This is a genomic window from Acetobacter sp. (assembly GCF_022483985.1).
Classification (GTDB): Bacteria; Pseudomonadota; Alphaproteobacteria; order Acetobacterales; family Acetobacteraceae; genus Acetobacter.
In genome coordinates, this window is sequence record NZ_JAKVME010000003.1 from 1 (window position 1) to 57671 (window position 57671).

43 protein-coding genes, 1 tRNA gene, 7 pseudogenes and 1 riboswitch are annotated in these 57671 nt (G+C 55.5%); of the genes and pseudogenes, 20 read left to right on the top strand and 31 right to left on the bottom strand.

From position 1 onward, the window contains the following. The first annotated feature begins 240 nt into the window (after positions 1–240). Positions 241–1590, top strand: coding sequence for an IS1380 family transposase (locus LKE90_RS14210; protein WP_291501521.1), 1350 nt, complete (start codon positions 241–243; stop codon positions 1588–1590). A 214-nt stretch (positions 1591–1804) separates the two neighbouring features. Next, a pseudogene (locus LKE90_RS14215) lies at positions 1805–3101 on the top strand (IS110 family transposase). Between the two features lie 209 nt (positions 3102–3310). Here LKE90_RS14215 and LKE90_RS14220 read toward each other — a convergent pair. From LKE90_RS14220 to LKE90_RS14235, 4 genes and pseudogenes are all read right to left on the bottom strand, one after another. Then, positions 3311–4116 (bottom strand): annotated as a pseudogene (locus LKE90_RS14220) (transposase); the annotation flags it as partial. Positions 4117–4659: 543 nt separating this feature from the next. Continuing rightward, positions 4660–4734, bottom strand: a tRNA-Gly gene (locus LKE90_RS14225). A gap of 119 nt (positions 4735–4853) precedes the next feature. After that, positions 4854–5555: a histidine phosphatase family protein gene (locus LKE90_RS14230; RefSeq protein WP_291494183.1), complete on the bottom strand. Its 702-nt coding sequence runs from the start codon at positions 5553–5555 to the stop codon at positions 4854–4856. After that, on the bottom strand, positions 5552–7732 hold the full coding sequence (locus tag LKE90_RS14235; protein WP_291494185.1) for a hypothetical protein: 2181 nt from the start codon (positions 7730–7732) through the stop codon (positions 5552–5554). The genes LKE90_RS14230 and LKE90_RS14235 overlap by 4 nt, the downstream gene beginning before the upstream one ends. Before the next feature lie 178 nt (positions 7733–7910). On the opposite strand from LKE90_RS14235, the gene rfbB reads away from it, so the two are divergent. The 11 genes from rfbB to LKE90_RS14290 all read left to right on the top strand — a co-directional run bounded on the left by rfbB (position 7911) and on the right by LKE90_RS14290 (position 21442). Further along, positions 7911–8969 carry a dTDP-glucose 4,6-dehydratase gene (rfbB, locus tag LKE90_RS14240; protein WP_291494187.1) on the top strand — a complete coding sequence of 353 codons (1059 nt, stop codon included), beginning with the start codon at positions 7911–7913 and terminating at the stop codon, positions 8967–8969. Between the two features lie 51 nt (positions 8970–9020). Further along, positions 9021–9899, top strand: a complete 879-nt coding sequence (gene rfbA / locus LKE90_RS14245) for a glucose-1-phosphate thymidylyltransferase RfbA (RefSeq protein WP_291494283.1) — start codon at positions 9021–9023, stop codon at positions 9897–9899. Between the two features lie 112 nt (positions 9900–10011). Continuing rightward, the gene (rfbC, locus tag LKE90_RS14250; RefSeq protein WP_291494189.1) at positions 10012–10572 is read left to right on the top strand and encodes a dTDP-4-dehydrorhamnose 3,5-epimerase; all 561 of its coding nucleotides are present in this window, start codon (positions 10012–10014) and stop codon (positions 10570–10572) included. Continuing rightward, entirely contained in the window at positions 10569–11474 is a 906-nt protein-coding gene (gene rfbD / locus LKE90_RS14255) for a dTDP-4-dehydrorhamnose reductase (RefSeq protein WP_291494191.1), read from the top strand. The genes rfbC and rfbD overlap by 4 nt, the downstream gene beginning before the upstream one ends. Before the next feature lie 31 nt (positions 11475–11505). Beyond that, entirely contained in the window at positions 11506–12501 is a 996-nt protein-coding gene (locus LKE90_RS14260; RefSeq protein ID WP_291494193.1) for a glycosyltransferase family 2 protein, read from the top strand. A gap of 256 nt (positions 12502–12757) precedes the next feature. Next, positions 12758–13735 carry a magnesium transporter CorA family protein gene (locus LKE90_RS14265; protein WP_291494195.1) on the top strand — a complete coding sequence of 326 codons (978 nt, stop codon included), beginning with the start codon at positions 12758–12760 and terminating at the stop codon, positions 13733–13735. Positions 13736–13974: 239 nt separating this feature from the next. Further along, positions 13975–14169 (top strand): hypothetical protein, encoded by a 195-nt coding sequence (locus tag LKE90_RS14270; RefSeq protein WP_291494197.1) that lies wholly within the window; start codon positions 13975–13977, stop codon positions 14167–14169. Positions 14170–14382: 213 nt separating this feature from the next. After that, positions 14383–15678 (top strand): transcription termination factor Rho, encoded by a 1296-nt coding sequence (rho, locus tag LKE90_RS14275; protein ID WP_291494199.1) that lies wholly within the window; start codon positions 14383–14385, stop codon positions 15676–15678. 530 nt (positions 15679–16208) lie between these two features. Further along, positions 16209–16286, top strand: a riboswitch (Fluoride riboswitch). 201 nt (positions 16287–16487) lie between these two features. Further along, the gene (locus LKE90_RS14280) at positions 16488–17306 is read left to right on the top strand and encodes a universal stress protein (RefSeq protein ID WP_291494201.1); all 819 of its coding nucleotides are present in this window, start codon (positions 16488–16490) and stop codon (positions 17304–17306) included. Between the two features lie 18 nt (positions 17307–17324). After that, complete coding sequence (gene crcB / locus LKE90_RS14285) at positions 17325–17738, top strand: fluoride efflux transporter CrcB (protein ID WP_291494203.1); 414 nt, start codon at positions 17325–17327, stop codon at positions 17736–17738. A gap of 320 nt (positions 17739–18058) precedes the next feature. Continuing rightward, entirely contained in the window at positions 18059–21442 is a 3384-nt protein-coding gene (locus LKE90_RS14290) for an MFS transporter (protein ID WP_291494205.1), read from the top strand. 35 nt (positions 21443–21477) lie between these two features. Here LKE90_RS14290 and LKE90_RS14295 read toward each other — a convergent pair whose 3' ends face one another. Further along, complete coding sequence (locus LKE90_RS14295; protein ID WP_291501522.1) at positions 21478–21795, bottom strand: hypothetical protein; 318 nt, start codon at positions 21793–21795, stop codon at positions 21478–21480. Positions 21796–22243: 448 nt separating this feature from the next. Between LKE90_RS14295 and LKE90_RS14300 the strand changes: the two genes are divergently transcribed. Further along, positions 22244–24610 (top strand): phosphocholine-specific phospholipase C, encoded by a 2367-nt coding sequence (locus LKE90_RS14300; RefSeq protein ID WP_291494207.1) that lies wholly within the window; start codon positions 22244–22246, stop codon positions 24608–24610. A 404-nt stretch (positions 24611–25014) separates the two neighbouring features. On the opposite strand, the gene LKE90_RS14305 is transcribed toward LKE90_RS14300, so the two are convergent. From LKE90_RS14305 to mobA, 13 genes and pseudogenes are all read right to left on the bottom strand, one after another. Further along, entirely contained in the window at positions 25015–25266 is a 252-nt protein-coding gene (locus tag LKE90_RS14305) for a hypothetical protein (RefSeq protein ID WP_291494209.1), read from the bottom strand. 19 nt (positions 25267–25285) lie between these two features. Further along, positions 25286–26674: an MATE family efflux transporter gene (locus tag LKE90_RS14310; RefSeq protein ID WP_291494211.1), complete on the bottom strand. Its 1389-nt coding sequence runs from the start codon at positions 26672–26674 to the stop codon at positions 25286–25288. A 17-nt stretch (positions 26675–26691) separates the two neighbouring features. Then, on the bottom strand, positions 26692–27327 hold the full coding sequence (locus tag LKE90_RS14315; RefSeq protein ID WP_291494213.1) for a cysteine hydrolase family protein: 636 nt from the start codon (positions 27325–27327) through the stop codon (positions 26692–26694). 144 nt (positions 27328–27471) lie between these two features. Continuing rightward, positions 27472–28743, bottom strand: coding sequence for an MFS transporter (locus LKE90_RS14320; RefSeq protein WP_291494215.1), 1272 nt, complete (start codon positions 28741–28743; stop codon positions 27472–27474). A 44-nt stretch (positions 28744–28787) separates the two neighbouring features. Next, on the bottom strand, positions 28788–30017 hold the full coding sequence (locus LKE90_RS14325; protein WP_291494217.1) for an alpha/beta hydrolase: 1230 nt from the start codon (positions 30015–30017) through the stop codon (positions 28788–28790). Positions 30018–30098: 81 nt separating this feature from the next. After that, positions 30099–31766 carry a carboxylesterase/lipase family protein gene (locus LKE90_RS14330; RefSeq protein WP_291494219.1) on the bottom strand — a complete coding sequence of 556 codons (1668 nt, stop codon included), beginning with the start codon at positions 31764–31766 and terminating at the stop codon, positions 30099–30101. 27 nt (positions 31767–31793) lie between these two features. Further along, on the bottom strand, positions 31794–32420 hold the full coding sequence (locus LKE90_RS14335) for a cysteine hydrolase family protein (protein ID WP_291494285.1): 627 nt from the start codon (positions 32418–32420) through the stop codon (positions 31794–31796). Between the two features lie 130 nt (positions 32421–32550). Next, positions 32551–34380, bottom strand: a complete 1830-nt coding sequence (locus tag LKE90_RS14340; RefSeq protein WP_291494221.1) for a TonB-dependent receptor — start codon at positions 34378–34380, stop codon at positions 32551–32553. A gap of 25 nt (positions 34381–34405) precedes the next feature. Then, the gene (locus LKE90_RS14345; RefSeq protein WP_291494223.1) at positions 34406–34975 is read right to left on the bottom strand and encodes a Plug domain-containing protein; all 570 of its coding nucleotides are present in this window, start codon (positions 34973–34975) and stop codon (positions 34406–34408) included. Positions 34976–35138: 163 nt separating this feature from the next. Further along, a pseudogene (locus tag LKE90_RS14350) lies at positions 35139–35294 on the bottom strand (transposase); the annotation flags it as partial. A gap of 161 nt (positions 35295–35455) precedes the next feature. After that, positions 35456–35602 (bottom strand): annotated as a pseudogene (locus tag LKE90_RS16580) (integrase); the annotation flags it as partial. A gap of 36 nt (positions 35603–35638) precedes the next feature. Next, positions 35639–36457, bottom strand: coding sequence for a formate dehydrogenase accessory sulfurtransferase FdhD (gene fdhD / locus LKE90_RS14360; RefSeq protein ID WP_291494225.1), 819 nt, complete (start codon positions 36455–36457; stop codon positions 35639–35641). After that, the gene (mobA, locus tag LKE90_RS14365) at positions 36454–37065 is read right to left on the bottom strand and encodes a molybdenum cofactor guanylyltransferase (RefSeq protein ID WP_291494227.1); all 612 of its coding nucleotides are present in this window, start codon (positions 37063–37065) and stop codon (positions 36454–36456) included. The genes fdhD and mobA overlap by 4 nt, the downstream gene beginning before the upstream one ends. A 95-nt stretch (positions 37066–37160) precedes the next feature. Between mobA and mobB the strand changes: the two genes are divergently transcribed. Continuing rightward, positions 37161–37688 carry a molybdopterin-guanine dinucleotide biosynthesis protein B gene (gene mobB / locus LKE90_RS14370; RefSeq protein WP_291494229.1) on the top strand — a complete coding sequence of 176 codons (528 nt, stop codon included), beginning with the start codon at positions 37161–37163 and terminating at the stop codon, positions 37686–37688. Positions 37689–37707: 19 nt separating this feature from the next. Here mobB and LKE90_RS14375 read toward each other — a convergent pair whose 3' ends face one another. The 5 genes from LKE90_RS14375 to fdnG are packed head-to-tail and all read right to left on the bottom strand — an operon-like array spanning position 37708 to position 44548. Beyond that, the gene (locus LKE90_RS14375; RefSeq protein WP_291494231.1) at positions 37708–38925 is read right to left on the bottom strand and encodes a molybdopterin molybdotransferase MoeA; all 1218 of its coding nucleotides are present in this window, start codon (positions 38923–38925) and stop codon (positions 37708–37710) included. A gap of 52 nt (positions 38926–38977) precedes the next feature. Next, a complete protein-coding gene (gene fdhE, locus LKE90_RS14380) occupies positions 38978–39877 on the bottom strand; it encodes a formate dehydrogenase accessory protein FdhE (protein ID WP_291494233.1) in 900 nt (299 codons plus the stop codon). After that, positions 39877–40530 carry a formate dehydrogenase subunit gamma gene (locus LKE90_RS14385; protein ID WP_291494287.1) on the bottom strand — a complete coding sequence of 218 codons (654 nt, stop codon included), beginning with the start codon at positions 40528–40530 and terminating at the stop codon, positions 39877–39879. The genes fdhE and LKE90_RS14385 overlap by 1 nt, the downstream gene beginning before the upstream one ends. Next, entirely contained in the window at positions 40530–41483 is a 954-nt protein-coding gene (gene fdxH / locus LKE90_RS14390) for a formate dehydrogenase subunit beta (protein WP_291494234.1), read from the bottom strand. Before fdxH ends, LKE90_RS14385 begins: the two co-directional genes overlap by 1 nt. A gap of 11 nt (positions 41484–41494) precedes the next feature. Continuing rightward, positions 41495–44548: a formate dehydrogenase-N subunit alpha gene (fdnG, locus tag LKE90_RS14395; RefSeq protein ID WP_291494236.1), complete on the bottom strand. Its 3054-nt coding sequence runs from the start codon at positions 44546–44548 to the stop codon at positions 41495–41497. Between the two features lie 352 nt (positions 44549–44900). Between fdnG and LKE90_RS14400 the strand changes: the two are divergent. Further along, positions 44901–45104, top strand: a pseudogene (locus LKE90_RS14400) (integrase core domain-containing protein); the annotation flags it as partial. On the opposite strand, the gene urtE reads toward LKE90_RS14400, so the two are convergent. The 5 genes from urtE to urtA form a co-directional block, all read right to left on the bottom strand. Next, complete coding sequence (gene urtE, locus LKE90_RS14405) at positions 45077–45793, bottom strand: urea ABC transporter ATP-binding subunit UrtE (RefSeq protein ID WP_291494289.1); 717 nt, start codon at positions 45791–45793, stop codon at positions 45077–45079. The pseudogene LKE90_RS14400 and the gene urtE overlap by 28 nt on opposite strands. Positions 45794–45800: 7 nt before the next feature. Beyond that, positions 45801–46547 (bottom strand): urea ABC transporter ATP-binding protein UrtD, encoded by a 747-nt coding sequence (gene urtD, locus LKE90_RS14410; RefSeq protein WP_291494238.1) that lies wholly within the window; start codon positions 46545–46547, stop codon positions 45801–45803. Positions 46548–46559: 12 nt separating this feature from the next. Beyond that, complete coding sequence (gene urtC / locus LKE90_RS14415; protein WP_291494240.1) at positions 46560–47675, bottom strand: urea ABC transporter permease subunit UrtC; 1116 nt, start codon at positions 47673–47675, stop codon at positions 46560–46562. A gap of 50 nt (positions 47676–47725) precedes the next feature. Then, a complete protein-coding gene (urtB, locus tag LKE90_RS14420) occupies positions 47726–48652 on the bottom strand; it encodes an urea ABC transporter permease subunit UrtB (protein ID WP_291494242.1) in 927 nt (308 codons plus the stop codon). A gap of 96 nt (positions 48653–48748) precedes the next feature. After that, on the bottom strand, positions 48749–50011 hold the full coding sequence (gene urtA / locus LKE90_RS14425) for an urea ABC transporter substrate-binding protein (protein WP_291494244.1): 1263 nt from the start codon (positions 50009–50011) through the stop codon (positions 48749–48751). Between the two features lie 192 nt (positions 50012–50203). On the opposite strand from urtA, the gene LKE90_RS14430 reads away from it, so the two are divergent. Both LKE90_RS14430 and LKE90_RS14435 read left to right on the top strand, forming a co-directional pair. Further along, entirely contained in the window at positions 50204–53557 is a 3354-nt protein-coding gene (locus LKE90_RS14430; protein ID WP_291494246.1) for a hybrid sensor histidine kinase/response regulator, read from the top strand. Further along, positions 53554–54450, top strand: a complete 897-nt coding sequence (locus tag LKE90_RS14435; RefSeq protein WP_291494247.1) for a response regulator transcription factor — start codon at positions 53554–53556, stop codon at positions 54448–54450. The genes LKE90_RS14430 and LKE90_RS14435 overlap by 4 nt, the downstream gene beginning before the upstream one ends. A gap of 3 nt (positions 54451–54453) precedes the next feature. Here LKE90_RS14435 and LKE90_RS14440 read toward each other — a convergent pair whose 3' ends face one another. The 3 genes and pseudogenes from LKE90_RS14440 to LKE90_RS16590 form a co-directional block, all read right to left on the bottom strand. Continuing rightward, positions 54454–55461 carry a formamidase gene (locus LKE90_RS14440; protein ID WP_291494291.1) on the bottom strand — a complete coding sequence of 336 codons (1008 nt, stop codon included), beginning with the start codon at positions 55459–55461 and terminating at the stop codon, positions 54454–54456. Positions 55462–55549: 88 nt separating this feature from the next. Then, positions 55550–55705, bottom strand: a complete 156-nt coding sequence (locus tag LKE90_RS16585; protein WP_407066102.1) for a hypothetical protein — start codon at positions 55703–55705, stop codon at positions 55550–55552. A gap of 20 nt (positions 55706–55725) precedes the next feature. Then, positions 55726–55916, bottom strand: a pseudogene (locus LKE90_RS16590) (transposase); the annotation flags it as partial. 264 nt (positions 55917–56180) lie between these two features. Here LKE90_RS16590 and LKE90_RS14450 point away from each other — a divergent pair. Then, a complete protein-coding gene (locus LKE90_RS14450) occupies positions 56181–57089 on the top strand; it encodes a LysR family transcriptional regulator (RefSeq protein ID WP_291494249.1) in 909 nt (302 codons plus the stop codon). A 306-nt stretch (positions 57090–57395) separates the two neighbouring features. Further along, positions 57396–57539: pseudogene (locus LKE90_RS14455) on the top strand (transposase); the annotation flags it as partial. Positions 57540–57671 lie beyond the last annotated feature (132 nt).

A 57671-nucleotide genomic window follows, 5' to 3' on the forward strand; every position in this document is an offset into this window, starting at 1 on the left:
TAGCACATTGGGAAGCGGCCCCTTGAAGGGCCGCATTGCCTTGATGAAGGCAAGGGCGCGTAGCGCCCGCCGGCTTCATCAAGGCGGCCATGATCGGCCAGCGGGTCTCTAACCCGCCTTATTCACCAGGTTTGGCGTGAAGGGTTGGCGGGAGTGGCATAAGCCTCTGATCTGAATTAGGAACAGGGTGTCTAAGCCGAACCTGCCGCAGGGCAGAAAATACCACAGGCCACACCCGCCATGAACGATGATAGTGCAAGCCCATTCCGATTCCCAGCAGTGGCGCGCAAGAAAGTCACAGCCGCGTTCGACGGTGGGCGGTTGACCTCGGATGGCGGAGTTCTGCTGCTGGCACAGGCCGAGCGCGCGATGGGGATCTGCCGGCGGCTTGCGGCGTGCATTGCCGATCCGCGCGATCCGGCGCGGGTAATCCATCGCCTTGATGACATCCTGCGCGCCCGGATGTTCGCGATCGCGTGCGGCTACGAGGATGCCGATGATCTCGACGCCCTGCGCGATGATCCGGGCTTCCGCCTGGCGCTGGGCAAGCTGCCGGGATCGGGCGCAGGGCTCGCCAGCCAACCGACGATGAGCCGCTGGGAGAATGCACCGACCACGCGCGAACTGGCCCGGATGCTGGCCGCGATGATCGACATCTACTGCGCCAGCCATCCCGCCCCGCCGGCGGCAGTGACGCTGGACATCGATGATACCTGCGATGTCGTGCATGGCTATCAGCAGCTCTCGTTCTGGAACGGGCATCACGGCGAGCGCTGCTTCCTGCCGATCCATGTCTACGAGACCGCGACCGGCCGTCCGGTGGCCATGCTGCTGCGCACCGGCAAGACACCGTCGGGCGCCGAAGCTGCCGGCCACATCCGGCGCCTGGTGCGTCATATCCGCAGGCATTGGCCCCATACCCACATCACCATTCGCGGCGATGGGCACTATGGCCGGCCCGAGGTCATGGCCTTTTGCGAGGCGCACCGTGTCGATTACGTGTTCGGCCTGCCGACCAACGCCGCGCTGCGGGCCGATCCGGCCATCGTCGCTGCCGCCGATGCCTGCGCGGTCAAGCGGGCTCAGCGCCAATGCCCGGTCCTGCGCCATTATGCCCAGACCCGCTACGGCGCCAAAAGCTGGAAGGGCCAACGCCGCGTCGTCGCGCGGATCGAGGCCAGCACGCTGGGTATGGACATCCGCTATGTCGTCACCTCGCTGACCGAAGGCTCGGCCGAGCATATCTACGACACGCTCTACTGCGCGCGCGGCCAGGCCGAGAACCTGATCAAGCGACACAAGACGCAATTGGCCAGCGACCGCACTTCGTGCCGATCGGCCAATGCCAACCAGATGCGCCTCATCCTGCACACCGCCGCCTACTGGCTCTTGTGGCGCATCAGCCAGGAAATCCCCAAGGCCGCAGCACTTGCCACCGCAGAGTTCGCAACGCTGCGTTTGCGGCTGCTCAAGGTTGCCGCCCGGGTCATCGAGAGCGCCTCGCGAATCCGTATCGCCTTCGCCTCAGCCTGCCCCGATGCCGAGGTGTTCAAGACCATCGCCATCAACCTCCGGCTTGCACCAACATAGCCAGCGCGGCCATGCCGCAGAAAACCCCAACCCTCGTCCGTTCAACCCCGAAAAGCCCATCGATCCTGACCCGGCGAAATACGCCGCCGCCGGCGCTCGCCCAGGTCACGCGGCCAACGCCACTTCAAGCCCGGAAATCCAAAGCCCGACTGGCTCATGAATAAGACGGGCTAAAGTGAAGTTGTCGACTCAACACTTTGGAGACGGACCGACCATGACCAAGCGCAGTTCTACTCCCGCCGATGCCGTGCTGGTAGCCATCGACATGTCCAAGCACCGACAGGAGGTTCTGATTGAACGCCCGGAGGGCGGGCGCCGACGGCGGATGACCGTCATGGCCACAAAGGCTGACTACGATCGTCTCGCGGCCGACCTGGCGGACATAGGCAGATCTGTCATTGTCGGGTTCGAAGCTACCGGCAACTACCATCGCACATTGGCCCACCGGCTACTTGCTGCGGGTTTCGAGCTGCGCCTGATTTCATCGGTCGCCTTGGCCCGGACGCGCGAGGCATTGCACAACGGCTGGGACAAGAACGATTCCAAGGATGCCCAGGTGATCCTGCACATGCTCCGGATCGGCGCGACCCAGCGCTATGTCGATCCGCTGGCCGCCGGCATCAATGATCTGCAGGAGATGTCGAAGACGCACGAAGCCATTTCCAAGGTGAAGACCCAGACGTGGCATAGGATCCTCACGCACTATCTGCCGCTGTATTTTCCGGAGATCGAACGTTTCGCCGGCAACAGCCGCTCCGACTGGTTCCTGGCCCTGCTCGAGCGGTTTCCGACACCAGCCAGCATGACGGCCCTCGGCCAGGAGGCGTTCTCGAACGAAGCGTGGTCACTGGTCGGCCGCAAGGTGTCTAAGGCCCGCTTGATCAACGACATTTATGAGACCGCCTGCGCTTCCGTAGCGCTTCCCGTCGACGAGGATTCCGTTGCTATCACGATGTTCCGCATGGTCATCGCGCAGGCGCGCAGCCTGATCCGGCAACGCGACGAGATTGAACGAACCGCCCATGCCTTGCTCAGCGGAAACCGAGATTACCAACTCCTGCGCATGATCCCCGGGATCGGGCCGATCAACGCGCTGACCATCCTCGCGGAGGCTGGCGACCTTCGACGATTTGCGCACCACCGCCAGTTCCTGAAGTTCTGCGGGCTCGATCTTGCCACCTGTCAGTCCGGCACATTCCGCGGACGGACCAAGCTGTCAAAGTACGGTAATGCACGGCTTCGCCGTACCTTCTGGATGGCAACCCAAGTCGCCATCCGGCAGCGCGACAACAGCTTTCGTGACAAGCTTGGTCGCTATGTGGCCGGCCACGGCAACGACCCTGATCGCCGCCGCAAGGCGATGACTGCACTTACCGCCAAGATGGCGCGCGTCGCGCACGCCGTCATCAAGACGGGAACCGAGTACCGTCCGTTCGTCGAACGGGCGGACACCAGATGGAAGGACCCCTCTCTGTGGAGCCGTGAGGGCGCAGCTGCGACCCTGTAGATAATGTTCGGGCCTTCCATCTGGCATCCGCATCTCATTTTAAGGACGGTAAGGACCACGACCCGCGCGGCCGCTGGATCCTGTGTTTGCTATGGCCGAGAGCGCATTCCTTGACGATGGAAGCCATCTGGATCAGAACGCAACCAGCGCCGATCACAATCGGCGCAACGAGACCTGCTGGCCGTTTTCCGCCGCTGCTTCCCGACCTAGGACGTTGTCGCTGACAATGCAAGCCGGTTTGCCATAGAGCCGCACCAATGTGTCGAGTTCGCGCGCCACCCGGGCACCAGAGATGCTGGTATCCGCCACCAGGCACAGGTTCTCCCGGCAACAGTCATCATTGATCGCCAGAATCCGGAACTTGCGCGATGCGCCGAAGGTGTCGGACACGAAGTCCATCGACCAGCGAGCGCCCGGAGCCAGCGGCACGGGCAGCGGCGTGCGGCTGCCCCGCGCCCGTTTGCGTCCGCGACGCCGGCGCACTGACAAGCCTTCCTCCCGATAGAGCCGGTAGAGCTTCTTGTGGTTCATGGTCATCCCCTGGCGTTCGAGCATGATGCCGATCCGCCGGTAGCCAAACCGGCGGCGCTTGCCCGCAACCTCCTTCATGGCGTCACGGATGGCGCTATGGTCAGGCGAGCGTTCGCGCCGAACCGTTTTGGGATCGACACCAATCAGCCCGCAGGCCCGGCGTTGCGAGATCTCATAGTCCCGCAACACCCGCAGCACCGCGTCCCGCCGCTGGACCGGTGTCGTCAGACTTTTCCCAGCAAATCCTTCAGGATGACGTTGTCGAGCATACTGTCGGCCAGCAGGCGCTTGAGCTTGCCGTTCTCATCCTCAAGCTGCCGCAGGCGGCGGGTATCGGATACTTCCAATCCGCCGTATTTGGCCTTCAGCTTGTAGAACGTCGCCGTGCTCAGTCCGTGCTTGCGGCAAACATCCACAGTCGGCAGCCCGGCCTCCTGCTCCTTGATCATCCCGATAATCTGCGCCTCGGTGAAACGGCTCTTCCTCATGCGGCTGCTCCTTCTCGTGGACAGACTCTACATCAGAATGAGGGATCTTTCGGGGGGCAGGTCAACCTCATTTCCCTGAGCAAATGCCACGCTCCAAACTGTGGAGACCATCCCAGCGGCCAGATGCGCGGCGGGATCATCGTGCGGACGATTGGCTGCGCCAGCGAGGACAATGGCTAAAGCAGCGAACCTAACCCCGCCGGCGAACCCCGCTCGACACCGCCTCCAGGGGGCGGCATCATTTCGGAATCCGGGGGCGACTATTTCTCGGAACAGGGGGGCGGCATCATTTCGGAATTGGGGGGCGGCTTCCCTCGGAATCTACAGGCTTCCGCCTTCGGAGGGCAGCGGAGATCAATAGGACCAGAACAGCCCTCGTGCGCCTTCCCATGAGGCGTCACCCACACCAAAAGTACGCCATGACGTCCCACAGTGCTCTTTTGGGCGCTGACAACCTGCTGACAATAGGCCTCTATGGAGGCGTTGTCAGCAAAAACGGTCCCGAAGGACCGTCTTTATCGACCTGATTTTCAAGAGAAAATCTGGAGCGGGCGAAGGGATTCGAACCCTCGACCCCAACCTTGGCAAGGTTGTGCTCTACCCCTGAGCTACGCCCGCTTCGTCTGCGATGAGCGGTGATTTAAAGCAGGCTTCCGCGCTGCGCAAGCCCTTCGGCGCAGATTTTTCACAAATTTTTCCGCACCGAACAGCCAGCCATGGAAGGTTCGTAAAAACCCTCAGATTCCGGGGAGTTCGTTGGCGGTCACGACTCTCCAGACACCGTCATGACACTCCAGAATCGTGAGCGAGAGATTCTGGATCGAGAAATGCAGCGCCGTATCCGCGTCGATCTTCAGTGCGTGCGCCAGCGCCGCCCGGATGGCTCCGCCATGACTCACGACGACCATGTCCTGTTTCGCATGACTGGCTGCCAGCATGCTCAGCGCATGTCCGACGCGGCGGCACACATCGACCATGTTTTCCCCACCCGGAGGCCGTTCCTCGCCAGAAAGCGGCCAGAAATAATGCGGGGCGCGTTCAAGTTTTTTCGGGAACTCGGCATGCGGCAGGCCCTGCCATTCGCCCAGTTCCTGTTCCAGAAATCCCGGTTCGACCGTCAGCGGACGTTCTCCATAACCGGCATTCTGGATGGCTTCCGCCGTACGACGGGTGCGGGAAAGAGGTGTGACAAACCAGTGTGCGTCGGAGGGCAGACGTCGGGCCAGCGCCTCATACATCGGCTGCTGCGCCACGAGGCTTTCCGGGCAGAGCGGAACATCCATCGTGCCATACATCATGGCGCGGGCGTTCTGTTCCACCAGAGCGTGGCGGATCAGCCAGAAGCGCGTGACGCCTCTTTCAAGCCGGGGAGCATCGAGAAAATTTCCCTGATTGTTCTGCCCTGCCGGGCATGCATCCGGGGCGGCTGAAGCCATCATTTCTCTCCATTCTGTTGTGACAGACTCCGCACCGGAGCCGGAACCGGCAGGGTAGCGGGTGCGTAGGTCGGCAGCGGGTCATAGCGCGCAATGCGTTCCCAGTGGTGACAGATCAGGGAAATTTTTGCGAGAATCATGCGGGCATCGGCAATTTCACGCGCCAGTCTTACTTCCGTGCTCAAATCGGCGTGAACAGGCTCGCCGGATATGAGGCGGGCACCGGCTGAAATTCTCAGGGCGCCTGCGTTCTCGCCATCAAGCGCCCTGCTGGGCACCGCAACGGGTTGCCCGATATGGCAGAGCAGACCGGCCACCTCACTTTCGCGCTCCGGTTCGTCAGGGCCGAAAACCGGTCGAAGATCCGCGTTCAGCCAGTGATAGAGCTGACGGGCCTTTTCAAGCTCAAGCGGAATGAAGCCATCTTTTGCGTCATGACCGGGAGCGCGGACCAGAAAACTGAGGATGGTGGTCATATCATCCCACGAGTCCGGCAGGATGGCGCGCACGGGTGTCGGCGTCTCCAGCAGCAGCACATCGGGACAACGTGTCATGGCCTCCCTGACGCCGGACAGGAAGCGCTCAAGACGCCACCGGATTTCCAGCGGCGGAATGCTGGTCAGCGCCTCCATCTCGGCCAGCGCCGCCGCCCAGCGCAGAACCAGACCGTGATTCACCACATCCGAGAGACCGCGGGTGGCCCTGCATTCAGGCCATTCGCCGCATCCGGCATAGGCTTTCAGGCCAGCGGGAAGAACGTCGTGGTCGAGACGCTCCCTCCACGCCTCCGGCAGCAGCAGCGCACCGCAGAATGGCGGTCCCGTGAAGAATTTTGATCCCGTGATCATGACGGCGCGTCCGGCGCGGACCCAGCCGCCGATCCGTGAAGGCATCAGGCGCGCCTGACAGGCATCCACGACGATATCGCACTCGGGTCCGAACGCGCGGGAGAAAGTCTCCAGCGCCGTTTCGTTGGGGGCCAGCAGGCCGGTCTTGGAAAGGTCCAACTGGTGCAGCAGCACATGACGACCCGCCCGGATCGCCCGTTCCATATGAGCCCGACATTCTGCCGTCAGAATGGTCTTGTCCACCTCGCACCCGTCCGGAGTCCGCAGACGAACTTCCTCGACGGTATTCCCGGCGACCGGACCGAATCCTTCGATGGCCTCGCCACGTGGAACATGGGGGCTGCGGGCCGTATCGGCCGCGAAATGACGGCCCGCCGCAGCGAGAGGAACGCCCCGTCCGGTTTCTTCCGGCGCGATGAGGATATTGGTGACCGGCTTTCGCGCCGGATTCATTTCCGCGATGGCCAGAGCCGCTAGTTCGCAGTCGGTGCCTGAAGGCGCGAGAATGACCCGCTCGCCGTCCCGCAGGCCGTAATACCGGGCCAGCCTGTTACGAATGTTCCCAGCCGTTTCAATAAGCATTGAATGGCTACAATCGTATAACAGCGCTCTTTGCAGCCGAATCCGCACCCGTTCAGCCGCTGCGAAGCCGCGCTCTGAGACGGAGGAGGCGGTGGAGGACGCGAACGTCGCGGCCCAGGGACGAGGCCGATGCGAACAGCCGTAATGATTGAGGCCGTTCCGGGGATCAAGCCGGAGTCGCGCATCACCTCCGGACGCCATCAGGACTTCCAGCGGTCCGATGAGCGACCATGTTTTGGTCAGCCATGAGAAAAGCGCTTCAAAGAGCGGAAGAGGCGGCGTTGCCTCGCCACCCGCCTCGGCAGAGAGATGGGTTTTCAGCGTGTCCCATATTGTCATGAGAACGCCCGGTGAGGGTGGCTGAACACCTCCCATGAGAGCGACCCAGACCGGGGGTGACGTGTCCTGACCCGCGCCTCCATCAAGCGCCTCGAACAGAGCCGCGGTTCGGGCCGCGGCGAAACTGGCCCGCAGCAGAAGTGGCAGAGGCAGGGGCGCCGTCGTTTCCCTGCGCAGGATGTCTTCAACCAGCAGAGTCAGTTCCAGACCATGACGGAGGGTCCATGCCGTTCCTGTCCGGAGGATTCGTTCCGCGAAGATAAGGCGCATCCGGTCCGGCGTTTTTCCGCTGATCGTGAAAGAGTCAGCGCCTCTTCCTGTCACAATTTCGACACGGGTTTCGTCCGCCACACACCGAAGATCAGGCCGTTTCAGGAGGTGAAACACTGCGATGGCGGACGACTGTGCCAATATGAGAGCATCCTGTTGCCGTTAAATGAACATCAAGAGTGCCATAACTATGGTTAATCGGATACTCAGGCGTGCAGCTTGTTGTAACAGATGCGTGACGTGTCGTGCTGGCGGTACAGACCAGCCTTCGCTATAGGCTGTAGTGCCCCTTGGAAGGCACTCGAAACGGGATGATTTGATGCGTATTCTTCTCACTGGCGGATGTGGATTTATCGGGTCCGCAGTTGTGCGCCATATTATCGGCGCTACCGAACATTCGGTGCTCAATGTGGACTGCATGACCTACGCCGCGTCACCGGAAACGGTGGCCGCCGTCGCTTCGTCAGATCGCTATCAGTTCGCTCAGGTCAACATCACGGACGGTCCGGCGCTGGCGAAGCTGTTCGAGGACTTCCGTCCCGATGCTGTCATGCATCTGGCGGCTGAAAGCCATGTGGACCGCTCCATCGACGGACCCGGCGTGTTCATCCAGACCAACGTGGTCGGCACCTACACGCTGCTGGAGGCCGCCCGTGGCTACTGGCAGACGCTGGACGAGACTGCCCGCAAGGCCTTCCGCTTTCACCACATTTCCACTGACGAAGTCTTTGGCGCGCTGGAACTGGACGATCCTCCGTTCACCGAAACGACGCCTTACGACCCGCGCAGCCCGTATTCCGCCTCCAAGGCGTCGTCCGATCATCTGGTCCGCGCCTGGTATCACACCTATGGCCTGCCGACCTTCGTGACCAACACGACCAACAATTACGGCATCTGGCATTTCCCGGAAAAACTGATCCCGCTGGTGACGATCAACGCCATCGAGGGCAAGGAACTGCCGGTTTATGGCAAGGGTGAGAACGTCCGTGACTGGCTGTTCGTGGAAGATCACGCGGAAGCGCTGGTCAAGGCCGTCGAAGTCGGCAAGCCCGGCGAGACCTACGCCATCGGCGCCCGTCAGCCGCGCACGAACCTTGAGGTCGTGAAGGCGATCTGCTCCGTTCTGGACGAGCTTCTGCCTGACCCCGCTGGGCCGCGTGAGCGTCTCATCCGCTTCGTCACCGATCGCCCCGGACATGATTTCAAGTATGAGATCGATCCGACGCACGCGGAGACCGAACTGGGCTGGAAAGCCAAGCACAATTTCGAATCTGGCATCCGCCGCACCATCCAGTGGTATCTCGATAACCGCGACTGGTGGGAATCCATCCGTTCACGTCGCTACACAGGCGAACGTCTCGGTCAGGCCAAGAAATAACCCCTCCGGAAACGCATAATCATGAGCAAGACACCACCCGTCGAGACCAAAATGAAGGGTATTCTGTTGGCCGGAGGTTCAGGCACGCGCCTGTATCCGATGACCCTCGCCGCCAGCAAGCAACTGCTGCCGGTCTACGACAAGCCGATGATCTATTATCCGCTGACGACGCTCATGCTCGCCGGCATCCGGGACATCATGATCATCTCCACCCCCGCCGACCTGCCGCAGTTCAAGCGTCTGCTCGGCGACGGTTCGCAGTTCGGCGTCCGCTTCGAATATCGTGAACAGCCGACCCCCGATGGCATCGCGCAGGCCTTCCTGATCGCGGGCGAGTGGCTGAAAGGCAGCCCCTGCGCTCTGGTGCTCGGTGACAACCTGATCTTTGCCGATCATCTGTCCGCCCTGCTCCAGAAGGCTGGCAAGATCGAGAAAGGCGCGACCGTATTCGCCTATCAGGTCCGTGATCCGGAACGCTACGGCGTGGTCAGCTTCGATGAGACCGGCAAGGCTCTCACGGTTGAGGAAAAACCGGCTGAGCCGGCTTCCAACTGGGCCATCACCGGCCTCTATTTCTACGATGACCGTGTGTATGACTTCGCCCGCAAGGTGAAGCCTTCCGCGCGCGGCGAACTGGAAATCACCGACCTCAACCGTTTCTACCTTGAGGAAGGCACATTGCAGGTCGATCGTCTGGGTCGTGGCTGCGCGTGGCTGGACGCCGGACTGCCGGAAAGCCTCATGCAGGCCGGTCAGTTCGTCCACACGATTCAGGCGCGTCAGGGCATGCTCGTCGGCTCGCCGGGAGAAGTGGCCTTCCGCATGGGTTATATCACTGCGGACCAGCTTCGGGATCACGCCGCGAAGATGGGCAAGACCGAACTTGGTCGTGTGCTGAAAGAACTGGCCGACCACGGCCAGCAGGGCTGAACACCCCGTCTCCCCCTTGCCCGACCGACGGACAGGGGGGAAAGTTCACCAGTACGGCACCGCGATTGTTGCAAAAGGGCCGTCATGGCCCGTTTTTTATGGAGTAGAGTCTATGAAGGTCGAGCGTCTGGCTATTCCCGACGTCATTCTCGTCACCCCGCCGCGATTCTCCGACAATCGTGGGTTCTTCTCCGAAACCTACAATATCGACCGTATGAAGGACGCCGGGATCACCCTCCCCTTCGTGCAGGACAACCAGAGCCTGTCCCGTCAGAAAGGCGTGGTCCGTGGCCTGCACTGCCAGCTCGATCCGCATGCACAGGGCAAGCTCGTGCGCTGCACCAAGGGCGCGATCTGGGATGTCGCCATCGACGCCCGCACAGGCTCCCCGACCTACGGCAAGTGGGTAGCGGCTGAGCTGTCCGAGGAAAACTGGTCGCAACTCTGGATTCCGCCGGGCTTCCTGCACGGCTTCTGCACTCTCACGGACAATGCCGAGGTGCAGTACAAATGCACCGGCCTGTATGACAAGGCGTCCGAACGTGCAGTGATCTGGAACAGCACGGAACTGGCGATCGACTGGCCGATCAAGCCGGAAGAGGCCGTGCTGTCCGACAAGGATCTGGAAGCGCCTGAGTTTTCCGCAGCCAAGGGATGGTTCGAATACAAATGACCGACAGTTCCAGCAAAGGTCCGATCCTCGTCACTGGCGGCAACGGACAGCTCGCCACGTCTCTGGCCAATCTTGGCGCCCCGCGCATTGATCGCGTGGGGCGTCCCGAGTTCGATTTCGCCAGGCCGGAAACCATCGAAGCCGTGCTTGACGCGCACAGGCCCGTCGCCGTGGTGAACGCTGCCGCATGGACGGCCGTCGATCTCGCGGAGACGGAAGTCGCGGGTGCGGAAGCGGCCAACAGCACCGGCCCGGCCCTGCTGGCTGCCGCCTGCGCCAGACGCAACATCCCCTTCATTCATGTCTCCACGGACTATGTGTTTTCCGGTGACAAGGGCGCTCCCTATCTGGAGAGTGACCCGGTTTCCCCCGACACCGTCTATGGCCGCACGAAGGCCGAGGGTGAGCAGAAGGTTCTGGCGGCTGACCCGAAGGCCATCATCCTACGCACCTCATGGGTTTATTCCGCGCACGGCAAGAATTTCGTCCGCACGATGATCAATGCCGGTGCGAAGAACCCGGCCCTGAAGGTTGTGGGCGACCAGCGAGGCAATCCGACCAGTTCGGACGATCTGGCCGAGGCGATTCTCTCCATCCTCGCGCTGATCGAGCGTGACGGCTGGGAGGATCAGTATGCGGGCATCTACCATGCCTGCGGCACAGGAGAGGCGACATGGCATGAGCTGGCTGTCGCGGCGCTGGAAAACGCGGCGCGTCATGGTCAGAAAATGCCGGAAGTCGCAGCCATCCGCACCGAAGACTGGCCGACACCAGCCAAGCGCCCGGCTGATTCGCGCATGGACAACAGCAAGCTGAACGACGTGTTCGGCGTGAAGATGCCGGACTGGCGTCAGAGCGTAACGCGTACAGTCGATATGCTGTTTTCCGGCAAGACGGACTGACGGCACGCAGCCGGACAATGGGCGCATCTTCATGAATTCAGGTGACGATGCCTCGTTTCCGGACCGTGTTCCCCGACTTGTCTCCTCCCGGATGAGAAACGCGTCGTCCGGCGTTACGATCCTGCTATCCGTTCATAACGGCGAAGCCTATCTGAACGCCCAGATCGATTCCTTTCTGGCTCAGGATTATACCAACTGGAGATTGATCTGGCGGGATGACGGGTCATCCGATGCGTCCCGCTCTATTGTCCGGGCCTTCGCCGCCCATCGTGGCGCCGGACGCTGTCTGGAAATCGACGCAGGGACTTCGGCCTGTCTCGGCATCGCCGAGTCCTACCGCCGCCTCCTCGCGCATGTGCGGCCCGGCGCCATGGTCGCTTTTTCAGATCAGGACGATGTCTGGCTTCCCGACAAACTCCAACGCGCCGTCACCCGCCTTGGGGACGTTCCGGCGGGAACGCCCGCCCTTTACTGCGCCCGGCAGGTCCTTACGGACAACACCCTGAAACCCATCGGGCTCTCGCCTGCCCTGACACCGCCAGCAAGCTGCCTTTCGGCCCTGACACAGAATATCGCAACCGGATGCACGGTCGTTTTCAATGCCGCAACGCTGGCACTGCTTATGGCGACGCAGCCTCCGCCGTCACTCATTCTGCATGACTGGTGGGCCTATCTGACGGTCTCCGCGGCGGGCGGCACGATCTGCGTCGATAACAGTCCGAGCATCCTTTACCGGCAGCACGGCGCCAACGCGATCGGAGCCGCGCCATCCAGACTGAACCGGGGTAAGGCCGCGCTCCGCAGAGGACCGACGGCGTTCATGGCGATCTTCCGGTCCAGTCTCGACTGGTTGCTGGCTCACGGCACCATCCTTTCGCCTGAGACCATCGACGCTCTTGTCATCATTCGCGATGGCCTGAGAGGCGGTCCGCTGTCACGGATGCGGCTCCTGTGGCGTTTCCCGCATCTCGCACGAGCCGGTTTCGCGGAGAACCTGCTGTTCCGTCTCTGGTTTGTCTGCGGATAATATCAGCGGCCTTTTTGCCTGACCTTTTCTGCCGGGGAGATTGACAGGGCGCTACCCCGAACCCCGCCAAAGGCGCGCCTTTGGAAACTGTTTTATGATCAATAAATCGGGACGCAGGGACCTCCGATTCCTGCCGGGTGCGGGCAGAACCGGCTTCGACCTATGTCCTTCCTGTCGCCGACAGGTCGCCTATTTGCCCTTGGTGCCTGTTTTTGCGAGAACACAGGCTGATCGGATCAACCAGAGGAGCGCGTCCATGTTTCTGGCCCACAGGAACGGCCAGCCAGCCTGCGCTGTCGTGACTGAGGCGGATGCCAGAGGCGCTGTCTGGCTCGATCTTGTCGATCCAACAGACTCCGAGCGCGATCTGGCTGCGCATCTGACCGGTAAAATCATTCCGCAGCGCAGCGATCTGGAAGAGATCGAAAGTTCTTCAAGACTGCATACGGACGATGACGCCGTCTACATGTCGCTGCCGCTGGTGCGGCGCACGGAGACGGATCTTTATTCTTCTCCCATCGGTTTTGTGCTGACTCCCAACTGGCTCGTAACCATCCGGTTTTCCGACTACGCTTCCTTTGACAACGCCGCACGTCAGGTCGCGGAATCCAGAACCGGTCTCAGCAGTGACGACAGTCTGGTCATGATTCTCGAATGTATCGTGGATCGTCTGGCTGATGTTCTTGAGCATGTGGGACTCAATCTGAATCAGCTCTCCCGTGATGTGTTCGCCGGATACGACCCCAAAGGCAACACGAGGCTCGCATCATGGCAACGCACCATCCTGCGGCGGGTGGGACATGCCGAGGATTTCAGTTCGCTGATCCGTGACAGCCTGCTCGGCCTTGACCGTATCTCGATCTTCATCAGCGAGAACCGCAAGCACACACTTCCGCACGGTCTTGCCGCCCGTCTGGCCACGGTCAGCCGCGATGTCACGTCCCTGACGGACTTTGTTTCCCAGCTTTCCAACAAGATTCAGTTTCTGCTCGATGCGGCGCTGGGTTTCATCAGCATCGAACAGAATGACGGCATGAAGATCCTGACCGTGGTCAGCTTCATCGGTGTCGCCCCGACATTGATCGCCGGCATTTACGGGATGAACTTCAAGGATATTCCCGAGTTATCGTGGTCGTATGGATACTGGTATTCCCTGTGCGCCATGCTTGCCTCCGTTATCCTGCCGCTGCTCTGGTTCTGGCGGATCGGCTGGCTCAAGGGAGGCAATCGATAGGCCGGAAACACCGCGTCTACAGTGAGCAGGGGTTTCCGGCCCAACTTCTGTATCGTCGCCAGTGCGCCAGCATTAGCCGTCGGACCGAAAAACCTCGGAAGATCACCCCCCCCCTCCCGCCGGATGATGACCGAACCGCAGCGTCTCCGGACCGGTTTTCGTGACACGATGCCCGATCTTCCAAGGGTGAATGCGCCTGACCCGGCACTCCCTGCATTCAGCCCGGATCGGCACGTTTCATGGACATATTCTCGCTGCGCGTCCCGCCCTTTCCGAAGTGCTTTACGCTGGATCGCGTCACGCTCCGTCTGATGCCGGTTTCCCCTGAACATGCTCCTTCCCGACATCTCCGCTGGACAGTATCGGGCGACAAAAACCGGCTTCCGGGTAGCGCTGGTGTCTGTCGTGTGTGGTCCATGAGCGAACAGCCATGAGCTCGATAAAAATTGCTTGACAGAACAAAAACACGTGTCTACTCGGACAGCACCGCTGGTAAGTCTCTTGCCGGTGCGTTCCTCAAAATCAGGATTTCGCCCATCGGACGCGATAAACATCGTGATGCTCCGGGGCTGTGCCGAATGATGGCCAGTCTGCGAAAACCTTGACCCTTTCCGGTATTCTGCCTGCCACATCAAGGCGCACTCTGCATGCATCTCGCTGAACTGAAGGCCAAGTCTGCGGCCGATCTTCTCTCCTATGCCGAGGAACTCGGCGTGGAGAACGCCTCCTCGCTTCGCAAGCAGGAGCTCCTTTTCGCCATTCTCAAGACGCTGGCCGACAATGACCAAGCGATTTACGGCGACGGCACCCTTGAAATCCTGCCGGACGGCTTTGGCTATCTCCGCTCTCCGGAAGCCAACTACCTTTCCGGGCCGGATGACATCTACATCTCTCCGCTTCAGGTGCGCCGCTTCGGCCTGCGCACAGGCGATACGGTCGAAGGCCAGATCCGCGCCCCGCGCGACGGCGAGCGTTACTTCTCGCTGCTGAAGGTCAACACGATCAATTTCGAGCCGCCCGAAGCGGTCCGTCATCGCATCAACTTCGACAACCTCACGCCGCTCTATCCGGAGCGTCGCCTGCAGATGGAAGTCGAAGGACAGGGCGAAGTCGAGCCAGCGCCGACCAAGGGCAAGAAGGGCACGCAACGCGACTTCACGTCCCGCGTCATCGACCTTGTCGCGCCGATCGGCATGGGCCAGCGCGCGCTGATCGTCGCGCCGCCGCGCACCGGCAAAACCGTGATGCTCCAGAGCATCGCCAGTTCGATCTCAGCCAATCATCCGGAAGTCTTCCTGATCGTCCTGCTGATTGACGAACGTCCGGAAGAAGTCACCGACATGGCCCGCTCCGTGCGTGGTGAAGTCGTGGCCTCGACCTTCGATGAACCCGCACAGCGTCACGTGCAGGTCACGGAAATGGTGCTGGAGAAGGCCAAGCGTCTCGTCGAGCACAAGCGCGACGTGGTCATCCTGCTCGACTCGATCACCCGTCTGGCCCGAGCCTACAACACCGTCGTTCCTTCATCGGGCAAGGTGCTGACCGGTGGTGTGGACGCCAATGCGCTCCAGCGTCCGAAGCGTTTCTTCGGTGCGGCCCGTAACATTGAGGAAGGCGGCTCGCTGACGATCATCGCGACCGCGCTGATCGACACCGGTTCGCGTATGGACGAAGTCATCTTCGAAGAGTTCAAGGGCACGGGTAACTCCGAACTCATCCTTGACCGCAAACTGGCTGACAAGCGCGTCTTCCCGGCGATCGACATCACCAAGAGCGGCACGCGTAAGGAAGAGATGCTGGTCGATCGCGCCACGCTCTCGAAAATGTGGGTGCTGCGTCGTATCCTCGCGCCGATGGGCACGATGGACGCCATGGAGTTCCTGCTCGACAAGCTGAAATACAGCAAGTCGAACAATGACTTCTTTGAAGCGATGAATAACTGATTTTTCAGCGCCTGATGGACTGATACCTGAAATGCCGTCTCCCTGAGACGGCATTTTTTGTGTCTGTATCTTTTGATGGAATGAAGCCTGTATCCGGAAAAGCACTGGCTCTTTAGCCATCCATTTCAACAGGTCTGGATCAGGGGAGATGTGCTGCGTTGTGAGATTCGCGACTCGGTCTTGAACGTTCCTGTTAATATTTACGAAGCATATCCGTGTTTTTTGCCATTTCCGACTGGAGCCGGTCCAGCTTAAATGGGCGCTTCGTTTCTTTCAAAAATCATGCTGGAAATAAACAGCCGTCCGGTTATTTCGGTAGAGGTTCATCGGTAATATGCGTGCGACATGTTGTCGGCGCATTTTTTGAAATACCGAGGTATTTTAGTGCTGTCATATAGATACGGACACACATCCCATCGACAGGATTATCTCCAAAACAATACCTTGATTACGAAAGCGGTCAATCTTTACCTTCCTTCCACTTCGCGAGATGGATGCGCTTGACGAAATACGATCATGCCTACAGACTTCGGACATAAGGCAATGGATTCTGCCTGATCTTTTCGAAGGTCGAACTGCCTGCAAAGGCTGATGATTCCTACCCCCGCTATAGAAGCATGGAGGAGGAGTCTGTTCAGAATCATAGGTCTTTTCTGGAAATCATCACGTTGAATCGCTGCCTGAACCGGCAGCCCGCAACCATTTCCCGGACTCTGAAAAGATCCAGATTCCAACTGATTTTTTGTTTTGTCCGTAAGATGGATGGTCAGGTTTTCAGGTAATGACAACCTTATCTGGGGAAAGTAGTCATGCGTATTCTCGTCATTCTCGACCGTCCTGAGACAGCGCTCCTTACGCTGGAAACGGTTGGCCTTCTTATAAAAAAAATCCCTGACTGTGCTATCAAGATCCTTCATCCACGTCTGGCTGCCGATCCAAAATTCCAGTCACCGGACGAAGGCATCCCCAGCGCCGATGACACGACACACTTTGAAAATGAAATGGCTGCTCGATCTGCTGCGCTGCTCAGAGTCTTCAAAGAATGGCGTGCGATTTCATCCCCATTGGAAAAAGCTGAATGGTCTGAAATCTCAGGGATTCCACGTGCGATCGTCGCCGAACAGGCCGCAATGGCCGACCTGACGGTTCTGGGACGCCCGCTTTCTGATGATCCTGATTATGTCAGGCAGGCCTTTGACGGCGCCCTGTATGACGCGCAAGCAACGGTTCTCATTACACCTCTCCAGCGGAAGCAGACTGTGGCAACCCGTCCGGTGATTGCCTGGCATCCGTCAGCCAGTCTGGAGCAGCTTGTCATCGAGGCGCATCCGCTGCTGAAGCAGGCTGCCCACGTCACGGTCCTTATTGGCGAAGAGCGGGAGAATGAAGAACAAACGCCCGATATCGTCCACGAGCTTCGTTCCGGGAATATTCCTGTTTGCGTAGAACGTTTTATCATTCCCCCTTCCGGTGCTGGAGAGGAAATCAGAAAACGTGCGCTCGCCGCAGGCGGCGACCTGCTGGTCATGGGAGCCTATACCCACTCGCATTTTCTCGAATGGCTTTTCGGCGGTGCAACGCAGGATATCCTCGCACACGACACGCTTCCCATTCTCACACATCACTGACCGGAGACAAAACGGGACATGCCCACAACCATATTACCGACGATCCTGATTGCACTGGGCGGCGCTGCCGGAACCCTGCTGCGATACTGGGTCGGCCTCGCAATGACGCGCTGGAGTCAGTCTCTCCCCTGGGGAACTATCCTGATCAATGTGACCGGTTCCTTCGCCATCGCCTTTTTTGCCGCGCTGACCGCCGGTGGAGGGCGCCTTCAGGTTTCCGACACGGCGCGGCTGGTGTTCATGGTCGGCCTTTGTGGGGGATATACAACCTTCTCCTCATTCAGCCTCCAGACTCTGGACCTGCTGCGCAATGGCGCTCCTGAACGGGCGCTCCTGAATATCGGATTGTCTGTGGCGCTCTGCATGATGTCCGTCTCGGCAGGATATTTTGCCGCACAGGCCCTCAATGCGGCACATCCACCTGCCGGATAGGGACGAGCATTTTCGCTCATGCGTCGTTGAGCCGGTGATTTCTGCCACAGCAGGACCAGAGGGACACACGCCTTCACCTGAATCAAACCTGCGAGCCGGAAAAACGATTCCCCCCTGAAATCAGAGCAGATTCATCAATCCTTGTCGGAGAGCTGACAGGAGGAACGGACGTCCTCACGATACGTTTGAGGGGAGAGGGAGAAGCTTTTATGAACGACGTTCAAAAATATATTGCCAACAGGGTGCGGGTGCGCTATCAAAATTGAACATCGTTCATTAACTAGACCCACACCAGAGCAACCCTTCTCCGGAGCCGGTATATGACCGCTTCTCTTCTGACACAGCGCCGCTTTCTTCCGCTGTTCATCAGCCTGTTCGCCTCCTCGCTCGGAGATACGCTTCTGCGTAATGCTCTGGCCGCACTGGTTCTCTGGACAGTCTCAAACGGAGCGCCGTGGATCGTGGCGTTTGCAGCCGCTGCATTTGTTCTCCCCGCTGCTTTCCTATCCGGTCTCGGAGGAGAACTTGCGGACCGGATGGACAAGTCCCGGCTGATCCGCATTCTGAAACTGATTGAAATCCCCATCGCCTTTCTGGCGGCAGCCGGGCTGATGACCGAGAACGTTCCTCTCGTCCTCGGCGCTCTGGCAGCATTCGGGGTGGTCGCATCACTCTTTGCGCCCGTAAAATACGGTATCCTTCCAGATCATATCGAAGCCGAGCGTCTGCCCGTCGCCAATGCGCTGGTTGAAGGCGCGGTCTTTGCCGCCATCCTGATCGGTTCCGTGGTCGGCACGGTGCTGACCGGAAAGATCGGAGCGACCGAGGCAGGTGTCTGCATCGTCGGACTGGCCTGTCTTTCGTGGCTGAGCGCACGGACTATTCCCGCGTCTCCTGCGGCAGCTCCTGAACTGCGTGTACAGTGGAATATCCTGACCTCCGGCCTCACCCTGCTGCGCGAACTGCGCGCCGACCGACGCTCATGGTATGCGGCGCTGGTCGCCGCATGGTTCTGGATCATGGGCGTGACCATGCTGTCGCTTCTGTCTCCCGTGACGCGCGATGTGCTGAAGCTGACACCGACATGGAATGCGGTCTTTCTCGCGCTCTTTGCTGTCGGGATCGCCACGGGTTCCGCTCTTGCGGCCTTCCTGTGCGGTGGTCGCGCCATCCTGCTGCCGGTTTCATTCGGCGCCTCTCTCTCAGGACTGGCGATGGTCGCTCTGGGATTTTTCCTGCTACACCCAGAAAGTCTTCCGTTTGTTATCGTGCCTGTCTGTTTCTTTGTGGCTGCTTTAGGAGGAGGGTTGATCGCCGTACCAACCCAGGCCGCCATCCAGACATGGGCCAATCCCCAGCACCGCGCCCGTGTGGTGGCGGGCATGAACATGCTGGCCGCTATCGGCATGACGATCGCCAGCCTGCTGCTGTCCTTTACCCAGCGTATTGATGGTGAATCCGCCGCGCACGGCAGCGAAATCATGCCGTTCTTCGTGATCGGTGTGATCACATTGCTGCTGGTGCCTGTTTTCGCCCGGACCCTGACACGGAATCAGGTGGGCGAGCTGCTCTGGTGTCTCTTTCGCGTCGCTTATCGGGTGGAAGTGCAAGGAGAGGAACATTACCCCCTCTCCGGTGAGAAGGCCGTGATTACGCCTAACCATGTCAGTTGGCTCGATGCGGCGCTGATCGTCGCTATTGCGCCGTGCAAGCCAACCTTTGCCATCGACCTGAACATTTCCAGACTGTGGTGGGTCAGGACGCTCCTGCGCTTCGTGCCAACGGTTGCCGTTGAAAGTGGAAATCCTTTTGGAATCCGCACTATGGCGCAGGTCGTGGAAGATGGCGCTGCACTGGTCATCTTTCCAGAGGGACGCATTACCGTCACCGGCTCGTTGATGGGTATTCAGAGCGGCGCTGCCTCGATCGCGGATCGCGCCGATGCTCCGGTTGTCGCCATGCGGATTCAGGGTGCCGAACGCTCCAGCTTCAGTCGCCTCACGCGTGCGCAGACTCCGAAAGCCCTGTTTCCCAAAATCCGCGTGACGCTTTTTCCTCCCCGTAAACTTGCTGTTGCAGATGATCTCTTTGGCCGGGCACGTCGTCATGCCCTGACCGCAAGCCTGCGCGATATGATGGAAGAGGCCGTTTATCTGACGACACCTTCTGACGGCACAATTCTGCAGGCGGCCGGTCGTGCGGCCCGGACGTATGGCATGAAGCGTGTTGCTATTGAAGACCCGATTTCAGGTGCGATGACGTGGAGAAAACTGCTTACAGCGTCGGAAGTTCTCGGTGAGGCGCTTTCCGGTCGGCTTGATCCCGCCCATCCGGTCGGGCTGCTGTTACCGACATCCAACGCGACGGCTGTCTGCCTGTTTGGCCTGTGGTCACGTGGTTTCACACCGGCCCTGCTGAATGCGACCGCTGGTGCGGCGGGTTTGCGAGCGGCCCTGCTGTCGGCGGGAATCACCACGATCGTCACCTCCCGTGCGTTCGTTGAAAAAGCCCGGCTTGGAGCCGTTCTTGAAGCACTCGACCCGATGCCTGACATCCTGTTTCTGGAAGACGTGCGGAAATCAATCGGGCTGGCGCAGAAACTGCGTGGCGCCTTACGGGCCAGATTTGCTCCCGCGAAGGCTCATGTCCGGCGTGAAGCGCATGATCCGGCCGTAGTTCTTTTTACCTCCGGTTCCTCGGGCACACCGAAAGGTGTCGTGCTGACCCATCGCAACATTCTCGCAAACATCGCGCAGGTGACAGGACGGATCGGTTTCAGTCCGGCGGATCGCGTGCTTTGCACACTGCCTCTCTTCCATGCGTTCGGGCTGACCGGAAGTTTCCTGCTGCCGCTTCTGTCAGGCATCCCGACCTTCCTCTATCCCTCGCCGCTGCATTACGCCGTTATTCCAAAGATCGCCTATTTCTGGAACGCCACTGTGCTTTTCGGCACGTCAACCTTTCTCAGGGGCTATGCGCGCAAGGCGGCTCCGACTGATTTCCGCTCTGTCCGACTGGTGGTCGCAGGAGCGGAACGTGTGCAGCAGTCTGTGCGGGAACTCTGGATGGAACAGTTCGGCCTACGCATTTTCGAAGGCTACGGTGTGACGGAATGTTCTCCTGTCGTCGCGCTGAACACTCCGGATTCCAGTCGTTCAGGCACGGTGGGACGGCTGGTGCCGGGGATGACGGCGATGCTGGAGACTGTGGACGGTATGCCCGATGCCGGACGCCTCATTCTCTCGGGGCCGAACGTCATGGCGGGATATCTTCTGACCAGTCAGCCCGGCGTCCTTCAGCCACCCGCCAATGGTGAGTATGACACGGGCGACATCGTTTCGGTCGGGACAGATGGTCATGTCACCATCGTCGGACGAGCTTCACGTATTGCCAAACCGGGTGGTGAGATGGTGTCTCTTGCCGCTGTTGAAGATCTTGCCATGCGGGCCTGGCCGGAGGCGCTGTCAGTGGCGGTCTCTATTCCCGATCCGCGCAAGGGAGAACGGATCATCCTTTTGACCGAACAGTCCGACGCCGGACGGTCAGCCTTTGTAAACGTGGCGAGGGAGAGCGGCGCCGCGGATATCATGATTCCGGCGGAAATCCGGATCGTCCGGAAACTTCCTCTTCTTGGTTCGGGGAAACCTGACTTTGTCGCCGCGCAGGCTCTGGTGACCATGCCGGAAGCTGCAATACTCCAATGAACACGGCATGCACAAAACGATTTACATGAGCCCGATCAAGTAACTTGAGAAAAACGCCATTCAGGCTGAATGAAGCGCACAATATCTGATTCACTTCCCTGAACGGTATGTTGAGCCTGCCGTTTATCCAGAAAACTCCTGATTTGCGACAAGAGTCCGAAGTAATCTGGGCAGAATGTGTATCTTGTCAGTTTTATGAATTGATAGGATTTCAAAGAAAGAATCAGAAGTTTCTTTGAAAATTTCAGCAATTGAAACGATATCGACATCATGGGGCCGATGTCGTTTTCAGTCTCGGCCCTTCCCGGAATATCTGGAACTGCCTTATGAGCATGCTGTTTCAGATGGTCCATAAGCCACGCGATTACGAAACTTCTGTTTCGTTCACTCTCGTCTCTACAGAATTATAAGCCTTCGTCGAAAAGACCAGAGGTCCACACCGGTACCGTCCTGTCAACTCTGAGATGGATATTACTCGGGTCAGAGGAACAGGATCAAAAAAAACGGACCATCAAGCATTTTTTGCAAAACAGTTCGACCATTCCATGTGTCTACAAAATAAAACACATCCTAAATGAAGCGACCTTTCACTGACCTTAAAACGTCATTAAAAATCGATTGAGTATTGTTAAAAATAGTCCCTAAAAGGCGCCAAGGACGACTTGGAGAAATGATCACTCAAACAGATTGAATGCATGTATTTACAGTTTTATTGCATTTTTTTGAATGATTTATTTCCGTGACTCCTGTCGATTCAACAAGCAGCGATGCTTTACCCGGACTTGAGGTTCTTCTTCCATCATGACGATCAACCTATCAAAGCGGAATTTCCTGCGCTCTTCGCTCGGCTCGGCTGCTGCCATGGCGACCCTTTCCACCTTCCCGCCTGCCATCCGTCGTGCGCTCGCCATTGATGCGCACAACAGAACAGGTACCATTCAAGACGTGAAGCACGTCGTTATGCTGATGCTGGAAAACCGATCCTTCGACAGTTACTTCGGCACGTTCAAAGGTGTGCGCGGGTACGGTGACCGTTTCCCCATCCCCACATCCAACGGCGCCAACATCTTTTATCAGAACTATACGAAGAGCAGCGTCACCAGCACACTGATTCCGTACCACCTTGACGAGACAAAAGGTAACGCCCTGCGTGCCGGCAGTACGCCGCATACATGGTCTGACGCTCAGGCGGCGTGGGATAATGGCCGCATGAGTTCCTGGCCGACGGCCAAGACACCGCTGTCGATGGGTTATTACGAGACATCGGAAGTGCCTTTCCATCGTGCGCTCGCCGACGCCTTCACACTCTGCGATTCGTATCACTGCGGTATGCACACAGGGACAATCGCAAATCGTCTGTTCTACTGGACGGGCACCAACGGTCCGAACGGCGTCAGCCCCACGGATGGCAGCCGTGTCAATGTTGCTGCGCTGAACAACCAGTTCAACGGCGGTAATGACATCGGTGCATCGACAACGGGCTGGACCTGGACCACCTATGCAGACCGTCTGGAATCAGCCGGTGTCAGCTGGAAGGTTTACCAGAGCCTGATCGACAATTTCGGCTGCAACGAGATGATGGGTTTCCGTCACTGGCGCGCCGCCATCGAAAAAATGCCGGAGGAAAGACGCCCTCTGTATGTCGCTTCCGAAGATATCAAGCAGGATGTGACAGCCGCCGGTCCGTTCTACGACGCCAGCATTGACGATGCGATCAGCCCGCTCGCCAAGGGCTTTGGCAATACCATGCCATACGGCTTTCTTGAGACGTTCCGTGAGGATATCCAGAGCAACACACTACCTGAAGTGTCATGGATCATTCCGCCGTCAGCCTATAGCGAGCATCCGTCTCCTTCCAGCCCGACACAGGGTGGCTGGTATATTCAGGAAGTGCTCGACGCCCTCACATCCAATCCGGAAGTCTGGAGCAAGACCGTTCTGCTCGTGAACTACGATGAGAATGACGGCTTCTTTGATCACCTGCCCCCTCCGTCAGCTCCTTCTCATAATACCGACGGCACGCTCGCCGGCGGTAGCACGCTCAGTGATGAATCCATGGCCGTGGAGTATCACAACTATACGCCCGCCACATCCAGCCAGCCTGCGATCGACGGTCGTCCCTACGGACCCGGTCCACGTGTTGCTCTGTGGGCGATCTCTCCTTGGAGCCGCGGCGGTTTTGTCAACTCACAGGTCTTTGACCATACTTCGACACTGATGTTCCTTGAAGCGAGGTTCGGTGTAATCGAGCCTCAGATCAGCGACTATCGTCGTGCAATCTGTGGTGATCTGACCTCATGCTTTGACTTCGTGAACCCGAACAGACGCACAATCCCGACGCTGTCCGGCCGCAGCACCAAGGATGATGCCGACAGTCTGGCTGTCGCCCAGAAGGCTGAAGCGGCTATTGCTGTCCCTGCCGCCACGACGACCTCCACATTGCCGAAACAGGCGACGGGTTCCCGTCCATCACGCGCCCTTCCTTACGAGCTGCACGTCTCGTCACATGTTGACGTAAGCGGAGGCACGGTCACACTTCGCTTCACCAACACAAGCTGTGACGGCGCCGGTGCGGTTTTCCACGTCTATGACCGCAATCATCTTGATCTGGTGCCGCGACGTTATGTGGTGGAAGCACAGAAAGCTCTCAACGGTGTCTGGACGCCCACGGCGGACGACAAGGGGAACTACAACCTCTGGCTGATCGGCCCTAACGGTTTCCATCGTGAGTTCACTGGCAATATCACTGAACTGGGCAAAACCAGTCACCCAGAGGTCGAAGTTGCCTATAAAACCCGCGGCAGAGCCGAAATCCTTGTGAAACTCCACAATCACGGTCATCATGCCTGTTCTTTTCAGGTAGAATCAGAAGCCTACAGGGTCGATGGTCCAAATGGCGTACGGGTTGCACCGGGTGGCTCCAGCGAACTGCGGTGGCCGGTTGAAGAGAACGGCAACTGGTATGACTTCACGATCACAAGCAGTGCGTCCGCATCCTTCAAGCGTCGCATTGCCGGTCGTATCGAAACCGGAGAGGACTCCATCTCCGATCCTGCCATGGGAGGAGGTCACGCAGGCCATCGTCCACAGCCACCTCATCACCACCATGAAGATATGTGGCCTGATTTCAGGGAAGAAGACCCCATGATGGGCCGCCACAGGTTCTGATTGCCGTATCCTGATGAAGGAGCTCTGCTGCCTTCATCGGTAATTTTAAGACTGGTCATGATACAGAGGGCGGCATCGATCCTGTTGGACGATGCCGCTTTTCATTTCAATCCCGGCAAAACTTCTTTCAGGTGGTGTATTGTACCACATAAATCTCGCACTTGCTGTTGCGCTGGCTCTACATTTTATCTGCATTTTGATGTGATGTTGAACTTCTCCTGCAACGCAAATTCAGAAGAAAATCATCATATTATTCCTATAAAAATCACTTCTAATAGAAATCTACACATCCCGAAACAGGAGAGCAGTTCCCGCTCCAGGAACGCCCTGGAATTGAAGTAAGAGCCAAAAATAGAAAATAAATTAATTGAAAATGCATAACAAACTCTTGTTTTTTAAAAAAGTCAGTCCACCATCACGACTGTACATGTGTACCGCAGGCATAGCGTAAACGGCACGCCTGAACTATCCCGCCCTACCGTTTGCTCGCACCTTCGATCAGCACGGTGCGAGCACAATTGCGCCACTTCAGCCAGAAAAACATTGATCAGCATGATTTCATCCATCGTCACGTTATTCACAATTTTAGTGTTATTCTTTTCCATAACAAAAAATTGTGCATTTAATGGATTAATTAGAGCATCCATATCCGTCATTTATTTCAAAAATTTTTAATTACTTCTTTAAAGAACAAGAGCGGAGCCTGTTAAGATGAACAAACCTTACAGTTTGCAGGCAGGCGGAGCAAAACACACCGATACAGATACCAGCCCACACACCCAGCACAGGCTGAGGAGTTAGACGTGCGAGTATCATCGCAAACACAAATCCCACAATCCAGTAGCTTGCAACGGCCATAAGCATTGGAATTTTCATATCCAACTGCCCTCTGAGCGCACCGGAGGAAGCGGCTTGGAGAGCATCGAAGACCACAATCCCGCACACGGCAATAAACATACCATATAAACTGCCGCCAAAGCTGGCAGCAAGCTCACCTGTATCCACAATACTGACCTTGTAGATGGCATCATGAAACAGCATGATAAGTGCAACCTCTGCAAACGCGACAAGCAGGATGAATGTCACTGCGACACGATGAACCAGACGGATGCGCGCAGCCTCACCTTTGCCATGGAAATACGCAACGCGCACCGATACAGCCTGGCTCATAGCCAGAGAGGGCATAAAAGTCAGAAGTTCTATGGATTGGCAGAGTTGATGCACGCTCATCTGAGTCACGCCTGATGCCCCGACAAACATTGCCAGCATAGTATTAGCGCTCATTTCAGAGGCCACACCAAGCCCGACAGGCCATCCGGCTGACAAAATCGCCAAACAGTCCGCGAAGACGATATGTTTATTAGAGTCAGACAACGTTCTTTTAAGAACAGACAGAATATCGAGAGAAAGAAATGAAATAATAGCCACCACGGTCCAGGAAAGAGAGAATATCACTCCCATCAGCATCAGAAGATTCTGCTCTGTTACACTCCGGAAAAACATCACTACCACTGCGGCGCACACGCCGTAAAAAAAAACACCACACCCTACCGCTTTGAGAATGGAAGCAGCTTTTCTCGATGCCGAAGCATAGGACCTCATAACTGAAAAAAAAACCATGCCTGGCGTGGCAAAAACCGCACTACTCATATACAGTAGCGCACCCTGTCCCATCGTCGCCTCAAACACATAAGCACGACAGAAAAGAATAATCAGGATCAGCAGAATCAATAGAAAAACAGACAGAATCAGTGCTATAATGCATGCGCAACCCACAAAACGCTCTGCAACACGATCCCCCCTCCCCTGAGCCTGTCCGAAGAGAGACTGAAAAGAAGAAATTGCTGACTGAACTATGACAACGCCAGTCTGAATCAATATATTGCAGATACCGCCAGACGCCAGAGCTTCAACTCCAATTCCACCCAAGGCAAGATTGGAGCACACTGTGATGCTCACTTGCATCAACTGAGCCAGAGAAAGCGGGAAAAATATTCTCGAACTCTCTTTCGATTCTTCAAGAATAAAATATTTGTTTTTCAAAGATCTTACCGCCGATGCCATCTATTATCACACATCCATCACGCCCCGTGCCCAATCACGGAAAAAGCCGCCATGACATCCTGAGCGTTCCTGCGCGCACCAGCCTGTAGATATTCCATAGCAGACAGAGCCGCCTCATGTGCACGATAGCTGGAACCGGCAACACAATCTTCAACAACACGGCAGTAATAATCCATCTGGTGCGCATCAACAAAACTGTAATGGACGCAAACGTCTGTAAAGCCCCCGACCATGACAAGCGTCTGAACTCGCAACCCCTTGAGCAGGATCTCCATATCCGTGCCAAAAAAAACAGAATAGCGCCTCTTTGTAATCCGGTAATCATCCGCTAACATACCTAATTCTTCCACAGCAAATTCAGTAACTAAATCACCTTCAAGACAATGAATATTTTCAGAACCATCCAACTCACGACCAAAATCGATCAGATTACTACGATGAGCCTCCTGAACGAAAATGACAGGAATATCTGCTACACGGGCAGCGTCCACCATTTTTCTGGCCCGCGTATAACGCTCTACGGCATCTGACATGAACTCAAGACGAGAGCTCGCAGGACGTGGAGCAAAGCAGCCTTTTTGAATATCTATGACAACCAGAGCTGGACGACCAACAATCATTGGTTGGGCCGTAATCTGTTTTGCTGCGCTCATGCAATGCACTCCTCTAAAAAGAATAAGAGTATTTATTCCTCTTTCTCTTTCAATATCAAATGAGACAAATAAACTTGCCTGATATAGTAGATGTATGCCGGACGGTAGTTTACCGGAGCGAGCTACGCTACGTGAACTCTGTATTCAACCAAGCGTGGGATTTAATCTCTGAGCTTCATCCATGTCCTGTTTGATATGTTTACAAGACAAAATCAGAAGCACGCCTGCTGGCAGGATGGCCACAAGCATGGAAAGAAATGCCGCTTGCAGAGGGTCTCTCATTCCCATACCTTTGTACAGATCACTCATCACTCCCACGAGGTAGTTCCCGCCCCCGGCTCCGATCACACTCATGCTGACAAGGATGACCGTAGCCCCCAGAGCCCTCTGGGCGGGTGGCAGAACCTCTTGTGAAAGGGAAAGCACTGGGGAAAGATACGCCCCAATACCAAAAATGACAAAAGCATAGAAAAGATACGATACAGCCCCTGTAGTCTGAAAAAATGCGAGCATGGATACATTCACAAGCACACATGCGACGAGAGGAATCAGACCGTAAGCCCGCCTGTCCTTTTTGACAAAATAGTCACAGAGAACACCAGCCATAATCGTACCGGATATTCCGCCAATTCCTTCAACAAGGCCACTGATATTACCTGCCTGCTCAACAGTTAGTTCCCGACTGCGGATAAGATACGCCGGACACCAACTCTCAAATCCGGAACTCGCCATCACAAGCAGGGTATAAGCCATACCGGTCATCCAGTAACTTTTTCGAATCACCAGAAGTTGCAGTCCCTCTGCAAATGAAGTCTGGGGCACCTGAATATCCACGAGCGCTGGAGAAGTCTCTCGAATAATGAACCAGGCTCCCAGCGCAAGAACAAGACCTGGCGCACCAAGTATAAACAGTGCATATCGCCAGCCCAACCAAGGAACCAGCATGCCACCAGCACTCAGACCAATCCATATACCCAGAGAAATACCGCTATTATAGACCGAAATGGCACGTGCACGGTACCGGTCTGGAAAATAGCGTGAAATGATATAATAACAGACCGGACTGCTGCCCCCTTCAAAAAAAGCGACTGCCAGCCTCGAAAATGCAAAGGACCACAGGCCAGATGCTATTCCCCCCATCAGGGTAAACAAGCCCGCGCCCAGAGAGACCACCGCCAGCAGACGACCTGAGGGCACCTTGTTAACCAGATAGGAAAATAGGAAACCCGAAAGCGAATAGACCAGAGAAAAGAGCGCCCCATTGATCAGCCCGACATGATGATCTGTAATATTCAGATCTTTTTCGATTGGATCAATGAGAATGGAAATACTGAACCGATCTACCCATTCAAAGCTGAAAATGCACAACATGATCGCAAGGTAAATCAGCATTCTTTGCTTACCGATTTTTTCCATGACTCGCATTCTAGCCTTGTATTAAAAGACTGATCGTCTGTAGATCAATAATTGAACGGAACATGCGGATCTGGCTCCTGTATCGGACCAGGAATATGGAGTAAGTGACAGTTTGAAACCGGCTTTCTGCCTTCCCGCAATGCGGTCACAAACCTCAGCTCATCGGGGAATGCCGCATTAACCGTTCCGCTGTGCGTCAGATCCGGATAATAGTGCCATTCCACTTTGTCCTGAGCCGAACACATGGCTGCAACCACGTTATATTGCGGGATAGTTCCTGCTTCCGCATCAGCAAGGCCTGTCGCTGTAAAAACAGGAGCACTCTGGTAGGCATCCGGCAACATTCTGGCCTGCTGGGCCAGAGTTTCATAATGAGTGATAGCTGGATAGTAGATATCATCTGCCTTCATGTGGTGGTTGCGGGCATAGCCCATCAGGTCATGGAGGCAGGCATGAGAAGCCAGAGCTATGATCTCATGTCCCTTCTCCCTGATCAGGGAAAAGAGACCGGGATAACCCAACCCTTGCAGACTGCCCAGAAAGTAGAGGGTGGAATAGGCGGCATCAACGTCCTCTCCCCCTTGATACGCTCCTTCAGGAAGCGCCGGAGCATTGTGTCTGTCTCTGATATCAAGCACGAGCCCACTGGCGATCACACCCACAATATGCAGGTCCGGCGCAGCGGAGGGTGCAAGATAGGCTGCTCCCAGAGCAGCGCCAGAACCTTGGGATTGTCCCGCCAGCACAACACTGTTTGCAAGCTCATGCGGGTAGGCCTTGAGCACAGCACGAACACCATCGAGAATGCTGTACCCTTCCGGTCTGTAAAGTAGATACGGGTGCACACCCGGCGTACCCAGCCCCTGATAATCTGTACCAAAGACAGCAAAGCCGTGGTCAAGCCACTGCTTGAAATACGCCATGTCCCTAGGGGACGAGCCACGCCAGGAAGGCGCACATACATCCGCAACTCCCGTTGTGCCGTGTGCCCACGCTACAACGGGCCAGCCACCCGTCGGCGGCTTTCCGGTCGGGACATACAAGACACCCGAAACCGCTGTTGCCTGCCCTTCTCGTAGACCATCGCGGGCAGAATACAGCAAACGGTAAGCCTGATACCCGGACTCTGCCACTGGGTACGGTTCCTGTCGCAGGACTATGCCATTCGCCGCGGGCAGAGGTGCATCCCATTTGTAAAATGCTGATACACCACCATCACCGGATGGCAGTACCTGTGCCGCCATGACCTGATTATTCCAAAGCGTTGCAGCCACACCTCCGGACACACAGGCTTTCAACATACGAGCACTGTGCCATAATGCTCTTTTGATATTTCTTTTCATTTTCATCTTGTTTTACCACACAGATAGGCCGGAAAGTCGACTGAAAATCCAGTCCAGTTGAGTCTGTCGGAAATGCGTTCTGACCGAGACATCATGCGCTCCGAACTCCAGCACAGGACCAGAAGATGGCACATAACGCGGCCATGTCGGCGCCAGCTTCCCGGCATCCGGCGCACCCGTCTGTACAAAACTGACCCAGTACGCCATCATTTGTCTTGAAAGCTGGTGTACTTCTTTTTCACTATCCACTTCCTTTCCGGTCGATGAGCCCTCCTCTGTTACCTGATACGGCTGTGTGCCCTGATTAGTATAGGCTCTGGTCAGATTTCCAAAAACATAGGGGAGTTCAGAAGCATGAGCCGCACCCGCACACCCTTCGGACTGCCAGCCCTGCCCCTTGATCGCGTGATCAAAATTATAAACCCATACGGATAGACCGCTGGTGGACCATGCCTGAGCCTGAAAGCGGACAGGTTCAGTCTCTATCCGGTCGGTCTGCGCTTCTCGGACAGCCATCTGGAGTGGGCCTGGATATAACCGTCGGAAAACCGGATCTGTATAGGAAGCAAAGGTAAAAAGGGCCAGCGCATCTGGCCCGTAAACACTAGCATCACAACTGGTACCCCCCACCATAAGGGTAACAGACAGCATTTTCCCTTGAGCGAGCAGATCCGGCAAAGATGCAGACAGCATCTGACCGTCCACTATCGGCATTGGCGTAGTGCGATCTATATCCTCAGGTGGATCATCCTCTACAAGTGCGGACGCAGGCAAGGCACGCAGGGCCGCTGCCTGTTGAGCAGATGTTCCTTCAATCCCATGTCGGTGTGCATATTCAGCCCCTATGGCTTCGGCAGAACCTGCGCCTGTATTCAGTGGACGCCCAGCCCAACGTGGAAAACCTGACTGTGAAATAGCACGTGCAAATAATCCTTTTGCCGCAGGCATCACAGACAGAAAATTGACAGACGCCCCTCCAGCACTCTGACCGACAAGAGTCACCTGAGAGGGATCACCGCCAAAACCTGCGATGTTGTCTTGCACCCAACGTAGGGCGGCCAACTGGTCCATCAATCCATAATTAGCCTGCCACTCCCCCTGCGACTGCATGGCAGAAAGAGCAGGATGCGCAAAAAAGCCAAGCCGACCGAGACGATAGTTAAAACTGACAACAAGAATACCCTGCTGAGCCAGATGAGTACCGTCATACAGTGGTTCAGCCGAAGCACCTCCAATAAAAGCTCCCCCATGAATCCATACCATGACGGGCAGAAGCCGTGTGCGCTCACCAGAGAAACGGGTAGCGGGCCGCCAAATATTGAGTGTCAGACACGACTCACTTGTAGGAAGACCGCGGGCCGCCATGCGTTTAATCTGTAAACATGCTGGACCAAAATGCTTGGCGTCAATTTCTATCTTTCGTGCAGATTCCGGCAATAGCAAAGGTTCTGGAGGACGCCAGCGCAAGGTGCCGACAGGAGGAACCGCATAAGGAATACCTTTAAAACTTTCTACTCCCATATCTGATACGCCCCTCACCAGACCATAACGGGTCTGAACCAAGGGTACGCCAGTATCCGCAGTAGCTATCTGGCATGAAAATGCCAGCACAACACCATGCAGAAAAAATCCGGAAAAAATTTTTATTCTTTCTGGTATTGCTTTTTCCTTAAACCTCACAATGGCATGCTCCTTGTCTGCTCGTTATTATCCAGCACGCAGTGCCGCATAACGGGCCAGAGCATCAACCGCATACGCGCTATCAATATTTGAGCCATGCTGCAGATATTCCATAGCTTCCAGCGCGGCCGTGTGCGCTCTGACACTTGAACCAGCGACGCAATCATGCACCACTCGACAATGATAATCGTGCTGATGACCATCTACAAACGTGTAGTGAATACACACATCTGTAAAACCCCCAATAAGAATAAGGGTCTCTGCCTTGACCGCCTTCAAAAGAATTTCAAGCTCCGTACCAAAAAAACATGAATACCGACGTTTCTGGATAACATAATCATCTTTTTTCAGACCTACGATATCAGACGCGATAGGTGTCCCGGGATTACCTTCCACACAATGCGGCCCCTCACTCCCATCCAGTTCACGACCAAAATCGATCATGGAAGCCCTATGAATTTCCTGAAAGAAAATGACAGGAACATCCGCTGCACGCGCTGCATCGATAATTTTACGTGTCCGGGTCATGCGTTCGATCATGTCGGGCATGAGGGGCAGATGAAAATCAGGAGGGGGAGTCACAAACGATCCCTTCTGGATATCAATAGCCAGAACAACAGGATTTCCCACAATAAAAGGGTTATTTTTCTTCATTTTTACCACAACATTTCTCTTTCAGGTAGTGCTTTTACACACTCAAAAGGTGCTGCCATCTCAGCCCGTTTCAAAACCACAATGAAACAGCATTTTTTGCATAACAGAGAGTGAGAGCGCCTTAGAAAATTCAATAAGATGCACTTATTGTTCCAAAAAACTCGCGAACTGCACCACGCTGAAGCGATTGATAATCACCTGACACAGGAAAACCATTTTCACCCATCATGGAGACGTATTTCTGGTTAAGCAGATTATAAACTGTAAAATTTACCTTGACATTTTTCAGAACAGATATCTTCCCGAAGTCATAAGAAGCGCCAGCACTTGTGAACCAGTACGGATGAACAGAAGTATCATTAACAAGAGAATAGTATCTCTTTGAAAAATAGTTAGCTGAAAAATTGGCCGAAAAACCCTGATAATGAAAATCCATACCCGTCTTATAAATAATTGAAGGATAAGCAACCATTTTCTTGCCATATAGATCACAGTTGCCATCAAGCGGACAGGCATTAACGTGTGCACCATATGTCATGTGATTGTAGCTGATGGAATTCATAATCCCCAGCCATTTGAAAGGATAATAATTAAGAGAAGCATCAACTCCGTACATGGAAGCTTTCCGGCTGTCGATCACGGTTGAAACGGGATTGTTGATGCTTCCGACAGAAGCTGACAGCAGACGATGCGAAATATCCGCATGATACGCCGCAACAGATGCCACAATTTTTTTACTGGTATAGCGGTAACCCACAACATAGACCCAATCTTTTTCCGGTCTGAGTTTGGAATGATTCTGCTCAAACAGGTCCTGAGTAGATACACCCCACGGTGAAGTATAGCTGCCTCTTGCCGCAACACTGTAAGGACGCATTGTTTCAGCCACGTCAAAATACAGTTCATGATGCTTCATAAAACGCCAGACAAGATTAACGTTAGGCAGGAATGCTGCCGACGATGTCAAGGTTCCATGGGCAAGCTTGGAAAATCCAGCTTGAGCTCCACCCGATGTTGTCTGCAACATGGATTTAAATCCATAAGTTAGCTGCAGATTGTCCAAAGGCTTATATACATCCATCAAATGATACTGAAATGTATTTGTATTCCACTGATAATGATAAATCGGGTAAAGGAGTCCGTACGTATCATATGGACCTGTGACTGAAACTGGCTTACCCTGTCCAAGGACAGGCTGATTGACAGCATTAAAAGCCGTTTCCTGTCTGTTGTTTTCAAACCAAACACCAGTTTCAATATGGTGCTTCCTATAATCATACGTAAAACTAGTTGTAAAACCACCGCGCTGCTGCTGAAGGTGCCATACATCCTCGGCCAATGGCGCACCCGTTGTAGAAGAGTCATACGGATCACCTACAACCGTATGTGTATCATCCTTATGACCATACAGAAGACCATGCCATTTCAGGCGATCGGTAATATCAATATCCAGATGCAAGCCGGTCAGATAGTCAACCGTAGCCTGTCCCGCATCATAAAAAGCCGTGCCATAGGTTGTTGAAACATTCTGCCACCCTGCAGGAAGCGCTCCTGCAGGAAGCGCTCCTGCAGCTCCGTTTGTCTGCCCCCATAAACCTGCCGCATACGCACCAGCATAATTGGGATAGAAATTGGCAGTTCTCCAGCCAATTTTATCCAACATTTCCAGAGAATTATCGGAATAGTTCCATACTTCCGCATTTGACCAGTTGAAAAACAATGACATTCTTGCGCGTTCACCCAAAGGCTGCACAAGCTTACTGTCAACATTCTGCATAAAATCGGGGCTGGAACTGTTGTATTTTTTTTCATATGCCCGCGCATAGGAAACAAAGAATTTCGTACCTTCTTTATTTAACCTTCCACTATCCAGACGGACATATGTTCTCTTCATACCGTAACTACCAAACCCTTGAGAAACCTTGGCACCAGCAACATCCTCAGGATCCTTTACGGACATTTGCATGGAACCACCAAGATTACTATTAGACGGCAGAGACACCCCCCCCAGCACCAACTGAAAGTGATACCCGGCCAATGTCATCAGAAATCACGGCATTGTTGATATTCAGACCATTGAGATTAGCATAAGTCTGATCATTCAATGGGATACCATCCAGTGTCACACCAAGCTGGTTCTGGCTGAAACCTCGGATACGGATACTGGATGACCATCCATCTATTCCAAGCGGATCGGATGAGCTGTAGCTAGTTCCCGGAAGCTGTCCTAGAGCCTTAAGAATATTCTGTCCCGGCACCTCATTCTGCATGATCCGACGCTCAAGCTTCATATCGCTTCCGGTCTGCATATAACGCTGAGAACCAGTAACCTTCAGCTCCTCAGTCTGATGAGAGATGGCTGCATGATGTATTTTTTTGCTCTGATGAACTGCGCGCGGTATAATGCTTTTTTTTACAGGCGTCTTAGCATCAAGATGAGCCGTTTTTCCCTCAGCCTTCGCAGAAGCGCTCCATGCACACATTGAATATACAAGCAAAAAACTCAATTTCACTAAAAATACAGAACTTTGCTTTTCCGAGAATACACCTCTCACTGCGGCTCTCCCTCACTGCCCTCTCTACATACAGTGAAGATTTTGTTTCGGATTAAAAATAACTTATGAGGAAATTTTATTTTCCTTTTTTGTAAAGTTGACCACTCAGGAGCCTCTATTTTGAATCTTTTTTGAGCCTCCGGAAATACTCTAGGGCGTGTTGTCAGTTAATTCCGATGATGGCGGAAACGAGTTGCACTGCTGCGAGGAATGTTGATTTCAGCTTGTCGTAGCGTGTTGCAATGCCTCTGAACTGCTTCAGCCTGGCGAAGAAGCGTCCAATGATGTTTCTGTTTTTGTAGAGCTGGAAGCTGATTTTCTGTGGATTGTGTGCTTGTCGTTCTGGTCAGAATTATCCGCGCGGTGCCAGCGCTTCGATATCCACTGCCTCGCAGCACTGATTCTTGCGGTAAACGAAAGCGAGAAGCGTGCTGACCTGTTTCATAAAAAACCCGAGATTCCGTGCCAGCCGGATGAAGCTCAGGCTACTACGTTGGCGCGTGTGATATCGGTCATTCGGCGTGTACCGAGCTTTGGTACGATGAACAGATCGACCGAACGGCGATATTCTGCCTGCATCGTGGGTTTAAGATGAACTTCGACGTGACGTTCCATGAAAGTCTTGCCGAACTGTTTGAAGGACTGAAACCCAGCCTATCACTATTATGGCGACGATACCTTAAAACCATTCAAACGGGCTGAAGAAATAAGAACGAGATCAGCCTCCCGTGCAAGACGCAGGGCGAACGCTGTCGGAGAAGACAGAGCCACAACGGCACCGATTCCCGCCGTTATGGCCTTGGCGACCATCTCGTAGGAACAACGGCTGGTGAGCACGCAGAAGCCTCGGCTTAAATCGACCTCGCGACGCAAACTGAGGCCTATGAGCTTATCAAGGGCATTATGTCGCCCCACATCCTCACGGATATGGAGGATATGTCCATCCTCCCGGCACCAGGCTGCCGCATGAAGCATACCGACGCCTTTATTCAGCACCTGATGAGCACGAATATTTTCCAGAACTCTGCGCACGGAGGCAGGCGATGGCTCACTCCCGGTAACCGTCCTGACGGAATGGTGCATCAGGCTTTCCTCATCCGCCCCGCAGACTCCACATCCGGTGCGGCCTGCGATCGGGCGGCGACTGCGTGACAGCACTTTTCGCATTGCCTCCGGGCCGACCTGAATCTCCGCCTTCAGACCATTTATGCTTCTGCTGACTGCGATCTGCCGCAACTCCGTAACGGACGTGATGATTCCCTCTGTCAGGGAAAAGCCAGTAACGAAATCCTCCACATCATGAGGGGTAATCATCATGACAGCGTAATCCATGCCGCCATAAATCAGTGACAGCGGCACTTCGTCCGCAACCACAAGGTCTTTCTGCTCGCGGATGACATCATCACAATCAGCACCTTCCTGCCATCTGACCTGCTGAACACTGTAAATATGTGAAACGGGCAGGAGCGTATTCTCACTCATGGGTTCCGGCTTTCTGTTTCGTTCCGGTTCTGAGCCGCGATCAGATCCTCAGGCGTATTGATGTTCATGAACGGATCTCCGCCGCTCAGACGACCGAAATCCACGGCGCGTGCGGCAATGGAACGGGCCAGTGTGCGGACACGCGTGTTGCGCTTTTTTGCCTCACCGACGGCGTCAGCCAGTTGCCGGGCCAGTATGGAACGGCACGAAACCGGCCACGCCGCAACGAGCGGATGCTCCTCGCCGTTCCAACTGGCGAAACTCGGGGCCGGAAGCAGAGAAATGACCAGATCGGAAGGGATGAACGGCGTATCGACCGGCACAGTGACCAGTGTGTCGTAGCCACTGGTTTCTGCCCACTCCAGTCCACTGAGAAGACCGGCCAGCGGACCGATATCGTGCAGACGATCAGCCAGTACCGGACACGACCACTCCCTGAAACGGGACGAATCTCCGTTCGCACTGATGGCAATGGCAGCACACTGCCTGTGCAGGCGTGAAAACACATGTGTCAGGGAATTTATGCCATTGATATCGAGAAAAGCCTTATCCCGACCCTGCATACGGCTTCCCTGCCCCCCTGCCAGCACAAGCCCTGCCGTCGACATCTCATTCCCCTCATCATTCTGTCGGTCACTGGTTTTCGCCAGAGAACTGGTTACAATAAATCCTGAAACCCGCTGCAAAAATATTGAGTGCGTTTATGCAATTCCGTCGTACACAATCCGTTTTCGGCATTATCGGTCGCAGCGGCTCCGGAAAAACCACACTGATCACCCGTCTTCTTCCTGTCTTCAGGCAGGCAGGGTTGCGCGTCTCGACCATTAAACACACACATCATGGTGTGGATATGGACCAGCCCGGAAAGGATACGTTCCTGCACCGGGAAAACGGCGCGCATGAGGTGATGCTGGCAACACCCGGACGATGGGTGCTCCAGCATGAAACACCTGAGGTGCCCGCTCTGGAAACTCTGGTGCAGGCTATGTGTCCGGTGGATCTGATTCTGGTTGAGGGATTCCATGCAACCGTCCCGGCCTGCCTGGAAGTATGGCGTCCCGAAATCGGGAAGGCTCCGCTGTTCCCGGATACACTCTCAGTCACTCTTGTCGCGACGGACAGCACGTCTCTCCCCGAATGCCGATCTGGTCTGGAATTCATACAGCTTGACGATATCGCCGGGATTGCCGCCTTCATAACAGCCCATGCGGCGACGATAACACCGGAATAGGAATAGTCCGGCGCCACGATTAAATGCCTGTGAAAGGCAGCATATCGCACTCCTGACCGATTTCCAGAGACTGCCCGGCATCGATCTGTACGAGCCCGTCTGCATGTGTGAGGCACGAAATGTCCGAGGCTCCGACAGAGGGGACGAGGTTGAAAAACGCTCCCTCTCCCGGTTTTTGTGCAATACTGACAGGAAGAAAGCATGTGGCCTGAGCAGGAGCGGTGTAGGTGAATGCGCTGCGGCCACGCACCGGCCAGATGTTCTCCGGAGTTCCCGATGCTCTGGACAGCGCCCGCAGACAGGGCAGCACAAAAAGCTGTGCACAGAACGCTGCGGCTCCGGGATTACCCGGCAGGCAGAAAACGATTTTTCCACCGAGACGCATCACCGTAACCGGCTTGCCGGGGCGCATGCTCACCCGCCGGAAGACGCACGAAGCTCCCATTTCCAGAAGAACAGCCAGAACGTGGTCTGTATCGCCGACGGATATGCCGCCCGTGGTCACGATAACATCAGACTGCCCAAGATATCTGACGAGAGCCTCACGGAGTTCTTCTTTGCTGTCGGATGCGGCAACCAGCCGTGTGACGTGCACGGTCCCGCTGCGCATCATCGCAGCCAGCATGTGGGTGTTGAGTTCTGTCCGGCCATCCCCGGCCTGCTCACCGAACTCAGCGCCGTTTGCCAGTATGCTCACCGTAACGGGCCGGTAAACCTCTACATCCGTCATACCCTGACTGAGCAGCAGAGGCATATGCCGCCAGTCGAGACCTTGCCCGCGCCGGAGAAGGCGCTTGCCCGGAGAAAATTCCTCTCCCTTACGGCGGATGTTAAGCCCTTTCCCTGTGACTGGCTTTGTCAGCGTCACATGATTCTGCTGCAGCACTGTATATTCCCGTGCCACAACGCAATCCGCACCTTCGGGAATTCGTGCTCCGGTCAGAATAATACTGGCCGTTCCGTGCAAAAGCGCTGCTGGACAATCTCCCGCTGCAACATAGCCCACAACCGGCAGACCGGCCTGTCCCGCCTTTTGCATCTCCTCAGAATGAAATGCATAGCCATCCATTGCCGAAATATCAGCTTCTGGTCGGGCAGTTACCGCATACACATCCTGAGCAAGAACGCGTCCAGCCGCCTCGGAGACAGGAATACGCTCGCCTCTGACAGGCGTCAGATCATGCAGCGCGGCGGCAAGAAGAGCCTGCGCCGTGTCGTAATCGACCATTGAAGGCATACAAGACTGTGGTTCTTGGGCGGGACTCACGATATTTCCGACCGGCTGTGGATCAGACGGGGAAGGAAAACGGGTTGAGGCCAGCACGGCTGAAGCCTTCCGCCTGCACCAGCGCGTCGAGCGTGAATCCTCCCAGATCATCGGCGACGACTTCAAGGTCAGGGTCATAATCGAGACGGATCACTTTCAGATAGGTTCCGCAATCTCCACATGCCTCGGCCTGTGTGGCGGACTTCAGATCGTCGAGCGTAAAATGTTCCAGCTTGCTGGAAGCCCCGCAACTGACGCAGAGACCGCGGACCCGATGCCAGCGTGTCTCGCACAGACTGCACTGCAGATAGCGCAGCCCCTCGCGGTCTCCGCCAAGGACGACGCTCCCTGACGGAGGGGCGCCACAACACGGACATGCCGCAACCTGACCGCCTTTTGCGGACTGGCTGAAAAACGCCACTGTCTGTGCCCAGCAGACAGACAGCGCAGCCCACAGCACAACGGACAGACCGGCATCGACCGTGGCGTAATCTCCCCGCAGAAGCTGCGCCGCCTGTCGGCTCAGGGCTAATACCGACTGCTGTGAGGCTTCCATTGCAGCCTGCGCGGAAAGAGGCAGAACCGGCAGAAGTTCCTGAACCAGTTCCGCGAAGACTGTCCGCCAGACAGCTATCTCTTCAAGCTTCTGCTCCAGGTCCGGCTGGGCGTAGCCGTGCTGAATGAGAGCATGGATGGCCGTCGCATCCGCTTCACTGAGCAGCATCCTGCCTACGAGGCTCTGCTGTATCCCGACCAGACGGGACAGAAAGCGAAAATACTCTCCCTGTTCGCCAGCGAGCGCATTCAGCCTTCTGATGCGGCGGGCGTAAAGCCGGTCCGGCTGAGGAAAGATCAGTTCCTCAATCGCCGGAACGCCCGGAGTCCGCTTGTCCAGCGGGACAACATCAGAGTCCCTGTGCATCAGGAATGCCGTTTCACGGAGGTTTCCTCCTCAGAGAGGACTTCCTCAGCATACCAGCGATCATGATGCTGGCGCGCCCATGCGCGGGAAACATAGCCTGTGATCATGCCGCCGATCGAGCCACGGACCCAGATGCCCATATAGATATGCCCGAGCACCAGAAGAATGAGCGCAAGAGCCGCCGCCGAGTGCGCCAGAAGCGCCAGCCGGATGACCGGGATCGGGAAATACATCGCGAAATAGGCCCGCCAGATCACCAGTCCTGTAACGAACAGTGCGCTGATCAGGGTCATGATGCCCCAGAAGAGAATTTTCTGCCCGGCATTATATTTACCGATCAGGAGCTTCTCACCGTGACGGTTCATCAGCACGTCGAAAACATGACGGAACCAGACCCCGTCCGTCCGTACGGGCATATTATGGTGCACGAAGCGCACGAACATGCACATCAGCAACAGGAAAACCACCACACCGAGGAAAGGATGCAGGATACGCGCCAGTTGTGGCGGTCCGAGAACGCTGCCCAGCCAGTGCAGGCTGGGGAAGAACCACGAGAGTCCGGACATGGCGACAAGAAAGAAACACGCCACCATCGTCCAGTGAAGCAGGCGATCGCCAAACTTCGTGCGCAGAATGCGACCGGAATTATCCATCACGCGTCCCTCCGATCTTCTGAAGAGTCGTTACCGGCTGTTTCCAGTTCTTTTTCAGGTTCCGGAATATGTTCCGGCCCGGCTTCCGGCGTTTCATCCGTCGTGTTGGGACCGACGCCCATGTAATGCGCAAAGGCGCCCGCCACTGTGGCGATGAAACCAAGTGCGCCCACAGGCTTGAGCCATTCCTTCCAGCCACGGACAACAGGGCTGATCGTGGGATTGGCAGGCAGGCGGTGATAGAGTTCAGGCTTATCCGCGTGTGTCAGCACATACATGACGTGCGTGCCCCCAACGCCAGCAGGATCGTACAGGCCGGCCCCATCATGCCCGCGGCCTTTGAGTTCCTCCACCCGCTCGGCCGCGAGATCCTTCATTTCAGCCTTGGAGCCGAAAGCGATCGCGCCCGTCGGACAGGTTTTCACACAGGCCGGTTCCTGTCCCACAGCCACCCTGTCCGCGCAGAGCGTGCATTTATAGGCGCGGTTGTCGGTCTTGCTGATGCGGGGAATATCGAAAGGACAACCCGCCACGCAGTACCCGCAGCCGATGCACTGCTCGGACTGGAAATCGACGATACCGTTTGCGAACTGTAGAATCGCACCGGGGCTGGGACATGCTTTCAGGCAGCCCGGATCCTCGCAGTGCATACAGCCCTCCTTGCGGAGAAGCCATTCCAGCTTATCGCTCTCATCCTCGACTTCATCGAAGCGGATGACCGTCCATGTTTCCGCCGTAAGATCGGCGGGGTTGTCATAAACGCCCACATTGTGCCCGACCTCGTCACGCAGATCGTTCCATTCGGAACACGCAACCTGACAGCCCTTGCACCCCGTGCAGAGGGAAACGTCGATCAGTTTGGCGACTTCCGTTTCATGGCTGCGGACCTGAGGCGTCGGAGTAAAACCATTGGTGGCGGAGCGGCGGATGATGTCCTGTGACTGCATGCCCATCGTGATGCTCCTCAGGCTTTCTCAACATTGACAAGGAAGGCCTTGAATTCCGGCGTCTGGGAATTTGCATCGCCTATGGCGGGCGTGAGGGTGTTGGCAAGGAAGCCCTTGCGTGTCGCTCCCCTGAAACCCCAGTGGCAGGGAATACCGACCTGATCGAGATCGTTTCCCATCACATTGAGGCGCTTGAGCCGCTTGGTGACCACAGCCTTTGCCTCAATGTAACCGCGCTTTGAAGACACGCGCACCTTGTCGCCCGCGACGACTCCCAGTTTGCCGGCAAGCCGTTCGCCAATCTCCACGAACTGCTCCGGCTGCATGATGGCATTCAGATGCGAATGCTTCGTCCAGTGACGGAAAAGTTCCGTGATGGAGTAGGTCGTGGCCACATAGGGGAACTGATCCGGACTGCCCATACGGGACATCTCATCGGCAAACATGCGGGCAACAGGATTGTGCCGGACGACCTTGCCAAGCGCAGGCCCCGTGACAGGACTTTCGGTGGGTTCGTAATGTTCCGGGAACGGGCCATCAGCCATGGACCGGCCGGCAAACAGGCGCGACACGCCTTCACTCTGCATAATGAACGGCCCGACGCCACTGCCGGGAGGGGAGGTGAGCGGATAGTCAGGCACATCCGCTCCGCCCCAGCGCTTTCCGTCCCATGAGATGATCTGGCGGCGCGGGTCCCACGGACGCCCCTGCGGATCCAGCGATGCGCGGTTATACAGCAGCCGTCGGTTGGCGGGCCATGCCCATGCCCAGCCCGGCGTGTTGCCAAGACCGGTATCGGTGTTATCGCGGCGCGCCATCTGGTTTCCGGCCTGCGTCCAGGAACCGGCAAAGATCCAGCAGTAACTGCTGGTCGTCCCATCATCTTTCATGACAGAAAAGTCGGGCAGCAGCTCACCCTTACGCACCACGACCTGACCTGAGGCGTCCTGAATGTCCGCAAGGGCGTATCCATTGGATTCCTGCGCCACTTCTTCCGGGGTCGGCTCTTCCGGATCGTGGTAATTCCACTGCATGTTCAGCACGGGTTCGGGGCAGGTTCCGCCTTCCCTCGTGTACAAATCCCGCATCTTTGTATAGATGGTGCCGAGAATACGCCCGTCGCTCCAGGCATCGCCCGGCGGTTTTGCACCCGAAAAATGCCACTGAAGCCAGCGGGCCGAGTTGACGATTGAACCGTTTTCTTCAGCAAAGCAGGTGGATGGCAACCGGAAGACCTCGGTCTGGATCTCTTCCGGCTTTGCGTCGTTGTAGACGCCCTCATTGCGCCAGAAGTTGGAGGTTTCCGTATCCAGCGGGTCGATCGTGACGAGGAATTTCAGTTTCGAGAGCGCTTCGCGCATCCGGTTCTTGTCGGGCATCGCGGCAAGCGGATTGAAGCCCTGCGCGATGTAGCCGTTAACCTTTCCCTGATGCATCAGTTCGAAGTAGGCCAGCATGTCATAGCTGCGATCCCATTTCGGCAGCCAGTCATAGCCCCAGCTGTTGTCCGCGGATGCATGATCGCCCCAGAGGGTTTTCATCAGGCTGACGAAGAATTTGGGTGTGTTGTGCCAGTAATTGACCTCGTTCGGCTCATCGCTCTTCGGTGTCGTGGCCTCCAGATACGTCTCGATTGTCTGCTGACTGTCTTTCGGAAGGTTCATATAGCCCGGCAGACGTGTGGAGAGCAGGCCGAGATCCGTGTAGCCCTGAATGTTCGAATGCCCGCGCAGAGCATTCAGACCGCCGCCAGGCATCCCGACATTGCCGAGAAGCATCTGAATCATGGCTGCCGTGCGGATAACCTGCGCGCCGTTTGTATGATGCGTCCAGCCAAGGGCGAACAACATGGTTGCCGTGCGATCAGGGACACTGGTGGAGGCGAGTTCCTCACAGACATGCAGGAAATCCTTTTCGGACGTGCCTGTGATCTGCGAGACGAGTTCGGGCGTGTAGCGACTGACGTGCTGCCGGAGAAGATTGAGGACACAGCGCGGATTCTGGAGCGTGGGATCTTTTCTGGCAAACCCCTGTTCGTCGCGCTCATAGTCCCACGACCCCATGTCGTAGCTGCGCTTCGCCGCGTCATAACCGGTGAAGATGCCGTCATGGAACTCGAAGTCTTCCCGAACGATCAGCGCCGCATTCGTATAGGCGATCACATACTCATGCTGAATCTTGTCCTGACTCAGGAGATATCGGATCACGCCCAGCAGGAAGGCCGCATCGGACCCTGCCCGGATCGGCGCATAGAAATCCGCAACGGCGGCGCTGCGATTGAAGCGGGGATCAACCACCATCACCCTGGCGGCGTTACGGATTTTGGCTTCCATAACCCATTTGAAACCAACCGGATGGGCTTCAGCCGGGTTGCCGCCCATGATCAGAACGACATTGGCGTTCTTGATATCCACCCAGTTGTTGGTCATCGCGCCACGCCCGAAACTCGGAGCAAGAGCTGAGACCGTCGGAGCGTGACAGAGACGGGCCTGACAATCCAGACCCAGCATTCCAAGGGAGCGGGCAAACTTGAAATCCAGCAGACCGGTCTCATTGCTGGCTGCGGAAGACGCCAGCATACCAGAACTGAGCCAGCGATTGACCAGTTCGCCTTTCTCGTTGCGCTGGATAAAGTTTTTGTCGCGGTCATCCTTCAGCAGGCGGGCAATCCTGCTGGTCGCCTCATCCCAGCTTATCCGCTTCCATTCATTGCTGCCCGGCGCGCGATAGGTCGGATATTGCAGGCGGCTCTCGCTGTGGATGAAATCAACCAGCCCCGCACCCTTCGGACACAGCGAACCACGGCTCACAGGATGGTCCGGATCGCCTTCAATATGGAAGATGCTGGGTTTCGCGTTCTTTGCGCCGTCACCAAGCGAATACATCAGGATTCCGCAACCGACCGAGCAGTAGGTGCAGTTGTTGCGTGTCTCTTTCGCCCGCAGGAGCTTGTACTGTCGCGTCTCCTGCGCATGGGCCAGAGGCGGCGTAAACCCAAGAGCGACAGCGCTGGCACCGGCGATGCAAGCGCCGGTGTTTTTCAAAAAGTCTCTACGCCCAAGGGTCGTCATAAGGGATATCCTGCTACCCTGATCAATAAGTCGGATAGCATATATCTGAAATTTATTGAGATTGTCTTTGATACGGATCATAAAAAAGTGATTTTTATTCAGAACAACAGGAAAACACGCTTCTTTTATCTATATTTCTCTGTATATAGTTGTGCTGCCGGACCGGAACCGGCCAACATAACCACAACTTCTCAAACCGGCTATTTTCCTCATATTCAGAGAACCGACGGACACATCAACACGTTGGCCGGAAATTTCAGTGTCGTTCAGAGGTCAGAGGTTGCAACGGTGACGACGTTCGCAGCCGAAACAGTCATATCCATCACCGTTATCGTGCTGTCCGTGCGAGGTCGAATGCCTCAATAAGCATCTGTTCCGTAACATCGCCCACGCACCGACGGTCATCGCGGACTGGCGGGCCGACTACAACGCCGTCAGGCCCCACACCAGTCTCAATGGCATGACCTCAGATGCTTTCGCTCAACACGCCGACAAGGCATTCGCCAGCTACCGCTGCCCGGATCACAGTCAGACTGACAGAAAGCGCGTCAACTGATCGATATCCGCGTCTGCTCGTGTCGTTTCATGCACGATACGACCGCCTTCAATCACGATGATCCGATCCGCGACATCCAGTGCGAAACTAAGCACCTGTTCCGACACCATGATCCCAAGCCCACTTTCATCGCGAATTCTGCGGAGTGTTCTGGCCATATCCCGGATGATCGAAGGCTGAATTCCCTCGGTTGGTTCGTCGAGCAGCAACAGTTTCGGCTCTGTCGCCAAGGCTCGGGCAATGGCAAGCTGCTGCTGCTGGCCACCGGACAGGTTGCCTCCTCTCCGTGTCCCCATTTCCTTCAATACCGGAAACAACGCATACAGCCTTTCGGGAATGCTCGATTTTCCACGCACGAATAATCCGGTTTCGATATTTTCTTTCACGGTCATCGCCGGAAAAATCATCCGTCCCTGTGGCACATAAGCCAAACCGGCCTTTACGCGCTCACAAGCCGCCAGCGAAGCCAGTTCCGTCCCTTCCAAGCGGATTGTTCCTGACCGGATGCCCATATTGCCAATCAGGGACTTCATGAGCGTGCTTTTACCCATCCCGTTTCGTCCCATCAGGACCAGTATCTCGCCCTGAGCGATCCGCAGATTGATGCCATGCAGGACTTCGCTGGCTCCATAAGCGACGTGAAGGTCGCCTACATCCAGCAACGTGCCCATAACCGGAGCCGGGGCCATGCCGCTTTCAATGCCCAAGATACACCTCCACAACTTTAGGATCATTTTTCACATGCTCCATGGAGCCGTCTGATATGATGCGTCCCTGGTGCAGAACCGTGACCTGATGGGCAATTTTCTCGACAAAACCCATATCGTGCTCAATGACCAGAACCGAACGTGACTGGATGATACGTTGCAGCAGTTCCGCTGTGCGTACACGTTCGCTGATTGTCATGCCTGCAACCGGTTCATCGAGCATCAACAGCGCCGGATCCTGTATCAGCAGCATACCGATTTCCAGCCACTGTTTCTGGCCATGACTCAACCCGCTGGCCTGCTGATCCAGTTTGTCATCCAGATAGATCATCGCAGCAATGTCGTTGATCCGTTCGAGCATGGCCCGGTCCTGCCGGAAAAACAGAGCTTCGAAGACTCCTCGACCGCGGGGATAGGATATCTCCAGATTTTCAAACACCGTCAGATCCTCATAGACGGAAGGCGTCTGAAACTTCCGCCCTACGCCTGAGCGCACGATGTCGTATTCCTTCATCCGTGTCAGTTCGCGTCCAGCGAAACGGATGGACCCGGATGTGGCTGCCGTGCGACCACAGATCAGATCCAGAACCGTCGTCTTGCCCGCGCCGTTCGGCCCGATGATGACGCGGATCTCGCCGCGATTGATACGGAATGACAAATCATCAACAGCCTTGAAGCCATCGAAAGAAACGCTCAGTCCTTCAACTTCCAGAAGGGGTTCGTTCGTTGTTGTCATGCTGGTCTCTCCCTACGCCTTTTCATCGGTGGTGCTGGAGATCCTGCTGCCCAGCACGCTCAGAAAGCGGTCCACATATCGGTCGAGGTGAGTCCGGTAGAGGCTGGCAAGACCACCGGGAAGAAACAGCACGATTCCGATGAACAGTCCCCCCATCGCGAAGGTCCAGAGTTCGGGGAGCGATTCTGAAAAACTCGTTCGTGCCCAGTTGACGATCAATGTGCCGTACACCGCTCCGAACAGGGAGTTCCGTCCGCCGACCGCACAGTAAATGACCATTTCGATGGACGGCACGATCCCGACGAAGGTCGGCGACATGAATCCGACTTCCAGCGTGAACAGGGCGCCACCGATACCGGCCATGGCCGCGCAGAACGCAAAGATGAAAATCTTGAAGTTCGCCACATTGTATCCGGAAAACCGGACCCGGTCTTCCTGATCCCGTATCGCGCGCAGGATACGGCCCAGCTTACTGCGCCGCACGAAACGGACCATCAGCATGCAGACCAGCAGCAGAACCGCGCCGACGTAATAAAGGACCAGTTTCGCGTGGTCACTCTGGATATCCCAACCATCCAGAGTTCGCAGATCGGTAATGCCGTTGACGCCACCGGTATAGCCCTGCTGTCCGATGATAAGGATGGTCAGGATCGACGCGATAGCCTGTGTGATGATTGCAAAATAAGTGCCACCCACACGGCGGCGAAACATGGCGATGCCAATGACCATGGCCAGAAGCGTCGGAACTGCCAGCACGGCCAGAAATGTGAAGGACAGGCTGTGGAATGGTTTCCAGAACCACGGCAAGGCTGTGATCTGGTTCCAGTCCATGAAATCGGGAATCCCCGGAGTGGACTGACTCTTGGTCGCTTCTGGTGTCGAGGCCTGGAGTTTCAGGAACATCGCCATGCAATACCCGCCAAGGCCAAAGAATATTCCCTGCCCCAGACTGAGGATTCCCGTGTCGCCCCAGCAGGCGACCAGCCCGATGGCCACGAAGGCATAGGTCAGATATTTTCCGACCAGCGTCAGGCGAAACGCATCCAGCCCCGCGGGCAGCACGACCAGAAGAACCACGGCGAGGATACTGAAGAACAGGATATCCTTGCGGTTCTGAAGGGAAAGCATGTCTTTCTCCCGAAATATGGAAATTTTGGCCTGAATGCCCTTCGGCATCTTCAACGCCTGACCTTGATGGCAAACAGACCCTGCGGACGGATCATCAGTATTCCCACGACCGTCAGCAGAACGACCACCTGCGCCATTGAGCCGTTGAAGAAGAATTCAAGGATTGAACGCACCTGCGAAATGCTGAAAGCCGAGGCTATCGTGCCACCCAGACTCTCCGTCCCACCGAAAGCGACTACCAGAAACGTATCCACGATATACTGCTGTCCCGCCGTCGGGCTGGTGGAGCCGATCATGGTAAAAGCTGCACCGGCGACGCCAGCCACACCGCAACCAAGCCCGAATGTTGTGCGATCGACCCGCTCGGTATCGATGCCAACCGCACCGGCCATGGTCCGGTTCTGCATCACCGCCCGCACCTGCTTGCCCCAGCCGGAACGGTAGAGAAGCGCGTAGACACCGCCGGTAATCAGCAACGTCAGAGTGATGACGATCATCCCGTTGATCGGAATCTGGATGGTCTCGGTCAGGTCCCATGACCCCATCATCCACGAGGGCAGCGTCACGCCGACCTCGCGTGCGCCGAACGTCGAACGCAGAACCTGTTGCAGGATCATGCTGACGCCCCAGGTTGCAAGCAGCGTGTCGAGCGGCCTCTTGTAGAGAAAACGTATCAGTGACCATTCCAGCAACATCCCGATTCCACCAGCAACGATGAAGGCCAGAATCACGGCGAAGAAGAAGTAAAGGCCGAACAGACCGGGCAACCATCGCTCGAATATCTGCGAGCAGACATAGGTCGTATAAGCGCCCAGAATCATGAATTCGCCATGCGCCATGTTGATGACGCCCATCTGGCCGAACACGATCGCCAGTCCCAATGCCATCAGGAGAAAAACCGAAAACAGAATCAGTCCGGCGAAACTCTGCATGACGAAGATCGACGCCAGATCGTTGATCGAATATCCCGCGAACATCGAGATCCTCCTGATGAAGGACACATGGCCGCGACACAGGCAGACACTGCCTGAACGCGACCTATGACATGAAAAATATTTCTGTAATAAGGGTTTTTACTGATACCCGACCGGGAAAGGATTGGGCTCGATCAGATCGGGCGTCTGATAGATGACATTGAACTGTCCGTCCGTCCGGGCCTGCCCAACCAATGTGCGGCTCCACAAATGATGGTTTTTGGCAATGCGGACATACCCTTCAGGCGCATCCTTGAATTCGATCCCCGGTGATGCGTCGATAACCTTGTCGATATCGAAAGAGCCAGCTTTTTCGACGCTCATTTTCCAAAGCCACGGCCCCAGATAGGCGGCCTGAGTCACGTCGCCGATTACGCTGTTCTCTCCCCACATTTTCTTGAAGGCCGCGACGAATTTCTGGTTTTCCGGAGTCGCGATACTCTGGAAATATTTCATGCAGGCGTAAGCACCGGCGATATTTTCACCACCGATACCAAGAATTTCGTCCTCCGTGACCGAAATGGTCATCAGATTATGTTTCGACAGATCCAGTCCAGCGGCTTTCAGCTGCTTGTAGAAGGCGACATTCGAACCGCCAACAATGATCGCGTAGATCACGTCGGGCTTCATGAGCTTGATCTTGTTGATGACTGAATTGAACTGCGCATCGCCAAGAGGGAAATACTCCTCTCCCACAACACGTGATCCCTTCAGATGATTTTCAATATGCTTGCGTGCGATCTTGTTCGCGGTGCGCGGCCAGATGTAGTCCGACCCAAGCAGATAATACGTCTTGGCGTTCTTTTCCTTGGAAATCCAGTCCAGACCTGCCAGAATCTGCTGCGTCGCTTCCTGACCGGTGTAGATCACGTTGCGGGACTGCTCCAGTCCTTCGTAAAAAGTCGGATAGTAAAGCAGCCCGTTGTAATGCTCGAAAACCGGCAGTACCGCTTTGCGCGAGGCAGAAGTCCAGCAGCCGAATACTGAGGCGCATTTATCGTTTTCCAGCAATTTGCGCGCCTTCTCGGCGAAGGTCGGCCAGTCGCTTGCGCCATCTTCCTGAATAAATTTGATCTTGCGTCCCAGAACGCCGCCCGCCTCGTTGATCTGCGCGATCGCAAGCTTCTCGGCTTCAACCGACCCTGTTTCACTCAACGCCATCGTACCGGTGATGGAATGCAGAATACCGACAGTCACACTGTCGTCGGTGACGGCCAGACCGCTCTTGTTGATCAGCGCCGTGGCCGGGGTATCCGCTCTGGCCAGACGCGGCATCAGCGCACCGAGGGGGAGCGCCGACATGCCCATCAGAACCCTGCGGCGACTGGATTGCTTGTTCAACGGATTCTTTCTGTCAGGCATTATCTGTTCACCTTCGCTGCAAGTGTTCGTGCTCTTGGGACGACCAGACAAGAATTCAGGATCGGGTAGCGCATTTTCCATACGTCGATTGACGTACCAGGACGGAAGCAAAAGACGCTTCTTTGTTCTGGTTTCGATATGTAGAGTGATGCCAACCGGATGCCTGTCCTGTTCGGCCGTACGGAAAGGCGCATGTTTCCACATCAACGGATCATTATGTCGCGTCGCAGCTACAACCGCTGGGTCGCGGACGAGACGATGGAAGACTACGCCTTGCGTTTCACGCCGGGTTCGGCCCGGCGCTGGTCATTACCGGGCGTCGCCAACACTGCTTTTGGAGGCGTGTCATTTCTGGCGCTGGAAATGATCGGCGGTCTGGTGTTTCTGCAATACGGCTTCACCAACGCAACGTTGGCGCTGCTGATCGGCGTGGTGCTGATTTTCCTGCTCAGTCTCCCCATCAGCTATCATTCGTCGCGCTGCGGTATTGATATCGATCTGCTCACGCGCGGAGCGGGCTTCGGCTATATCGGATCGACACTGACCTCGCTGGTCTACGCATCGTTCACCTTCATGTTCTTCGCCATCGAAGGCGCGATCCTGTCCGATATCCTGAAACTGAGTCTCGGAATTCCGCTCTGGCTGGGATACATCCTGTCCACACTGGTCGTCATACCCATCGTTGCACGCGGCTTCACGCTCATCAGCCGGTTTCAGGCATGGACAGTCATACCGTGGCTGGCGCTTCAGCTTTTGCCCTTCGTGGTTATCGCGTGGCGACAGCCTGATGCAGCGGCTGGGTGGTCGCATTATGCGGGACAGAATCCGTCCATGCCCCGGCTGATGGGAATAGGGGCTGCTTTTTCCATCATCTTTTCTGTTGTCACCCAGATCGGTGAGCAATCGGATTTTCTGCGCTTTCTCCCCGTCCCGCAGAATGGACGACAGAAATGGGCGTGGTGGACGGTCATTCTGACCTGTGGCGCGGGGTGGATCTTCGCGGGCGGACTGAAGATTCTGGCGGGTATGTTTCTGGCCTGGCTGACACTGCGTCACGGAGAGCCCTCCGCCATCGCACAGCAACCGACGACAATGTATCTGATGGCGTTCAGGCAGGTAACAGCCCACCCCGGCTGGGCGCTCGCTCTGACCACTCTTTTCATTGCGTTATCCCAGATCAAGATCAACATCACCAACGCCTATGCCGGGTCGATAGCGTGGTCCAATTTCTTCTCGCGTGTCACCCACAGCCACCCCGGTCGCGTCGTGTGGCTTGCGTTCAATGTCGGACTCGCCCTGCTACTGATGGAAATGGACATCTACAGCACCATCATCAGTCTGCTGTTTCTGCATTCGACCGTTGCGGCCTCATGGATCGGTGCATTGACGTCCGATCTGGTCGTCAACAAGCCGCTGGGGCTCAGTCCGCCGGGGATCGAATTCCGTCGGGCCTATCTGTACGACATCAATCCCGTCGGTATCGGCGCCATGACCGGGGGCATCGCGGCGGCGGCGGCTCTCTACCTTGGGGTGTTCGGTCCCGCCTTCACTGTCTTCGCCCCGATGGCCGGACTGGTTTGCGCTTTCTGTCTGGCGCCGCTTATCGGTTGGGCAACGCGGGGCCGGTACTATCTGGCGCGACGTCGCTTCGTCCCGCCGGTGAACGCTAACCGTTATACCTGTGTCATCTGTCAGAACAGTTTTGAAGGCGAGGACATTGCCCGCTGTCCCGTCTATGCGGGCTTCATATGCTCGCTGTGCTGTAGTCTGGATTCACGCTGCCGTGACGCCTGCAAGCCGGATGGCGCACGTCTGAGCGGCCAGATCGCATCTCTGGCGCGCGCACTGCTGCCGAAGGCGATCATGACACCCAACTTCGGGATCATCTGCCGCTATCTGGCCATTCTGTTCGCGCTGATGGTCTGTGCCGGCGGCGTTCTCTTCGGACTGTATGCTGCGATCGTGCCATTCGCCGCTGTTCAGTCATCCGGACTATACGCGGTTTTCTGGAAGACGTTCTTTCTGCTGCTGCTGCCACAGGCAGTGCTGGCATGGTTCGTGGTCCTGAACCAGCGAAGCTATCGTACGGCTGAAGACGAAAACCGTTACCAGACCAGACTGCTGATGAAAGAAATACGGGCTCACCGTCGCACTGACCAGCAACTGAAAAAAGCCAAGGAGCGTGCAGAATCGGCCAACCTGTCAAAAAGCCGTTTTATGGTCGGCGTAAATCATGAAATTCGCACTCCACTCAATTCGATAATGGGATATGCCTATCTGCTGGAAAACCGGATGCTGACACCGGCACGACGTGACGAGGGGTTGAAGATCATCCAGCGCAGCGCCGAGCATCTGAGCGGCCTGATCGAGGGGCTGTTCGACATCTCCAAGATCGAAGCAGGCCGGATGGATGTGCTGCACGAAAAAATCAACCTGCGCGACTTCCTGCGGCATCTGACGGATATGCTGCGTTTTCAGGCCAATCAGAAAAACCTTGATTTTATTGAGGATATTCCAGACACGATCCCGGATTACGTCATCACCGACCAGCGTCGGCTGAGGCAGATTCTGATCAACCTGCTGTCAAACGCGATAAAATTCACCAATCAGGGATTCGTTTCATTTTCAGTCCGCTGGGGGACTGAAATTGCGACATTCGAAATCCGGGATAGCGGAATCGGTATCCCGGAGGAGGACATGGAGCGTATTCACGAACCATTCCAGCGGAGTTCTCACCCGAATTCCCATCGTATTCCCGGAACCGGTCTGGGGCTGACCATAACGCGCCTGTTAGTCCAGATTCTGGGAGGAGAGTTGACGATTTCCAGCAAGGTCGGACAGGGGACCTCCTGTCGCGTGCGCTTGATGCTGGCCAGCGCTCAGTCTGATGCAGGAACGGTGCCGCCGATCAGCCTGCTGACGGAAACGGGATCAATGGCAATGGGAAAACGTCGGCCCAGCGTCTTCGTCGTCGATGACGATCCGATTCATAGAGGCATGATCAACGATGCTCTGGAGCCGCTGGGCTTCGTGGTCTATTCTGCCTCCAATGGACAGGAATGTCTGGATATCGCGGCTCATGCTTCGATCGACCTGTTTCTGCTGGACGTCAACATGCCTGGCATGAGCGGGTGGCAACTGGCGCGCCGGTTACGTCAGGGGAGCAATCGTGCCTCCGTTATCCTGATCATTTCCGCCGACGAGCAGGTAAGGACCCAGACAAATCGCGACGGATTGTGCGATGGTATCCTGTCCAAGCCCATTTCGATCTCCGAACTACTGACTCTGATTGACCGAACGCTGGTTCCCGCTGCTTCCACTTCCGAACCTGCTGTCAAGAACACGACAAACCAGTTGCTGACACCCCCAGACCTGTCGGAACTCCGGCGACTGGCCCGGCTTGGCCATATCGCTGGTCTATTGCGCTTTCTGGATACGGTTGCAGACACCGCACCGGACGATGCACGAATTATCCGTGACATGGCGAAACATTTTCAGATCGGGGAACTGCGCTCTTTCCTCGACAACTACAAGGAGCGGGAATGACCAGCATTGTACTTGTCGTGGATGACGAACCTGTCAATCTGTCTCTCGCCACGGACATTCTGGAAGCTGGAGGCTTTACGGTCCTTGTGGCCCAGTCGGCGGACGACGGTCTGGCCATTCTGGCCGATGTTCCGGTCGATCTGGTATTGCTGGATGCCGTGATGCCGGGGAAGGATGGATTCCAGATGTGCCGCATCATGAAAACGATCCCGGATTACTGTGATATTCCAGTCATTTTCATGACCGGCCTGTCCGGACAGGATGACATTGTTCTGGCATTTGAAGCGGGCAGCGTCGATTATATCATCAAGCCCATCCAGCCAGCCGAACTGCTGGCCCGCACGCGCACACATCTGGATAATGCTAGAAAAACCAAGAATATTTTTCGGGCCATAAATTTTTCGGGCCGCCATTTCCTGGCCACTGACCGGGAAGGCGTCGTGCAGTGGTTCTCTCCGCAGGTTCCCGCCATCATTGGAAGTGGCGCAGCACATGACGCGACGCCGAAGCTGTCTGCGGACACACTGCGCTGGCTGCTGACCTGTATCAATACATCATCATCCGTCGATACCAGCTACAGGCAGCAGGACACGGAGTATGGTATCGAATTCAATTTTATGGGGCAGTCTGAATCCGATGAATTTCTGGTCCGTCTGACTGTTGTCAGGGATGGACAGGACATTACGTGCCTACAGGTCAAACTGGGACTGACGGTAAGGGAGGCTGAGGTTCTGTTCTGGGTGGCAAAAGGCAAAACCAATCGGGATATTGCTGAAATCCTGTCGATCAGCCATCGAACCGTCAATAAACATCTTGAACAGGTCTACATAAAAATCGGTGTGGAAAACAGGGCGGCCGCAACCGCCCGTGTTCTCCAGGCACTTCATGGATAGAAACTATTTGGGCATCGGTCCAAGTTTCACGCCGTCTGGATAATATTTCCAGCCATCGCGGATACGGACTTTGTCATCCCAGGGAAGTTTATATTCTCCAGCGGCAAGGTCGCGTACCCAGGTCAGATAGTTAGCCTTCTCACCACCCGGTTTGCCGACATAGGCGCGGCACCCCAGATTGAAGATATTGTTTTCCAGCGCCCAGTTTTCACGCGCCTTGTCCACCAGACGTGGGAACAGCTCGGCGGTAACGATTTCCCAGGGGTTGCGATGTCCCTGCTGGATCACGTTGCCGTCGTAATTGCAGACTGTACCTTCACCAAAATAATAAAACACATTGTCATATCCAGCAAGGTTGACGGATATGGTGTACATCAGATTTTGCCAGGCGTTGGTCCTGTTGGTCCATATCCACTGGTCGTTAACCTGCGTGGAATAGCCGGAAATGCGGATATAGACATTCGCTCCCTTATAGGCCGCTTCACGCGCCAGTTCCGGAAACATGCCGTCATGGCAGATGCATACCGCCAGACGTGATCCCTTGGGACCATCGCAGACCGGCATTCCAAAGTTTCCCGGCGACCAGGGCTCGATCGGCACCCAGGGCTGCAATTTGCGGTAATGCAGTGCGATCTCACCATCAGCGTTAATAATGATAGCTGTATTGTAGGGAGGCAGCGACGGATCTTCGTTTCGCTCCATGAGCGAGAAAACCCCCCACACATCGTTGCGCTTGCATGCTTCCTTGAAACGGGTGATTTCCGGACTTTCGACCGTCAGCAGCATTTCGTCGTAGGTCCAGATCGACGTATTCAGCCCTTGCGTCGAATATTCCGGGAACACAATGACGTCCAGATCCGGGTATCCGGCCTTCGTTGAATCGACCGCACGGCAGATCTGATCAACCTGTGTCTGGATATCTTCAGGACCTTTGATGACCGGGACCGGATATTGAATCAGCGCGACCAGAAGAGCCTCTTCCCACGCGCTCACACTCCCTGTGCTTCCCATGAACTGCTCCTTTGCAAAAACGACAGCCCTACTCGGCCAGTCAGACAGCGGATCGAAGACTTCACGCTCCCGACCCAGGAGATAATCGTCACGCGTCATGTGGATTCAGGCCCATACGTCGTTTGACGTAAAATGGTGGTTCTAAAGGCAATTCAGGGATGAGCGTTTTTCGGATGAGACTGGCGCCCAGTGCGATGAGGATGATGGCCTGTGAGATATCGAGGCGGCGATCGTAGTCGTGCATGAAACGTGGCCATCTTGTCATCCAGCCGACTGATTCGCTTCATGGCTCGACCGCTTCCGTTCCAGCATCAGTCCCACGTCTTGAATGGTCTGGAGCAGGAACCGTCGGACCAATTCCCTGAACCAGCCATAGACCGTCGCCAAGACCCGAAATGAATCGGAAGCATCCGCCAGCCGCAGCCGGATCGAATCAAATCGTGCACCGCGTTGATCGCGAAAAACTGGACATCAAAGTCTGAACACATGAAGCGGACTCTTGTCCTCGCTGATGTGAGGTTTGCGACCAGATCGGTGCATGTCTTGGCAATGATCGAACGGAGTATTGATGCTGGCGTGCCGTTCCTCTGGATAGCATCGGTCGTCTGGACTTTGGTAAGATCAATTGGTTATTATTCCGGTACCGGAATGGAAGGTTTTCGACTCCTCCCATTTTTGCAGAACATGCTGAGTTCGCATGAATAAGAAGGCGGATATGAATGAGTTTACAGAAAAAATTTCGTGGAAAGATCACGGGTAGCGATGTTCGTTTGATCAAAGTGTTCTGTACTATTGTAGAATGCGGAGGGTTTGCGGCTGCCGAACCGGTTTTGCAGATTGGATTGCCTGCGATTAGTCGTTGCGTTTCTGATTTGGAAATTCGCACTGGTGTAACTGTATGCCGAAGGGGTAAGGCTGGTTTTTCTGTTACGGAACACGGTTTACGTCTGTATGATTACTGCAAACGGCTTTTGTATGATATCGAGCGTTTTGAGCATGAAATTTCAAGCTTGAACACAGAAGTCAGCGGTACCCTGCGTTTGGCGGTAGTGGACGCTTTGATTACGGATGAAAGTTTCAGGCTGACGGCAGTCCTCAATAACTTCTGCACGCTTTATCCAGACGTTCTCCTTAATTTAACTTCAAAAACAACGGAAGAAGTTGAATCTGGCATTGTTAATAATGAATTTGATGTTGGTATTATATTTAAAAGGAGAGCTGTAGAAAAAATAGAATATAAGTTTCTTCATGGAGAAGTGAATCATCTGTATTGTTCTGTTGGTCATGAGTTGTTTAAAAATCCACCTAAAAACATCAGCGAAATAAAGCATAAAAAATACAGTTTTTGTGGTTATGATCTGAATAGGGCAACAAGACTTCCGGAAATTGTTAGAAGTTTTAAGCAAAAAGCTATTGTTCAAAACATGGAGTTAGCTGCAACGCTCATTGGAAGTGGGTGTTATCTGGGATTTCTGCCAGCGCACTATGTTGACTCACTCTGGAGAAAAGATGATTATAAAAAAATACTTCCGTCAGAAATCCAGTTCATTAATTCTATTGAGATTATTACGCTTAAGGGAAAAACTTCTTCATTGATAAAAAAATTTCTTTTTTGTATGCATGAATAGAAATGGTTTCGCTATAAAAACAGAAATTATATTTTGTTTTTATCGGGGGAATTGTAATGGGTGTCGCTCCTTAGTTTATAAAAATCTCTTTGGGAATTTATCTGTTAATGATGAATTGGCCTCGTGGAGCATATGTATGACGTTTGAAAATACCAATTTTTCGCCATTTTCCTGTTAACGTAAAAAAACCGTCTCCATACTCATTTCGGGACTCTAGGGCATGTCGTCCGTTAGCATCAGACGCTATGAGGCTTGTACTTCCATCTGATCTGTGATGTTTTCTCCCTGTTTTCAGGGAGAAAATGAATGCGACGATATGGCCTGAGTGACAGCCAGTGGGAACGGATAAAAGATCTTCTCCCGGGTCGCGAAGGTCATGTCGGTGGAACGGCTGCCGATAACCGTCTGTCCGTGGAAGCGGTTCTGTATCGTTACCGTGCCGGCATTCCCTAGCGTGACCTGCCTGTCCGTTTTGGTGACTGGAAGAACGCCGTCATCCCCAAACGGAATCGCAACAATGTATCAACGTGGTGTGTGACGGACCGATATCAGACTTAAATCGCAAATTTGGAAGATCTGGCC

Bases quoted from the DNA above. Each gene is read 5' to 3' on its own strand.
- fdhE (WP_291494233.1), bottom strand. From the start codon at position 39,877: ATGCACAGGGACTCTGATGTTGTCCCGCTGGACAAGCGGACTCCGGGC.
- urtB (WP_291494242.1), bottom strand. From the start codon at position 48,652: ATGTTCGCGGGATATTCGATCAACGATCTGGCGTCGATCTTCGTCATG.
- urtE (WP_291494289.1), bottom strand. From the start codon at position 45,793: ATGGCCCCGGCTCCGGTTATGGGCACGTTGCTGGATGTAGGCGACCTT.
- rfbD (WP_291494191.1), top strand. From the start codon at position 10,569: ATGACCGACAGTTCCAGCAAAGGTCCGATCCTCGTCACTGGCGGCAAC.
- LKE90_RS14270 (WP_291494197.1), top strand. From the start codon at position 13,975: ATGGACATATTCTCGCTGCGCGTCCCGCCCTTTCCGAAGTGCTTTACG.
- LKE90_RS14385 (WP_291494287.1), bottom strand. From the start codon at position 40,530: ATGGATAATTCCGGTCGCATTCTGCGCACGAAGTTTGGCGATCGCCTG.
- LKE90_RS14340 (WP_291494221.1), bottom strand. From the start codon at position 34,380: ATGTCCGTAAAGGATCCTGAGGATGTTGCTGGTGCCAAGGTTTCTCAA.
- LKE90_RS16585 (WP_407066102.1), bottom strand. From the start codon at position 55,705: ATGCACGACTACGATCGCCGCCTCGATATCTCACAGGCCATCATCCTC.
- LKE90_RS14300 (WP_291494207.1), top strand. From the start codon at position 22,244: ATGACGATCAACCTATCAAAGCGGAATTTCCTGCGCTCTTCGCTCGGC.
- rfbA (WP_291494283.1), top strand. From the start codon at position 9,021: ATGAAGGGTATTCTGTTGGCCGGAGGTTCAGGCACGCGCCTGTATCCG.
- urtA (WP_291494244.1), bottom strand. From the start codon at position 50,011: ATGCCTGACAGAAAGAATCCGTTGAACAAGCAATCCAGTCGCCGCAGG.
- LKE90_RS14295 (WP_291501522.1), bottom strand. From the start codon at position 21,795: ATGGACCATCTGAAACAGCATGCTCATAAGGCAGTTCCAGATATTCCG.
- LKE90_RS14305 (WP_291494209.1), bottom strand. From the start codon at position 25,266: ATGACGGATATGGATGCTCTAATTAATCCATTAAATGCACAATTTTTT.
- rho (WP_291494199.1), top strand. From the start codon at position 14,383: ATGCATCTCGCTGAACTGAAGGCCAAGTCTGCGGCCGATCTTCTCTCC.
- LKE90_RS14320 (WP_291494215.1), bottom strand. From the start codon at position 28,743: ATGGAAAAAATCGGTAAGCAAAGAATGCTGATTTACCTTGCGATCATG.
- fdhD (WP_291494225.1), bottom strand. From the start codon at position 36,457: ATGAGTGAGAATACGCTCCTGCCCGTTTCACATATTTACAGTGTTCAG.
- urtC (WP_291494240.1), bottom strand. From the start codon at position 47,675: ATGCTTTCCCTTCAGAACCGCAAGGATATCCTGTTCTTCAGTATCCTC.
- LKE90_RS14430 (WP_291494246.1), top strand. From the start codon at position 50,204: ATGTTTCCACATCAACGGATCATTATGTCGCGTCGCAGCTACAACCGC.
- LKE90_RS14280 (WP_291494201.1), top strand. From the start codon at position 16,488: ATGCGTATTCTCGTCATTCTCGACCGTCCTGAGACAGCGCTCCTTACG.
- LKE90_RS14335 (WP_291494285.1), bottom strand. From the start codon at position 32,420: ATGAAGAAAAATAACCCTTTTATTGTGGGAAATCCTGTTGTTCTGGCT.
- LKE90_RS14230 (WP_291494183.1), bottom strand. From the start codon at position 5,555: ATGATGGCTTCAGCCGCCCCGGATGCATGCCCGGCAGGGCAGAACAAT.
- crcB (WP_291494203.1), top strand. From the start codon at position 17,325: ATGCCCACAACCATATTACCGACGATCCTGATTGCACTGGGCGGCGCT.
- urtD (WP_291494238.1), bottom strand. From the start codon at position 46,547: ATGACAACAACGAACGAACCCCTTCTGGAAGTTGAAGGACTGAGCGTT.
- LKE90_RS14260 (WP_291494193.1), top strand. From the start codon at position 11,506: ATGAATTCAGGTGACGATGCCTCGTTTCCGGACCGTGTTCCCCGACTT.
- LKE90_RS14210 (WP_291501521.1), top strand. From the start codon at position 241: ATGAACGATGATAGTGCAAGCCCATTCCGATTCCCAGCAGTGGCGCGC.
- rfbB (WP_291494187.1), top strand. From the start codon at position 7,911: ATGCGTATTCTTCTCACTGGCGGATGTGGATTTATCGGGTCCGCAGTT.
- mobB (WP_291494229.1), top strand. From the start codon at position 37,161: ATGCAATTCCGTCGTACACAATCCGTTTTCGGCATTATCGGTCGCAGC.
- mobA (WP_291494227.1), bottom strand. From the start codon at position 37,065: ATGTCGACGGCAGGGCTTGTGCTGGCAGGGGGGCAGGGAAGCCGTATG.
- LKE90_RS14435 (WP_291494247.1), top strand. From the start codon at position 53,554: ATGACCAGCATTGTACTTGTCGTGGATGACGAACCTGTCAATCTGTCT.
- LKE90_RS14310 (WP_291494211.1), bottom strand. From the start codon at position 26,674: ATGGCATCGGCGGTAAGATCTTTGAAAAACAAATATTTTATTCTTGAA.
- LKE90_RS14375 (WP_291494231.1), bottom strand. From the start codon at position 38,925: ATGCCTTCAATGGTCGATTACGACACGGCGCAGGCTCTTCTTGCCGCC.
- LKE90_RS14450 (WP_291494249.1), top strand. From the start codon at position 56,181: ATGAGTTTACAGAAAAAATTTCGTGGAAAGATCACGGGTAGCGATGTT.
- fdnG (WP_291494236.1), bottom strand. From the start codon at position 44,548: ATGACGACCCTTGGGCGTAGAGACTTTTTGAAAAACACCGGCGCTTGC.
- LKE90_RS14265 (WP_291494195.1), top strand. From the start codon at position 12,758: ATGTTTCTGGCCCACAGGAACGGCCAGCCAGCCTGCGCTGTCGTGACT.
- LKE90_RS14315 (WP_291494213.1), bottom strand. From the start codon at position 27,327: ATGAGCGCAGCAAAACAGATTACGGCCCAACCAATGATTGTTGGTCGT.
- fdxH (WP_291494234.1), bottom strand. From the start codon at position 41,483: ATGGGCATGCAGTCACAGGACATCATCCGCCGCTCCGCCACCAATGGT.
- LKE90_RS14290 (WP_291494205.1), top strand. From the start codon at position 18,059: ATGACCGCTTCTCTTCTGACACAGCGCCGCTTTCTTCCGCTGTTCATC.
- rfbC (WP_291494189.1), top strand. From the start codon at position 10,012: ATGAAGGTCGAGCGTCTGGCTATTCCCGACGTCATTCTCGTCACCCCG.
- LKE90_RS14440 (WP_291494291.1), bottom strand. From the start codon at position 55,461: ATGGGAAGCACAGGGAGTGTGAGCGCGTGGGAAGAGGCTCTTCTGGTC.